This is a genomic window from Legionella qingyii, from assembly GCF_003184185.1.
Window position 1 is genome coordinate 1 of the sequence record NZ_QHJG01000038.1, and the last position, 45,159, is coordinate 45,159.

Sequence of the window (45,159 nt, forward strand, 5' to 3'; positions counted from 1 at the left end):
AGGACTTACGAAAAATCTCAAGGTCGAGGCAAAAAATGTTTTTAATGAGGGAGTTTAGATAGGCTAAATGACCGAATTAAAAACATTTTTTAACAAAGAGATTGGGGTTTTTCGTAAGTCCTGTTGGATATAAAAAAGAATAGGATGTCCATTCTTACTGCGCATATAACAAATTGATATCTACTTTAAAAGGAGCGCCTATGTTAATTAAATTGATGCTTGGGGTACGTCAGTTCCAAGATGGGTCATTTAAACAAATGGAAGACATATTCAAGCAATTGAGTGTAGGTCAAACCCCTGAAATTCTATTCATCACATGTTCTGATTCACGCTTATTGCCAAATCTTCTGACACAAACAAAACCAGGTGATTTATTTGTCATTCGTAATGTAGGAAATATCATTCCTCCTTCTCATATTCCATCAAGTGAAGCTGCGGGGCTTATGTTTGCTCTAAGTGAACTTCATAGCATCAAAGACATTATTATTTGTGGCCACTCACACTGTGGTGCCATGAAGGGTTTATTAACTCCCAACCTCAATGAACGCCTGCCCGAAGTCGCCTCATGGCTTACTCATTCACATTCGGTCTTAAAAAAAATGAATGATTCTAAAGAATCTAATCCTAATGATTTCAGTTTAAAAGTGCTTCAAGCCACCAAGCTAAACATTTTAACTCAGATGGAACATTTAAAATCATATCCATTGATTGCCGAAAAATTGAAACGTAAAGAACTCACTCTTCATGGATGGTTCTATGAGTTTGAAACAGGTGAAGTGTTTGTTTATGAGTCTAGCTTTGATGAATTTGTTCCACTTGAAAAAGCATTGGGTTTTGCTATTTCTACACGTAGGGATAAAATAATTGAACAGGTAGCAATGAAACATCTTGAACTTTTTACCAATCCTCAAACAGCCCATGAATATAAAGAGTTAATGCGGTTATTTTTGCTTCTTGAAAAGAATTTATCGCCCATCTGGCAAACAATAAAAAAAGAAGTTACTCAAAAAGTATGGGCAGAGTTAGGAGGATTATATTCCAGTATAGATGATGTTGAATTCATCGATATGCTAGAGCAAGGCTCTCAGTTAAAACTGATGAATTTAAAAAATTTTCAAAAAAACATATCGGAATCAATTGGTTATCAGAACTATCTCCATAAGACAATGTATCATTCTTTTTTTGCACCAATTCCTAAATCAACTCCAGATACCTTCTGTAATTTTTTAAATTTTAATCTTTAAATCATAAAGACCAGAACATTCTGGTCTTTTACTTTGAGTCCTTTAGAAGGCTTAAATTCCAACTCCAATTCTAAGCAAGAACGATATCTATTTAATTTACAAAATAAAACTTTTAGTCTAAATAATATTATTAAAGGGATTTTAATTTGGGTACTTATGAAAAAATGGTCTGGATTTATTATATTTTTGCTGGTACTTATACTCGTAGCTTACTATTTCATTGGTTTAACAATCAAAAGCACTCTAAATAAAAATATAGACTCAATACCTAAATCGTCTGCATTTAGTGTCCATCTTGCTCAATACCATCGTGGATGGTTTTCATCTCAAGCAACATTAACACTTAAGATGTATATTCCCGCTCAAAGTACAACAGATAAAGATGGAGTCACTAAAACAGAACCACCGGTTGATTTGAATATGGATATACCTATTCTCATCAAACACGGACCATTCATAACGACACCTAATGGAATACGTTTTGGATTAGGTCTCATTACAACGCAACCTGAAACACATTATGAAGCCTTTATAAATTATCTGAATAAAACTGTTTTCAGATACACGCTTCCTTCCTTTTCCCTAGAAGGCAAGATTGGACAAAATGAGGGAGACTTTCAACTCAATTGGCAAGGTTTAACTTCTTTGCTCAGCGTTTCCTCTAATCTGGATCATATCAATGGTAATTTAAGGCTTTGGGGGTTAAATGGCGAAGCTAGCAACCCAGTTAATGCTCAAAGTAATGTTAGCTTCAATATTGGCGAAGTCACCTATGATTATAAATTTAAACGGTATCAAGAATGGTTATGGCTTGGTCAAACTTATTTTGATATTCCTTCTATTGCATTCAATCTAGCTGGTGCAAAAAACTTCGAGCTTACTGGATTTGATTTCTCGGCTAGCTCTGATGTTCGTGATGATGTGCTGAACATCGACCTTAAACTGTCATTGCAAAAACTATTTACTAATAATCAAAATTTTGGACCAGGGATTTTACACTTGAATTTTAGAAATCTGGATCCAGCAATTGTAGCGAAAATCAATCAACAAGAATTCAATATGATTCAAAATAATAGCGACCCTAATCTTGCCACGCTTGCATTCGCAACAGAATTACCAAAACTCCTTGCCAAAGGTGCGGTATTAGAGCTTTCAGAATTGACCCTGAACTTACCAAGTGGGAAAATTATAGGAAATTTTAAATTATCAGTACCAAAAGGCGAAGAAAACGATCTATCACAGATAATGCAAAAGATGCAAGGTGAAGGTTACTTTAAGGCACCGATAGCCACAGTAAAAGAGCTGATGACCGCATCAATTAAAAGTGATCTCGCCAACAATACCCAAGCGAACGAAGAGACTCAAGCACCTTCACCTGGCTCAACAAGCCCAACACAAATCTTATCTATTACTGATAATGAAGCTGCAAACAAAGCAGAAAAAATATTACAAGATTTTGTCAGCAAAGGTTTTTTAAAGGTTGAGGGTAATGATTATGTCTTTACCTTCAAATTAGAAAACCAAAAAATTACTGTGAATGGCCGGCCATTTGCTCCCGCTATGCTAAAATAATTTCTGCTTCATTACGTTTAAAAAGCCCCTATCACAAACCGATATGGGGCTGATAATTTTTTACATTATAGACATTTTTTGGGAGTTATAATAGTTTGGATCGGGTCGCTTAGCATAGGCATCAACAAGTTCTGTCAAAAAACCAACTTTCTCTGCCATTGGCAGATCAGATGCTAAAACTCCTTGAGTTATACCGGCAAAGATTTGAGTTAACGAAGCTGAAGAAGGATTTGAGTTTGCTTGATTCCTACCGGAATGGATATCCTGCTGAGCCACCTGATTAATTCCACGAATTGTTGAGGAAGAATCAGCCTTATTTTGAGGTAAAAGAGCCAAAGCACTTGCATGCTCCTCTATTTCATTAGCTGAAAAAATGTTTTTTAGAACCCCTTGCTCACGATGAAGTGATTCTTTTGCTTTAGGTCCACTTCTAGAAGCGAAAAAAGAAATGTTACTACGAGTCATTGCTTCTTTTACAGGTAAGTTTTCATGGCTTCTTTTAAAATTAACTTCTAACCAATTGACCAATCGAGAAGGATTCTCCACATGAATACAAAATTTATTATGATTACATTCATTTTTAATATTCTCACCTTTTTCGATGCGAGCAACATGATTATCAACCACAAAGTATCCCTTTGTTGCTTCAAACGGAGGTAAGATACTCCCTGGATAAATGATAAAATTATAACCTAAGGCAGCTGCTAACAGCATAATAGAAGGACTTTCTTCGGTAAGGTAACCTTCAGAACGATGAAGCCATAACTCGCGATTATCTCCTTCCCCGGCATGACGACTTGCAAACTCGGAACTTACCTTGTCAATAGTTACCTTAAGACCTTCTACTGAACTATATAGAGGTATTATTTCTTTTAAAATTTCATTAAAATTATTTTGAGACACCCAATTATGCCAACGAACTATTTCAAAATTCTTTCCAGTATCCGCAGCTAATTTATTGATAATCTCAATTTTTTCATCCACGGTCTTATTTGGATACCTAGTATCGAAATCGTTCTCAGTAAGCCCCAAAGGAGCTAAGAACGCGCCAAGATTAGCTTTAAAATATAGATCCCCTAACTCTATGGCGTTCTTTTTAAGAGCATCTTCATTATCACCGGATGAGGAATCTTCCTTAAGATTATGCCAATAAATTTCATCGGCAATTAAAAATGTTGCTTTACCCTTCACACCAGTATAATCAGGACCGGTTTGATGCATATCAACAGCTTGTTTCACAATAGCTGCTAAAAATCCACCAGCACAGTACTCATTTCCTTTAATACTTAAAAGAACTAAATCATTTGTAGTCTTCAACGAAGGAAAACGACTTTTACTACTATCTTTTGAATCAAAACTTGCGGTAATAATTTTGCCGTCTTTCGGACCTTTGATTTTGGGCATCTAATATTTCCTTAGCGTTATGTTTATCACTTCTGCACACTATCAATTCACTCAACTACTTAAAAATTATTTAAGTCGGGATGATAGGTACTTAACTTAATATTTTGGGGTTTTAAAAATCGAATTATTTTCAATGTTCAGTCAAAAATATAGACATAGTATAATTCATTTTGAAAAAAAAATAACCAATTTTTTTAAAATAGTTTATAATATTCTCACTATTTATTTATAATAGACAGATATTTTGGATGATTTACTATATTCTTTTACGTGTCCGTCCATTAACATACTGTCGATCAACAATATTTTTACTCAATAACGCACGTACTTCGGTTATTAAGTCATTTTATATGGTGGAAAATGGATTCTGAAAAAATTAAAGAATTACACGAAATTATTAATCGAAAAAATGAAGAGATTCGTCAACTGACCCTATCTCTGGATGAAGAAAAACTTAATTATAAAAATGAATTGCACGCTGTTCGTGATTATTACGAAAATATAATTGCCTTAATGCCAGGACATGTATACTGGCTTGATAAGAATAATGTCTTTTTAGGTTGTAACGATCGACAAGCAAAAAGCGCCCGTTTGCAATCAAGAAAAGAAATTGTTGGAAAAACCAATTACGATATGCCATGGAAAGATCAAGCAGAAGAATTAAATAAAATCAATACATTAGTTATGGAAACGGGCATACCACATACTGTAGAAGAATATGCAGTCATGACAAATGGAATGGGTATTTACTATTCCCAAAAGGTTCCCTTACACAATCAAAACAATGAGATTATTGGTGTTTTGGGTATTTCTCTCGACATCACAGAACACAAAAAAATGGAAGTTGCTTTGCGTCGTGCCAAAGAAAATGCTGAAGTTGCAAACAAGGCAAAAACTGAATTTATTGAAAATATGAGCCATGATATTCATACCCCATTAAGTGGTATTGTTGGGATGTCACGACTTTTGGAAGAGAAAGCAGAAGATCCAGAAAGAAAACAATTTGCGCGTTGGATTCATGAAAGTGGTGAACAATTATTGGATCTATTAAATGGTGTAATGGAAATCGTTGCCGCAGATAATCTCAGAGACAGTGATGTCCATGAGGAGCTATTCGAATTACGCAAAAATGTTAAAGATATTGCACATCTTGTACAACCTACTCTGGAAATGAAAAAAATTCAGCTGAATATCGAAATTGATGATACAGCACCAAATACTTTTATCACTGATGGTACAAAATTACATCGAGTTTTATTAAATCTAGTAGGAAATGCAATTCGATTCACTGATAAAGGTATTGTTACAATTAAAGTGGAGACACTTTCACATGAAAATAGCTATGCACAACTTCGATTCAGTGTGATTGATACAGGAATTGGCATACCTCCGGAATTAAAGGATAAAATCTTTGATCGCTTCTTCCGCGCTACTCCTGCATACAAAAGCCAGCACGGTGGTTATGGCGTTGGCCTTCATGTCGCACAAAAATATTTAAGCCTTCTGGGTGGAGAAATAAATCTGGAAAGTGAAGTAGGAAAAGGCTCTACTTTTTATTTTACCCTCACAATGAAAATCGGGTATAACGAGGACAATACCCTCACTTATAATGAAACAAAAATACTGAACAAAGAAACAGTATCTCATACGCCGCTTATTCTTCTGGTAGAAGATAACATCATTTCCCTTCATATGATTGAAAATGTTGTAGAACAAGGAGGATATCAATATTATTCGGCAATCGATGGCGAACATGCTTTAGAGCTGTTAGAAACGAATGATTTTGACTTAATCATTACTGATATAGATATATCCGGTATTGCGGACAAAAACCTCATTCAGTGTATTCGCGATATGGAAAAACGTGCTGGGAAAACTCCTTTACCTATTATTGGCCTAACTACTAATACCTCAGGTGAAACAGAAAATAATCCCATGCGTTCAGAAATGAATAAAATATTAACTAAACCCATTCATTTAAAAAAGCTCCAGGAAGTAGTTAATGGACTCAATTTAGCGTCTTCAAAAAAAGAAAAATAGGGCGTCCCGCCTACGTGTCGCGACTTGTTCGCGGCATCCAGATGCTCGTAATCAACAGCAAATTTCTTCATATAGGTCACGCCACCCAGGGTGCGGTGGGGATGAATTGTAAACACACCCTAATTTTGGGCAAAAAATCTTATATCGCAGTCTGGGTGAAGCGTAGCGACGCCTAGACTACGATATTTTTATGGGGTTTCAAAATAATTAGTATCGAATGGATAACAAACCCAAGTTAAAGTTGAGCCGTTGTAATTCACTTCAAGCGTCGTAGTATTCAAAGCAGATAACTCAGGTTGCTTATCTATATAGCATACTTGCCGCGCCCCATTTAAACTCACATAGTAATAAGATGTAGTCGATTTATAATCATTAGGCACATAGTAAACATCCCCTTGTTTTTCCAAAATAATCGGAGTCCCGGTAATTACAATTTTGGTAGCATGGGAAACTGCATTAAGCATCGTAAGCGAAAAAAAAATTAATAATAATTTTTTCATAATAATTTCACTCCTTGAAATGATTTAAACGACCCTGATTAAGTATAGAACAATAATATTCACTTAATTGCATTGCGGTACGATTACTGAGCGAAATAGAGCATGTCAATTACACAACCAGATGGGCAACCTTTAATTGAGCGAGTACCTCCGATAAGCTGAGTTGACATGACTTCAAGTGGATCAAACTAAGCTCTACAATAAGATGTTTTACACATTGAGAAAGATTATAATTCTCTAACGTAGCTTGGATGGCTACCGCTTTAATTTAATTATAGGAAATATTATGAATACTCTGGAGTGGCTAACAAAACTTATCGCATTTGATACTACCTCACGCAATTCCAATTTATCACTAATAGAAACGCTCGCTAATGGATTAAATGATTATCATATTAATTCTATTTTAATCCATGATGATAAAGGCCTTAAAGCAAATTTACTTGCTTCGCTCCCTAATCGCCATGGTCAACGCAATGGCGGTCTTATTTTATCTGGCCATACGGATGTAGTACCTGTTGATGGACAGGCCTGGGACAGTAATCCATTTCAAGCAACGATTAAAGATGAGAAAATATATGGCAGAGGAGCTTGTGATATGAAAGGTTTCATTGCTGTAGTCATGAGCCTCATTCCACAACTGAAAGCACTTAATCTCGATTTCCCAATACATTTTGCTTTTTCTTATGATGAAGAAGTTGGCTGCCTTGGCGCACCACGCCTTATTGAGAAAATGATGAAGTTAAATTATAAACCCAAAGCGTGCATTGTAGGTGAACCAACCTCAATGCAGCCAGTCATTGGGCATAAAGGAATACAATGCTATCGCTGCCAAATTCATGGAGTAGCGGCTCACTCTTCATTAACGCCTCAAGGGTGTAATGCGATAGAACATGCTGCATCATTTATTACATTTCTTCGCAATATGGCGCATCAGTTTAAATCACAAGGGCATCATGATGCATCTTATGATGTACCCTACACTACAATTTCCACTAATCTCATTCAGGGTGGAAACGCTTATAATACAATTCCTAGTTTGTGTGAATTTGTTTTTGAAATTAGAAACTTAGTTTCAGATAACCAGGAACAGCTACATCAACAAATAGTGGATTACCTGGATGCCCAACTACTCCCTTCTCTGCGCAAAGAACAATTGAATACAAACGTTATTCTGGAAACGCTTGCTAAAGCACCTGGATTGGATACACCGTTATCAGAACCAATTGTGCGTGCTGCCCAATCAATTTGTCAGAATGAAAAACAATCAAAGGTCGCTTACGCCACCGAAGCAGGATTATTTCAACAAGCAGAAATACCCACTATTGTTTGTGGGCCGGGTAGTATTGAACAAGCTCATCGTGCTAATGAATTTGTTGGGCGAGAACAATTACATCGTTGTGAACAATTTATACTCAATATGGTACAATCACCATTTCTTAGAAATACTGAATAAAAAATAGTTACTGCTCATAATTCTGTTTCAACAAGGTGAGAAAATTACATGATAATCCTCTATATCCCATTCCATGAAAATAATGATCTCATTGCCCGGGCAATAGATTGGAAAAATACGCTTACAGATCAAAACATACTCATCTTACAACATGGTAATCCAATTGATTATAATTTACTGAATCAGGAACAACTCACCATCTATATCCTCGCTCATGGTGTTAATCAATTATTAGAACATTTTCATCTGAGCAGCCATTACCCTATTACCAGTCAAACAACCTATCTTAGTATTGATCAAATAGCAGATCGTTTTAACTCTGATTTTGTCTACCTGCATTTTAGAATTAAAAATATAAAGCTTTATTTTTGCAATAATCAAGGAAATCAGAAAGATATAGCAGAATTATTCTACAAAAATTTAGTCTTATTTGATGCGTCCATAAATTACTATGCCGGTACGGTTTTTAGTCCTTCAAAAAATCATAAAAAGTATTCATTTTTTCATGGTCAGTGGTATTGCTGTTCGAATGTTCGAAATTCCTTACGTATAAAAACTTGCCTCGATTCAGATGAAAAATTGAATATTAAGACATTAACTATCCTTAATTTTGTTTCAGATGCAAAACAAAAGCGCATTGATGAAGTCTTTCAAAGCCGAAAAAAAGCACGTCATGAACAATTGATGCGAATGAGAAAAAAAGAGACGAAGCATCAAGAACAAAATAGCGATGCGATAAAAAATATAGAAAATGACAACTTTCTGTCATTTGGTAGCCAGCAAAAATATTGATATCGAATTTCAAAATAGAACAATAATTTGCATAAATTTTTAAATAATTGATTGACAACAATCAGGATGATAATATTGTGACCACATTATATTACATTCTATTGACTCGATGAAAGATTGGTTAAAACTCTTTTTTGCAAAAAGTGACGCTATCCTCTTAACCCTAAATGGCAAAACTTTTAAAAAATCCGATTGTCAAAAGCTCGGTGGTGGAGCTGAAAAAAATGTGTATCAAATTAAAGAGACAAACCAATGCTTTTTTATTCCCAATAAAACGGATCGGGAGATATTTTGGGATGGAAAAATACAAACAAGTGAAGATCTTTGGAATCGTAAAATTGAAAGAGAAAAAGCTTTACTCGATCAAATCAGTACATTTGGCTTAAAAACACAACGTTTTGAAATCTTACCCCTAAAAATTGAAGATCCAGGAAAATCGTCCTATATCCTTAATGTTCTTGTTACAAAAGATTTTAAAAGCCTATGCGAAGAAGAATCTATTGTTATTTATAATAAAAAGGAGCAGGAGATTATTGGTACTCCTCCAAATTTTATTGCGATGCAAAAGCAATTCAAGGAGAAACATTTTGCTCAAAAGGTAGTCAAAAAAATTATAGCCGAATATGCAGTTGCATTCACATTTACATTACCATCAAGTATTCTATACGTTCTTGATGACAGTGAACATTTGTGTTTTGAATTACCAAAGGACGCTACAGAACCTCCCGTAGCACGATATATGTTTTGGGATGTTCTATCTGACTTTAGAGGCGTAAGTATTCCTATAGTCCCCACATTAAATGAGTTAAAGCTCGGTTCAAAGGAAGAACCTTCCACCACTTCTACTCGAGATCCTCTTCAAGGATTAATCAACCTTGCTTATCAGGTTGCGTCCCCCATACTTAAAATGAGTACCCCCGCAAAGGAAGACTTCAATGTGGATTCCTTAGCTGCAGATCTGCTCAACGCTTTAAACGACGATGATATTCTCAATGAGGCCCTGGCTCATGCAAGAAAATTAGCGTCCCAATTTATTGAAAACCTATTAAAAGAAAATGAACAGAATAAGCTAGATAATAATGAGGACTTTATTCTATTAATGGAATCTGTTATTTCAGTAGGCGAATTTGATTTATTCCTACGCGCTTTTCGATCATTTGAAAATCCGGCTGATATGCCTCAAGAAGACATCGATAAAATTACATTTTTTGCACAAAAATACAAGGTTCAACCCATCATTGATTATCTGAATATTCATCTTGTTCAAGAAAAAGCCAAGAGAGAGATGGAAAAAAATATTCGTCTTGCCCAAGAAAAAGCCAATCAAGAGGCAGAAAAAGTAAAAGCAGAAGAAAAGCGCCACAAAGATTCTGAACAATTAAAAAACGATTTTCTGCAACGCTACAATAAAAAATTGACCGATGACAAAAATGCATGGTGTGGTATGTATTCATTTTTTGTTAGAAGTTATACCAATGAAGATATGAGCTTAAAAGAATTGGTGGAACATGCTCAAGGACGTTCACAGCATGGTAGTGGCAAACGCAGTAAAGAAATTATGAAAACAATGGGTTGGTTAGATGAAAGTAATGAAGTAACGGATAAAATAAGTAGTTACATCATGTAAAAGACGTTTCGTTTTTACTATTGAATATTTTATGATTTATTTTTGCAAGCGAAACTCACATTAATAGGCATTGCAGTACAACCAGTCTTAAAACTGTCCTTAATATTTTTGAGACTATAAAAATGAGCTAGTAAAAAGAACTTGATAGGCCGTATAGGGATCGAACCTATGACCAAGAGATTAAGAGTCTCCTGCTCTACCAGCTGAGCTAACGGCCCATTTAAATGATAACAGTTAACTTTTGTAATCGATTGTTAACTTTTAAAATATTAGCTTATATCGATAGATTTTCCAACATCTAGACAGAACGATATGAAAAACAATATTTTCACCTCGATCTTTAACAGACAATTGCAACTTGAATAAATAAGTGTAGTAATCTGTCTTGAGATAAAATTCATGACAGTTACTCCACTTTTTATTTTGAAGATTGGATCACACCTTAACTTGGAGACTCTACAGGATAGAGTTTTGTGACTGTGTTTTTTTCTCGATATGCGAGAAGTAAAAAACCGATAACCCCCATTGCCAGGGTGGCAGGGATAACTCCTATTCCATAAACAAAAGCTCCCGCCTCACGAATGCCGCCATTTACATTGACAACATAACCTATAATTGTATGGAACGCATAGCCAAAAATCATAATTATCATATTGGCGATTGCCGTAGTGAGGCCAGCAAGATGCTCTGGAACATAAGTAGAAACTTTATAAATAGCTAGAATCTGATAAGCACAGCACATTCCGACCAATATAAAAGATATCGTGATACTGGATACGTTTAACATACCTCCAACAAGTGCAGTAAAAACAACACACATGGTTATTCCTGCTGCGATGATTGTTCCCAGGTAATATCCTGATTTTTCTGCAATCAAACTTAAAACTGGGGAGCCAAAACACATGCCAATAAAAATCATTGAAGGTAAGTAGTTTGCTGTTGATGTATTCAAACCATATACCTGTTTTAAAAAGCCAGAACCCCATACATCAGAAAATCCTTCCAAAGGACCTAGCATTAGCCCTGCAAAACAGCACATCAAAATGACTTTTTTGTTGGTAAAAACAGTTTTGATATTGGCAAGGATTGATGTGTGATAAGTAGGTTTCTCATCGGGGACTATAAAATAAGTTACGCAGGCAAGCACGAGGCCAATAGCGATAAATACTTCAATGACCATTTTATAACCCACTGCATGACACATATAGCTAACTGGACCACCACCATAAACAGCGCCTATAAGTCCTATCATCACTGAAAAACTTAGCATTCGAGAAAAATGCTGTTCTTTAAATGTCATACGTATTATTTTAAACGTACCCAAAATTGCAGCTGACGATCCAATGCCAATAAGCGCTCTTCCTATAAGAGGATACATCCAATGATCAGCAAAAATCAGCGGCAGCAAGCCAAGAACAGGAAGTAAAATGCATAAAGTCATTACTTTTCTTGGGCCAAAACGATCCAGCATAATCCCAATTGGCAAATGCATCAAAGAGTAGCCAAGATAATAAACACCAGAAAATTGTCCAAATACCGTCGCATCAATATGAAATTTCGACGTAATATCATCCATCATAATATTGGGCATCACTCTAAGAACATATTGGTATGCGTAAAATATTGACGCAATAAGCCACACAAACCAGGCAACAACACGTGATGTAGACATAAAAATCCTCGAAAATACAAGCAGCTAATATACGCACATTGGTTACAACCTATGCATTAGAGAATATTGTAATGCATTTGTTTTGAAATTTTATTGCAAATATAGGGTTTTATTTTAATTATTTAGATTCTAATTTTAATTTACTAACATTTTTTGGATTAAAATGCTAATATTTAAAATATTCATGTTATTTTTAAAAAATTATGGATCGTACAGACAAGAAAATATTAGATATCCTTCAGTCAAACTGTCAAATTAATAACCAAGAACTTGCTGATATGGTAGCGTTATCCCCCTCGCCTTGCCTTCGTCGCGTCAAATTGTTGGAAGATAATGGCTATATTAAGAAAAAAGTTGCTCTTCTTGAACCCGAAAAACTGGGTTTAAAGTTATCTGTGATTGTTTTAGTTGGATTAAATAGTCATCAGCCCGCTGTCATGAGCCAATTTGAGGAAGCTGTTCGCTTTCTTCCTGAAGTAGTTCAGTGTTATTTAATTACAGGTCAATCTGCAGATTACGTGTTAAAAGTAATCGTGCCCGATCTAAACGCATACCAATTGTTCTTATTAGACAAACTGACACGTATCAATGGGGTTACTAGCGTACAATCAAGCTTTATTTTAAGAACTATTTGTGAAACAACTACACTTCCATTGGATCATCTCGATTAATTAATTTGTTTTATCCCCATTAACTCTAATACAAGTGCGTATCCTATTGATTTTAATTAATTCCTATTGAGTTTATCGATAAAAAAAGCAAGGTATTGCGTCAATCATATAGGAGTAAATTAAGACATTGAAGTTTTTACCTTTAGTTTTAGCTGGATTTTGCGTTGTAAATACAGTTTCTTCCGCTTCCGCCCCTCTTCCGAAATACCTTGATAAAGATGGACCTGTTTGTACCACGCTTAGAGGATTTACTGGCCTCATAGTAGGTCCAACTGGTATAGATAATTTAGGCCCCAACGTATTGTTGGTAATGAGACAAATAACTTCTCATTCCAGGGATTGTTTTTAAGCCTTACGTTACACGCCTAACAAGCATCATAAGAACTGTCTTTAAAGTAATCGTGTCATTTACTCATAAAGACAGTACTTTGTTTCACTCACTTTTCTTTGATCGAATTTTCTATATTTACTTGGGCGTGTTTACAATTGAAAATAAAAATTCTCTTAGAACTCGCCTTCCTCATATTCCCAAGGTATATAATTTGAGGTAATACTTATTTCAGAACCTCATTGAGTATATTTATAAAAATTGCTGGTAGCAGGTGCTTTCGCTGTACTAAACCGCATACTTGTCATTGGCTAAAAGGATAAACAAAGATGACAAAAACAGTAGATTATTTACTTCTTGGCGGCGGCCTTGCTTCGGCACTTGCCGCCGATACTTTGAGAAAAGAAGGCGCTACTGGGAGCATTGCCATACTATCAGAAGAGCATTACCTTCCCTACCTTCGCCCTCAGCTCGCCAGAGGATTTCTGACTGGAAACCGCAAGAAAGAACAATTCATTATATTCAACGAAAGCTACTATAAAAAAAATGATATTGATGTATTGCTCAACACAAAAGTTTTGTCTGTTGATCCCAAAAATAAAATTGTGAGAACAGACCATACTGGAAATTTCTATTTTAAACAATTGCTTATTGCCACAGGCTGCAACCCTAAACGAGTTGAGCTGCCAGGAAGTAAACTCGACAAAATCTATTATCTTAAAACGCTCCCTGATGCACAGCCACTTATACATGAAATAGAACATGCAAAAAAGGCAGTAATCGTGGGAGGAAGTTATATTGGCATCGAGCTCGCTTCTTTATTGATTAAAAAAAATATAAAAGTAACCATTATCGCAGAAGAGTTCCATTTGTTTAATGTAAGTTCTTCAGCTGAGGTAGCTGCTTTTATAACCAACAATGGCGTTGAAGTACTTCTTCATGAAACGATAAAACAATTTAATGGTAAAAAGCATGTCCAATCAGTAGAAACAAATACAGGAAAAAATTTAGCGTGTGACTTTGTAGTCATAACCGATAAATACTTTCCGGTTACTGATTTTCTTCAAGGGAGTGGAATTCAGATCAATGATGGCATTGTTGTCGATCAATATCTGCAAACCAATAAAGAGGGAATTTATGCTGCCGGTGATGTTGCTAACTTTTTTGATCCAGTATTTAGAAGATATCATCGAAATGGAGGAGTAGATAACGCCATCAAACAAGGAAAAATTGCTGCATTAAATATGATGGGAATGAGAAAAAGCTACAGTACTGCCTCTTATTTCAATCTCCACGCATTTGATAATTACATTGTCATAATCGGTGATACCGTTGATGCTACGGAACGAATAGTAAGAGGTTCAATTAAAGAAAAAAACTGTGCCTTGTTTTATCTGAAAGATGGATTGTTGCAAGGTGCCTTTTTTTCTGGACGCCCTATAGAAGAAATTAAAGCGGCAGAATCACTGATTATCAACAGAGTTAATATAGAGCCTCATAAGAAAATGCTTTTTGATATTAACTTTTCTCTGGAAAAAATTGCAATTCAAACCATCCTTACCCTGCAAGGTGGTGGGGCTCTTGGTGCTTTTGAGTGCGGCGTGGTTAAAGCAATGGAAGAACATGGGATTTACCCGGATATTGTTTCTGGAATTTCTATAGGTGCATTTAATTCCGCAATTATTGCTGGAAATCCCAAACATGCGACTGAAGCGTTGGAGGGCTTTTGGAATGATCTCGCTCTAGATATGTTCAGTGTTGCTGATGAACAAGCAAGACGACTTCTCTCTTCCTGGCATGCTATGATTTGGGGGTCTCCCAACTTTTTCCTTCCAAGATGGCCTATGCCAGTTTTTAGTGCCGATCAATTACCAATTCACTGGACAAGTTTTTACGATACTTCATATGTTAAAGATCTTTTACGCAAATACATCGATTTTGATAAGTTAAAAGACAGCCCCGTCCGCCTGCTGGTGATGGCAGTTAACGTTGAAACATCTGAATTTGAAACCTTTGACAGTTATACAGATGACATTACCCCCGATCATATTCTTGCCAGTGGAAGCCTGCCTCCGGGGTTTCCATGGACAACAATTAATAATAAACATTATTGGGATGGTGGAATCATAACCAATACCCCTATTGATTCAACACTTGATGTCTGTGGTCGATCCAACAAAAAAATCTATATTGTTGAGCTTTATTCAAGAAATCGCCCCCTTCCTGAAAATATGATTGAGGTTCTTTCAAGAAAAGATGAGATTTTATTTTCAGAAAAAATAAGGAAAGACATACATACAACTGATCTTATCAATAACTACAAAAAACTAATTGAACAGATTTTGAATCATTGTGAGCCCAACATAGCTGAAGAGATAAGACAATTCCCTACTTATATTCAAACAATGGGTGATCCAGGCATTCAATCCATCACCAGAATTATACGTGAAGTAGGAAAAAATGAACCGTATGCATGGGATTCTGATTTTTCAAGAGAAACTATAGAACAACATAAGAAAAATGGTTATAAAACCATGAAGAACATATTAAAAAAAGAAGCCTTGGCAAAGCGTGCAAAATAAATAGGGCTTAATGAGCAAGTTTTTTGGCTTCGTGCTAACTCAAACCCAAGTTGAGTTTTTTCAAACGCAGGAAAAAATTCTTTGGCCGAATCATCGATAATACAAATCTTAATATATTGATCGTAAATCATTTTTATTAAGAGTTTGGCACAAGTGAGTTTAATTCGTACTTAATTTTAGTTGGAATTTAGGACGTTGGCTTTTTATTGACTCATTAGGAATTTTATGGAATATTGTGCCCCTTAAAAATCCATAATGGACAAGATAAGATATTTTTACAATGTGATCTTAATCCTATTCACAGCTCTCTCTTGGCAATAATACCTTTCCAAGATCCTTAATCGCTGGCAAATCCAGTATTGTTGAAGAAAATTTATCAGTCAAGGTTGTATGTCATTCTCGCTTAACAGGTATGGCCGCACGTTTGTTAACTTAGCGGCAGTGTCTTAAGAAAGTAGAATGGAAACATAAGTATTGCCAGAGGCAATTCTTAAGGATTTTATTAAAGGTTATACTTTTTTAAAAATAATTCGGTGATTCATATTATGTTTACAAAGAAAGAAACAAACTCTTCCAATCTGCGGCATCAAAAAATCGTTGAAGAGTTAACTAAGTTGGCTAAAAGCAATAATGAAGCGGGTCGAACATACAAAGAGGCTCTTTCATTGACAAAAAAGAGAAATTACCAAGCAGCTTTAAAGTTGCTGAAACCCATAGAAGAGTCTGAATTTTATTTTACAAGTAAATCCATAGTTCGGGCAGTTTCTAATTTACGAAAAGAGGTAAATTTTAAGTTATTTCAGAAAGCCTCATCTGTTATTCCACAACAAACACCTCTTAGCATAGAAGATAGACTGAACAATCCACAGGAAATTGAGTCCGCAAGGGATTTTTTGGAAATACATTTTACCTCATCCTACGATGATGACGACGTTGACTTACTTTTCTCTTGGAATGAAGCCTTGAAATTTGGACATAAAGTAAAAGGAACCCAAGATATTCCTCGCGATCTTAAACAATTAGAGCATGTTCTTTTAATCATTAATTTTCTTTTAAAATATCGCGGCAAAAAGGGTTTTGTGGCCCCTGTGGATATTGAATTGGATGAGTTTCATACAAAGGTTCTTGAAAACTGGGGAATTACTTCGGCTAGAGAGCTTCTTTTGCAGATGTGCCAAACATTATACCATTTGTCTGATGACACCCTGAATAAATACAACAAATTATTTATTCCTGCGCCTTTCACCTGGATAACATTTGAGCAATTTGGTGGCTTTATGGGGGAAGATAGCAGGGAAAAATTCTTGCTAATAAACACAGAATACCTATGCTCTATTAGTTCAAGTGACGAAGAAAAAAAGAAATCCTATTTTTCAGCGCTTAACCGATTGACTAATGAGTTGGCTCATAATGGTGATATTCTTGTTCACGCACTGCCTGATATCATCGAGAAAGACCTTCCGATTTTAAAGGAATGCATAGAAAAAATGAGGGCCGAATTAAATACAAAAAGGCCTGATAGTTTAATCCAACCTGTTTCTTTACTTAATATACAAGCTTTAACACAGCGTCTAATAGATACCAATACGTATACAAATGTTTTATCTTTGTTGACATTTCTTTATCAATCCATTGATAAAGCAAGAAATTCTAAACCAAGGATAGATGAATACAAAGATACGTTCCTTTACTTATCTTCAAAAGTAGGTCGGCATGCCGCTTTAAGGTATTTGCAAAAACTAGGAGAATATCTAACAGGAAAGAACTTTTATAGTTTCTATAACGAGACCGTCTCTTGGGAAGATCTTGTCAGTTTAAGGAATATTATTGTTCATCAGGATCAGGATAGTAATAAATATGTCGTGGATCTTTTGCTTCAAGACCCTAACCAGTTAAAGCAAATATTTAAGGCAGAATTAAAAGAACTCATTATCCTATTATTGGATAACTTGCTATTACGTGAACAAAAAACTTCTGTTTTAGAAGGAAACCCTCAAGAACATTGGTCAAATATTTATAACGCACAAGAAAAAAAAGCTCTGGAACAATTTGCATCATCCCAAGCCAAAAGAAATGTTACAACCCTCTTAACGTCCAAAGAAGATGAAGAATTTTTTATAGGTTTTCTGAAAAAGAAGAATGCTCCACAAGAAATAGAAGATTTGTGGTGCAAAATATTGCGGGGTGAAGAAAAATCACCTCTGACCACCAAAGAAGAAGGACAATTCAGACAAACATACTTCCCCACAAAGAAAGAAGATTTACAGAGTTTTACAAGGCTAAGTCAGATCATGAGGAATGCATTAAGTCCACCTAAGCTAAAAAAAAGCCAGCGTGAAGAAATGCTTAGGAAAATACAGGAAGAGGCTAAACAACGTGAAATAGAGAAAAAAAACAAAGTAAAGGGATTGGATACTATTCGAAGTATCGTTGAAAGTGCTATAAAAATCCAAGATGAAGGACATACTTTAAGTCCTTTAGATAGGATTAATGCGGCCATAGAGGCACTAGATAACATGAGAGAATTTCTAACCGAGGACTTATCTATTTTGCTAAATTATCCTTTACAAAAACATGGAGAAATCCTTGCTTTAAGGCTGCTGGCTAAACCCATATTGCGTGCTGCTCTTGAGTATAATTTTGGACAGCTTGTGCAACACTTGCAAAATATTCGTCAATTACATGCTTATCCAAAAACCAGTTTCTTAGAAAAGAATTACTCAAACTTAAAGCGATTAAGAAATTATGTTGAACATGATAATGCAATCATGATGAGTGCCGTTTCTTCTGAATCAGACAGTCCTATTATTAATCGTACTATTTTCGATAGTCAAACACTTTGTCCTATGTACATAAGCCTACTCAATGAGTTAGCTCCTGAATTACAACTGATCAAAAAGAGAATCGCCCCCCCGCCTAAAGAAAACAAAGCGGCAACATTTGGTTATATTTATCAACAACCTGTATCTAGACCTTGTACTACTACTCAAACATTGTTTTTTTTCAATCCAATTAACACTACTAATGTCAACAATACAAGAAAGCGTGAAGAAAAAGAGCAGGAAAAGGAAAAAGAGAAGAGTTATAATTTCTAACCATATTGGTCGGGCAAGTTTGCCCGACCTACTAAAAATTGAGAGTCAAAGTGGGCTGGTTTGAGCAGAGCTACCAGATAATATCGAGAAACAAAATGCTATTGATTATAATAAGAATTTTTAGCTAAAACGCCATAACGGTTATTTTTCAAAAGAATGCGCTCCTGTGGTAAAGCAATGGATGAACATTTAAGTGATTCAACTTGGAGTGAATAATAGCCTTAGGTCAGACCAAGATGTCCTTCCGCAAGTAATCGTGGCAAAATCTGTTGCCCTAAAATTGAAGCAAATTGGTATCCACTCGTCTTGAAATGAGCATCTAACCATACAAAATGATCAATTTCATTTCCTGGAACAGGAGTTCTTTCAATATCAACAAAATAGGGTGCGCATCACTAATAATGCATCTTCATAAATGGCCTTTGCTTGAAATTCATCATAAGGTGTAACCGATAAAACCCTGACGTTTAATTCTTCCAATAATTCCCTTCTTAATGCCTCCTCATCAGTTTCTCCAGGCTCAATCTTACCTCCTGGTACGATGTATTCATTTGCTGGTTTTCCGCGTTTATGTACTGCCAAAACTCGATGCTGTGCATCAAAAATTAATGCACCGGCTTTAAAGATCGTTTTTACACATTGATTCATTTTCTAATATCCTATCCGTGAAACACGTTAATTGATTTAAAATGGTTGTAGATGGATTACTAATAACACTCTTGGGAGTAGTAAAAACTGCATCACATTGTTCACATTGGTGTTGTTGGTGAGGCACTACTGCCAGATGCTCCTTATCAAAATGCGCATGGGAACAACCAGGGCAGTTGATGCTGGTTAAACAAAATCGAAGTTCCGGAATTGCTTTTTGTATTTGCAATATACGCACCATTTCAATATCCAGAAGCATCCCATTTACCCAAACTTCACTATACGTGTTATCAATGACTCGCTTTTTTTCACGATTATAAGCATGAACATGAATTGCACTTTCTTCCAAACGTTTTGCAGTCCAAATAATCGAGGGGTTCGATCCCCAAATCTGAAATCCACCTGGATATTGTGTGTGATCTAAGATTATTTTTCGTTGCGGCATTATTGATGGCCTTTTTACTAATTTATCATCAAGCATCTCTTTGAATCGAATCACCGGATTCACTACACAACGCTTACTGGTTAAAGTTGAACCACCACAGAAGGTACAGTAATGTTCAAACGAAGGGAGAACGGAGGCCAAATTCTGATCGAGAAGTTCCATCCCACAATGACAGCAATTCAAACTAACGATATCAAAATCAAAAATCGAACTCATGGTGTAGCTTAAAGCACACGCCTCAGTAAGTATCATACTTTTTTCTTGCCAGATTATTTCAACTTCGGGGTAGGATTGGTCAATTATTTTTTTACCCGAATCAGCCATTCTTGCATGAACATGAACACCACGATCAAATTTTTTATTATGGCAATCAAACACAGCCGGTAAAGCACCCCACGCCGCTACTCCTCCAGGAAAATTATCCAGATTAATTGAAATAGGTTGGTGTCTTAAAATTTGAGAGTGATTTAGCATAGAGATACCTTAACAAAAGTAATTAAAGTATCCCTCGCCCTACAAGTTGAATAAATCATTACAAATCGGGAGGGAATCGAGAATAGATGTAATCATCAACTTGCGTGGATTAAACAAAATATAGAGAAAACCCTTTTGCATGTCAATAAAGACTAAACTGCAAGGTTGACTAAACCTAATCATTTCAAGGAATATAAGGAAAATAGGTAACGACATAAAACCAATTTAATTACAATGATAGAAATATTTCTAATCCATACGATGATTTTTTCATGTTGAAGAAAATACTGTTCTTGATGTTAATAGTAACAGGTTTGTTAAGCTGCAATAAAAATATTGAACAGCAAATCTCTTCACCACCTAAAAAATTTCCTTCCAGTACAAAAGATTATAAACCTGTAGATGATTTGCCTTACATTGCTTGGTGGCAACAATTTCATGATGTAGAATTGAATCAATTGATCAAGACTGGCTTGAACAACAACATGGATATTCATATTGCCATAGGAAACTTACAACAAGCACAAGGCGAATTGCGGCAAATCAAGCTCAGTTGGATTCCTTTTGTACAAATATTTGCCGGCTACTCCACGAACCCCGCACTTGGAGCGCCCGGTGCATTTTATGGGGTGTGGCCCTACTATTTCCTGAACATGATGAAACTTTATACCCAACAGAAAGAGGCCACATATAATGTTCAATATCGTCTCGCGGCCATTGAAGGAATGCGTCTAACATTAATTGGCCAGGTCGCGTCGGCGTATTTCACCTTAATCGCTCAATTAGAACAATTAAGATTATTGCAGCAATTAGACAATGACTTAAAATCATTAATTGAATTGAGCAAGGGCGAAATCAAGATTGGTTTAGAGAATGAAATTAATTTGGCTCAATTGCAATCGGATGAACGGCTGATTGCAGCTCAGATTAAACCTGCTTTGCATAATATTGTGTACAGTGAAAATGCTCTTCGTTATTTGATCAATGAAAACCCTGGCCGGATAAAAAATAAAAATAATTTTGCCCAAATAGACTTTTCACATTTTAAGCCGGGCAGCTTACCCGCTACAGTATTAAATAATCGTCCAGATTTGAAAATGGCTCAATATGCATTGAATGCCTCACGTGCGGCAATTAATGTTGCCTATAGTGATTTTTTCCCGGCATTGCAGTTAGATGACTTTCTAGGCGAAGTAGATTTGCCAAGCAGTAATTTTGCTGAAACAACTGATGCATACGTCAATTGGACGCTTGCCCCCAGCTCCCTTGGAAAAATTGCAGCACGTAAAGGTGCCTATAATGCAAAAATTGCTGAATTTAATAAAACAGTCCGACGTATTTTAAAGGAAGTTGATACTGACTATTCTGCCAATAAACGTATGAATGAAAAATATATAGCTTATTTACATGCGGAAAAAGAGTATCGTCGTAAATACAAACTACAGCAAGGATTGCTAAAAACAGGATTAATTTCTTATAAAGAATTATTACAAAGCAAAATTTATTTGGATAACATGGCTCTGTCAACAAATCAAGCCAAGTTGGAACTCACGATGTCATTGATTATTTTGTATCAAGACTTAGCGGGTGGATATGCTTACAAAAAATAGTTCAGGACTTATGAAAAAAGTAGTTATTGGAACGAATTGTAGCCAGGGAACAGCAATGAACTACATATATAATTTTAATGTAATTTGGATTTTATGATAAATTTATTCAGATATCGTGAACGTGTTAAAAATGGATTTGTTCGGCTAAAACGTTGGATCACCATCACCAATGTCATCATTTTTATTGGCATTTCAACAACCATTATTTATATTTTTTCTTTTTTATTTCCTTTCACTGATAACGCATTTGTCGTCAATAATGTACGTCCAGTTGCAGCCCTTGCGAATGGCTATATTACAAATCTTTATGTGCAAAATGGTGATGTTGTCAAAAAAGGTCAAAAGCTTTTTACTGTCTTTCAAAAACCCTATATCTATGCGGTAGAACAACTTAGCGCCGATTTAGCGAGTGCTCAAGCAAAATTAGCTGCGTTAAAAACTACTTATGAACGCGATCTCAAACTCAGTGAAAACGAGCAAAAAAATTACATCAAACTCAAACAGGATGATCAAAAATATTATAGAGGTTATTTATTAAAATCGGTTTCTCTCATCACCTTACAAAATTCACAACAAGAAACAAAAGCCGCTAAAGACAAATGGGACGCGGCTTTAAAACAATTGGAAATTGATCAACATCAAATAAAAGCACAAGAAAATGAAATTAAATCCCTGCAATGCACGATTAAAAAATGCCAAAGTGAATTTGGAGCAAACAGAAGTTTATGCACAAACCAATGGAATTATCCAAAATTTATTTTTTAGCGTCGGAACACCCGTAAATATTAATCAACCACTATTTTCCTTAGTGGATACTGATGATATTTACATTCAAGCAAACTTTAATGAAACAGATTTGGGGCAAGTACATAAGGGTGCAGAAGTATTGGTATTTCCCAGAATGTATCTGGGGAGAAAAATGTTTCATGGCGTAATTGATTCAGATTATTGGGCGGCTAATCGACAATTGGTAGATAATCGAACTCAATTACAAAACGTAATCAATGAAAATCAATGGATCTTATTACCTCAAAGACTTCCCGTCATTATTCGCATCACAGATCCTGATTCTCATTATCCGCTCCGTCTTGGAACAAGTGCGTATGTCTATATCAAAGTTTAAGCAATGGCTTGATGAAGTGGATCCCTATGCCTTACAACGCATTACTCTTTATAAATGCCTCTTTGTTGCGACTATAGAAGTGTATGTCTATTGGTTGTTTCAACCTGTCAGTTTCCTTGCTTTTTTCTCCCCCTTTTTTTTGGTCGCCCTTTATGAAGCACCTGTACTTTCGACGTTTAAAGAAAAAGAACACTTACTGATTTTTATCACTGCTGCAGTCATTCTCATCAGCGTATCCTATTATCTTGTCTTTCCATTTCGCGGTGTTTTTTTCTTTTTCTCAATATTTGTCTTAACGGTAACCTATTTTTACGTTTTAAAATATTTCTATGCTTTGAAAAATCTAACCATGTTGCTTATATCGACTGGAGCTGTTGTTTTAAGCGCTGAACCACCAGCCAACCTTGAAGTCGCATACGGTTTTATTTCATCAACAACATTATCGATGACCTTTGCATTGATTAGTTTGAGAATTTTCCCCAATATGTATTTGATCGTATGGAATAAAGCCCTGCAAAAATTCATTCAGTACCTCGAGGAAGATATTGATTCCGCTATAAATCAAAATAATAAAAGCCCTATAGGAGAGGAAATTCTCCATTTAGGAATGGTCCGAAATTATCGTCGGCTACTTCCTAAAAAATATATAATGCAAACTTATCGTATGGGAGTAAACATACGAAATATTCAACACGCGTTAGACAATTTATATTACGAGACAAAAAATGAGGTATTTTGGTACGGTGTAAAAAACAATCTCTTTTGGCTTAGACACAATATGAAAACGTATATACCCTGTGGAGCACCCTCGCTTCCTATAGAGCCACAAACAAAATTACAACATCATATTGCTCGTTGTTTACAACAAGCGTTTATCCATTGGAATAAATTATGCTTTCTGCGGCAAAACTGAAGAAAAAACTTGATTATGCGCGGTTTACGCAATTAACAATCATGTTTATGGTTGCCATGTGGATTTACTTATTTACAACTATTCCTCATAAATGGTGGGTGTTACTCACAGTAATCGTCATCAGTGCAGGAATTGAGCCAGGTTTTATTATCAGAAGGGCAATTCATCGCATTGGAGGTACTTTTGCTGCCTTGCTGATTCTAATTCCTCTAATTTATCTCATGCAGTTGAATTATCGATTAATTCCCGTCTTATTTATAATCAGCATCATTGGACTCGCCGTTTCATCATTAAATACAAAACGCTACGACATCAGTGTTTTTTTTATTACTCTTATGGTTTTTTTACTATTAGCGCAGACCACTGAAGCAAACTCACCTGAGGGTCCATTTGAAATGGTGCTGAATCGCGGTACATGTACTTTAATTGGTATCTTTATTGTTTTAGTTGGCGATTATTTTTTATTTCAAGCTTATCGTTACTCCCAAAAACTTTATTTATTTCATCAAATGATGGTTTACAGTTTTTTTAACGATATGATGCAACAAATAGTCAAATGCCGAGAGCAAAAAATAAATACATTTCTTTTTGTTGAGAAATTACGTGGTGAGGTAATCAAACATTGTGCGCCCATTACAATTAGTTCTGAAAACTTAAAACTGGAAGTTAAAATCAGCCAAGAAACCAAAAAACGAGTCGACATCTTTCAAGAAACAATTTGGGATATACGCAGGCTTTTATTTGCATTATGTGTTTCTGAATTTGTTTTACACTCTTCAGCAACAACTGAGAAACATTTACAACAATTTAAAATCTTAATGAATAAGGCGAAGAACAATTTTATTTATACTGAGGATATTTAGAGTAGCGATTCGTCCTTATTTTTAAAATTCCAGAGGGAGAAGTTTGAGACAAAGTATTTGATTAACATACTTTGTCTCATTTTATAAACATCGATAAAGATGCGACTTACTGATTCAGCATGATGGTCCGGCCGTACATGTTTTTTCTACTTCTAAAGCTCGTTTTTTTTCTCCAATAACCTGATTTAAAATTCTTAGCTCACAAACAGCAGCTGTTTTCTTTTGCTTCAAATCTGCAATCCATTCATTCAGGCTACTAACTTGTTCAGAAGCATGTGAAATTTGAGTACATAAATACTGTGACTTAAGATCATAAGAGGTCATGGGAGAATAACCAGCCGCTTGTCTTCCAAGGTATCGATCCGTTTGATCCGTATCAGAAAGAACCCCACCAAGAGTTTGCTGAAATCCTGTCTCCTCATCTACGACGTGTTCATATGTTAGTTCATGGGCTCGTTTACTTTCCAAAAGCTGAGCTAAACGTGCCTCTGCAACCTTTAATGCATCATTATGTTGATCAAGTCTGTTGTCAATCCAAACAAAATGAGGTTCATATTCTCGGTTAATTCTGATTAATTGAGGCAAGTCTTGTTGCTTAAAATATTGACGAAGTTCAAAAGGAGTTTTATGTGGAAATTTTGCCATAATTTAATCCTGATATTAAAAAAAACAAATAATATCACTTTTTACCCATATAGGAACTATTTTATCATTATGGTGATTTGCGAGCCTAGCTCCATAGCATCGATTAAACGATCTGAGGTATTTTTTTTCAGGAAACTTAATATGACTAGTGCCTAATCATGAAGTTTCGACTAAAGAACCCAAGCTCTCTGTAGCCAGCGAATGAAGTAGATTAATTTTTATGAGTTCAGCTAGAGTCTTAGTTTCCATTTTCCGCATAACGTTCGCGCGATGAACTTCTACTGTAGATATAGATATATCAAGCATATGAGCTATTTGTTTATTTAATTTTCCTTCAATAACCAAATCCATAACCTGTCGCTCACGTTTGGTCAAACGCTCAAGGCGCTCATAAAAATCAGATTGAGGCTGCAGGAACGAATGAGATTGCATTTTTTTGAGGCATTTTTGAGTAATTTCTAGTAAATGCTGGTGATTTACCGGTTTAAGAATGAAATCTGTAGCTCCAGCTTTCATCGCTCGTACAGCCATTGGAATATCACCATAGCCTGTGATCATGATTATCGAAAGCTGATTTCTTGATGCATTAAGATGCTCCAGCAATTCCAAACCACTCATAAGCGGCATCCGCACATCGATAATCAAACACCCTTTTTGCATGTAATCATAACTATCAAGAAATGATTTGGCATTTTCATAAGTGTGCACTGGAATATTAACAGACTCAAATAACCAACGAAATGACTGGCAAATCTCTGGATCATCATCCACTACAAAAACAGCTGCATTAGCAAAATCCATATTCACTTCCTTGCTCAAATAATACTAAATTGAAAGATCAAAATAATTCAGGGAAGTTCCTTCATTACAAAATGATTCCTCAAAGTGATTTGAACTACTTCTCTACTTTTACTTTTCTAATTTAGGGTTTACCCCAGCTTCATCCAAGGTAAAGGCTAACTAGTCATCGTACAATAAAATTTTGAATAATATCGAACTCACTTAATCTAGCATTAAAAGGAAGTAATATCCAATTTCATCAGGAGAATCATGCATGGAGAGAAAGATAGCAGTTGTTACGGGGGGAACCGGAGGAATAGGTACTGCAATTTGCAGGCGTCTTGCAACGAATTATAAAGTAATTGCATGTTACTTTAAAAACGGTAAACATGATGAAGTATTGCAGTGGCAAACGCTACAAAAAAAATCAGGTTATGATATCGAAATTCTCTTTGCAAATCTGGTGAATTTTTCTGATTGTGAAGCGATCACTAATTCGATTATGGAGCGTTTTGGTCGTATTGATATCTTAATCAATAACGCTGGAGCTACATGCGATGTCAACCTAAAAAAAATGGAACCTCACCATTGGCAACAAGTCATTGATGCGAATTTAACAAGTACATTCAATATAACACGTAACGTTCTACCTTTTATGATTGAGAAAAATTATGGACGAATTGTTTGCATTTCATCAATTAATGGACGAAAAGGTCAATTTGGTCAATGCAATTATGCTGCGACAAAATCTGCTTTATTTGGGTTTGCAAAGAGCTTGGCCTTGGAAGTTGCAAATAAAGGGATCACCGTTAATACCATTTCCCCTGGTTATATTGAAACATCGATGATAACTACTTTAAAAAAGGAAGTCCTCGATAAGATCACGAACAGTATTCCTGTAGGGCGGCTTGGTAAACCAGAAGAAATTGCCAATGCAGTTTCCTTTTTAGTCGGCGAAGAAGCTGGATTCATCACCGGTTCTAACCTGGATATTAATGGTGGTCAATACATGGGGGCTTAGTCCTTCATAGTTCATGGTACAAATCGCATTCAAGTCAGAATGCGATTTACCGATCTTGGCTTTAAAAACAAAATGATGCCCTTTTCTAGCGTTGTATAATAAGATGGAAATTAGAAAAAATTTTTTACTTTAGTATGAACCTGAAAATTAATAACGACAAACTCATTGTATTTTTTTGGGGAGAACAATCATGCCAAAGCTTCCTCATAATATCGAGCTTAGGGAAGTAAAAAAAGAGGTGTTACCCGCTAAAATTGCATCATCTTTATCTAAAGGAATCACCGAAAAAAAAATATTAACTGACCAATATGGTGCATATTATCTGATAAAAAAACCTGATGCATTAACTGTGAACGATGTGTTCAAAGGCTATCTTTCTCAAGAAGAACTGAAGAATCCTTCTTTTAATACCATGGAACATATTTTCTCTATCAAACTCGAAAGTGCTTTCCTCGAGATATTGATTCCCCACATGGCAAAAAAAATGTTTGAGGGTATTTTAGTCGTCCCGGAAAACCATCTACATGTGGATAAGGACGGAGCAATTGGCGTCATCTCCAAATTCATCAATGGTTTTTCTGAATTTTTGTCACAAAAAGAAGCAGTCAAAACAGACCCATTATTTGAACGAGAATACTTGCCTAAGCGGGTCAATTTATCACTCTCTTTAGAAGAAGCAAAAATTCTTGGTCAATTGTATGCAGTGGCTTTAGTTTTTAATTTATGGGATTTATTAAATTCCAAATTACTCAACTCAGGCTATTGTGTGGAGAGTGATGGTACCAAACGAGCTGCAATTGTTGATTTTGGTTGCGCAGGTATTCTGAGTTATAAAGGTCGTCATGCAGATACGCTGGCGTTGGATGATCCCAGTTTTTCCCCGATTATGAAAATCAGCCACTCATTTTTTGGGCAGAACTATCGTGATCATTATCGCCATGGTTATGCCCTACCCTTTGATAAATTGGTGGGTCCTCTTTTACCCCATACAATTATTGCTGATTTATTCAATATGTCTGGGGAGGATATAATTAGCCGTTCCATGCTCGATGGCTTTTGTCAGGCAATTACTGCCGCAGAAAAAAATATGGCTCAAAATCCTCATTTATTGGAAGAGGCATTAATGCGAGCATATGACGCATTCACTTTAGACTCTTCCTTACAAGCCAATGAGTTAAAAACCCACTTGAATGCTGAGTTTTATGGCAAACCTGAAAAAAACTCGCATAATCTGGTGACTCTTCTTCAACAACGTCTTGCCAGTACCCAAATGCTCATTGTGCAATTTAAAGCAGGAATACCAGCAACTTTAATTCAAGAAGAAATCAGGGACTATTATTATTATTCTCAGTGTTAGGAAGATTTGCTATTTTATAATTTTGCGTATATTAATTTAGTATTGCGATGCACTATCCTGTTTGCATCGTCCTAAAACATGCGAGGCACGTAAATGTTTTTTAATCCTCTTGATAATCGTAATCTATACAATATCTATGATTTTAATATGCGTTTACTTCAACCGTACTCAGATTATTTTGACAATGTAGCAAAACGTCTGCGCAGAATTTCTGACAATATTAATTTACCCGTAAACATTCCTTATATCTCAGCGGATGAGCAAAATGCATTGAAAAAGATGCTGGAAGCATCTTCGGGTCATTTTCGCAGGCTATCTGGCTATTCCTATATTTTTCACATAATTACCAATGTGTACGACAAACCCAAATTTGATATTAATGAAGTCAAAATTAAAGATGAATATTACGATGTTCAAGAAGAACTTATAAATAAAAAAAGTTTTTGTAATCTAATTCGCTTTAAAAAAGTAAATGGTGAACATTTGAATTTGCCAAAATTACTCGTAGTTGCGCCCATGTCAGGTCACTATGCAACCTTGTTAAGGGACACGGTTAGAAATTTACTTCCTCTATACGATGTCTATATTACTGACTGGAAGAACGCTCGTGATGTACCCTTGATTGAAGGCTCATTTGATTTGGATGATTTCATTGATTACATCATCTCTTATTTAAATTTACTCGCACCTAACTTAAACGTTATGGCCGTTTGCCAGCCAACTGTTCCTGTTTTAGCAGCGGTTGCGCTCATGTCTACTAATAATTCACCCAATCTTCCTCGCACAGCGATATTGCTTGGAGGTCCAATTGATACGAATCAATCACCTACTTCGGTAAACGAATTAGCAGCCTCACGAGGAGATGACTGGTTTCAACAAAATGTGATCTCGATTGTCCCTTCTCGTTTTCCAGGTGCCATGCGGCTTGTATATCCTGGGTTCATGCAACTTGCAGGCTTTATGAGTATGAATTTTCAGCGTCATGTGGAATCATTGCAAAAAGCAATTGATCGCTACGCCGACAATCAAACAGAAGCCGCCTTCAAGATAATAAAATTTTACCTTGAATATTTTTCAACCATGGATCTGACTGCTGAATTTTACATGCAAACAATAAACACCGTATTTCAGGAAAAACTGTTAACAACGGGTCGTTACAAATCGCGCGGTCATAATGTACGCTTACAGGATATAAAAAACACATCTATTCTGGCAATAGAAGGTGAGCGAGATGATATTACTGGAGTAGGACAAACAAAGTCGGTTCTGAGTTTATGTAAAAATTTACCTGATTCTATGAAAAAATATTTTCTTGCCGAAGGCGTGGGACATTATGGATTGTTCAATGGCAAGAAATTCCGCAATATTATTATTCCAGAAATTCACTACTTTACTGAAATGCATACTGATTCTTAATAAACTGAATTTTGATTTATTGTATCCTGGGTTCAGCGTAGCGAAACCCAGGTTCGTAATTTTGAATAAAAGCACTCCTCCGCTTCGCTGTACCCTGGGTCCAATTTATAAAATTTATAAACTTTCAATAAACTCGCATACTATTTTAGTGAATTGCTCTGGATATTCCATTTGAGGTAGATGCCCGCACTCCATAAAACAATAATAACGTGCTTTAGGAATCTTTTCGGCAAGCGATTTCGTATCTTTTTCACTGAAAATTAAATCCTGATCCGAACCCAATACAAGCACTGGTACATTGATTTTGTCAATCCAATCCCTTGAATCAAACTGCTTAAGCGCCGCATATTGTCCTTCGTATCCTTTAACAGTAAATGGAAAAGGATATTCAAAGCCAAGCTGGATTATTTTCTCAAGTACACCAGGTTGCGTAAGAAACTGATATGAATAAACCCAACTGCATGAGGCTTTAAGCAATGATTTAAGAGGGGCATAAGCTTTGAGTAGCTCTAATTGTGCATCAAGGTAGATATGAAAAACGTTATGTAATCTTGCTGCTGAATGACTAATTACTGCAGATTTAACTAATTTTGGATAGCGATAAGCCAAGCATTGCAGGATAAATCCCCCCATTGAATTACCAACAAAATGAGCTTGAAGAACACCAAGTGCAGAACATAAAGCAGCCACATCATCCGTCATTTGTTCTATAGAATAAGGGCCATCAGGGACATCTGTCTGCCCAACACCTCGATTGTCGAATAAAATAACCTGGTATTTATCTTTAAGACGTTCAACAACCTCAAACCAAGCAACATGATCCACACTAAATCCAGCAATAAAAACAATAGGCTCTCCCTTGCCATGCATCTCATAATACATGGAAATATCATTCACTTTTATATGAGGCATATTACTCCCGACATTAATCAAAATGTTTTTAAATGATCATAAAAAATATATCACAGGACTTACGAAAAAAAACAAGGCCGAGGCAAAAAATTGCCTTGACCTTGAGGTTTTCGTAAGTCCTGTACCATTTAAAACGAATAGGCTAAAGTACATTTTAGAGAACTAATTGAGGTAAAGGACAACCAATGAATCATATTCTTATTGTGTATGCACAAGAAATTGAACCATACAAAAAGCATTTTATCAGTATGCTGGAAGATTTTTTAACACAAAGAAATTATGAGCTTACCGTATGCACTTCATTAAAGGATGCCTATGATGTGAGTAGCTTAAATCCCCGAATTGTTACTATTCTTTATGATTGGGATGATTTTGGATTTGATGATTTACATCATTTTTCGAGTCATAATAAATTATTGCCTGTTTTTGCCATGGCCAATAAGCATGCCTCGATTGACATCAATCTAAGTGACTTTGACCTTACTTTAGATTTTTTACAATATGATGCTAATTTGGCGCATGATGATTTTAAACGCATATTGCTTGCTATAGAAAAATACCAACACGCAATTTTACCCCCTTTTACCAAAGCACTCATGCATTATGTTCAGGAATTGAATTATGCATTTTGCACTCCGGGACATTTAGGTGGAACTGCATTTCAAAAAAATCCTACCAGTGCTGCATTTTATGACTTTTTTGGAAAAAATATTTTTCACGCCGATCTTTCAGTTTCAATAGAAGAGCTTGGAAGCTTATTGGACCACTCAGGTCCTCAACGCGACGCCGAGCAATTTATAGCGAATGTATTTAAAAGTGATCGTTCATTGATAGTGACCAACGGAACCTCTACATCCAATAAAATAGTGGGCATGTATTCAGCAACTTCCGGGGATACCGTAATTATTGATCGAAACTGCCATAAATCAATCGCCCAATTTTTAATGATGGTTGATGTCATTCCTATTTATTTGAAGCCTACACGCAATACTTATGGGATACTTGGGGGAATCCCCAAATCGGAATATACAGAAAAAGCAATCCACGACAAAATTTTGGAACATCCCGAAGCAGTTTCCTGGCCTACATATGCAGTCATTACGAACTCAACTTATGATGGCATACTTTACAAGGTTGAAAATCTTCAAAACGAGCTCAAAGTAAAACATTTACATTTTGATAGTGCCTGGGTTCCATATACTAATTTCCATCCTATTTACGCTGAAAAATTCGGGCTCAGTTTAACTCCCCAAAAAGATCAAGTGATTTTTGAAACACAATCAACCCATAAGTTATTAGCCGCTTTTAGTCAATCATCCATGATCCATGTGAAAGGCAATTTCAATGAACACATTCTTAATACCAATTACATGATGCATATGAGCACTTCTCCCTTCTATCCTCTTATTTCCAGTTGTGAAGTTTCGGCTGCAATAATGGCGGGAAATCAGGGGTATGATTTAATCAATGAAGCAATTGAATTAGCGTTAGATTTCCGAACAGAAATAAAGCGCTTGAAAAAACAAAGTTCCGATTGGTTTTTTGATATATGGCAACCTGTTTTAGAAAACAAATCATCCTGCTTTGCTTTAAAACCCAACGATAAATGGCATGGTTTTCATGAAGTAGACGAAGATCATTTATTCCTAGATCCAGTCAAGGTGACCGTTCTTTTGCCAGGAATCAAGAATGATGAATTAGATGAATGGGGTATTCCAGCTTCTATTGTGGAAAAATTTTTAGCATCTCATGGAATCATTGTTGAGAAAACAGGCCCATACTCGATGCTGTTTCTATTTAGTTTGGGAATTACCCGGGCCAAATCAATGGCCTTATTGGCAGCTTTAAATAAATTTAAGCAGCTTTATGATGAAAATGCTCCTGTTAAAATCGTAATCCCTCAACTGCATCAAGAACATCCTGAATTTTATGAAAAAATGTCCATCCAAACCTTAGCTAAAACCCTCCATAACTTGATGCAAAAACATAATTTGCCAAAAATGATGTACCATGCCTTTGACATGCTACCTAAAGTAGTCATGACGCCTCATCAGGCATATCAAAAACTTATTCGTCAAGAAACGCAGCTTATACCTTTAGCACAATTAAAAGATAAAATTTCTGCTGTAATGATCTTACCCTATCCTCCTGGTATTCCCTTAATTATGCCAGGAGAACAAATCACGGACGATTGTGAATTGATTCTCGATTTTTTGCTCATGTTAGATGATATAGGAGAAGAACTACCAGGTTTTGCAACTGAAATTCATGGTGTTGTTGTTGGCGAGGATGGAACAAGTTATGTACAAATAATTAACCATGAGTAACTTTATAAGTACCTTAAATTTTCATGGGGTGTCTTTGAATCGCTGCATGGCAGCACCTACTTTAAGGTAATACTCATCTCCATTAATTGAGCTTTTGGGAATAAGAAAAAAATGAGCACCACAAAATAAGCTTGGAAGAAAATCTAATTCCAATTGATTGGTTTGTATTGCACCTAATTTATTTAAAGTGGGTATCCCTCAGTAATCATAGCAATTCGTTGGCGTTTTAATGGTCATTACCACTCTAATTTGCGAAGAATTAACTAGTGCAAATCGCCAATACTGTGAATTATCACCACTAGGTGCCCATCGAGCAAGTGCTAAAATTTTTCCGACTGTTGTCGCATCCTCCGATAAAAAGTCGTCCTTGTCTTAACTTGAAGAACTTAAGCGTTTTTTCATTAGAAAAATTTTCATTCTCTGAATTGGATTTCGATTTCCCCAAGGCATCCATCCTATGCGATGTTTACACAAGTAGGGATCAAATACATGATATCTTGGCAGTGCATAAATAGTACCGCGATGAAGCAATATTTTTAAAGCTTCAGCGCCCATAACCCCCGCACATAATTGACAGGCAATTATTGTTGACGGCCCCTTTTCTAAATCAAAATTAACTCGACTTGGATCAACCAAATAATGCCTATTAAAAAGCTTAGGGTTTAGTCCAACCAAAAAACGAACAGGAAGCTCTTCAGTATTGTATCCATTAAATTGAAAGTACTCTTCAAACGTCATTTGACCTGGCATCACGACCAAATAACAAGCCCCCATCCCTATGGGGCCGGCAGTAATTGCCGGTATATTCATTTCATAAGCTCGTTTAAATACCTGGGCTCTTATATCTAAAACAAAAAAATCCAAGCCATCTACATATAGATCCACCCCAGATAGAAATTCGTTGATATTATGCTGATTAATTCCTTCTTTAAAACAGGAAATTTTGACATTTGGGTTGATATCTTGGGCCATTTGGACAAGTACATCAATTTTGGGTTGATGAAGAGAACTTAAGGTGGCGCCAACTTGTCTGTTAAAATTTTGGATTTCAAAATTATCCATCTCTGCAAGATGGAATTGTTCTACGCCTAAACGAACCAGGGTGAGTAAATGAATTCCGCCAACGCCACCAAGCCCTGCGATTGCAACTTTCTTTGTTCTAAGAAAAATCTGCTCTTCTTCAGTAAGCCAACCGATGTTACGATTGAACGCATTTAAATAATCAAACTGTTCGTGCCCCATAATTAATTCCTTATCATTTTAGAATTAAATCATTCTTTTAAATTATAATTCCCTTTTTATTTAATTAATTTGATTTTTATCATTGTTATCATTAGAAGCACAATTGTATAAACAGGTTTAGTCGTCTTACATCTCATGATTTTATGATAAAGTTTAGGTTGTTTTATCAAATGGTTATGGAATCCACGCACTGCAAGATTCAATGTATTTTTCATCGTAATTGGATTCAGGAAAAAAACTTGCTCTCCTTGCTCAGAATGACGATTAATTTTATTGAAATACTTGTCCATTTTTGTAGAAGAATGTCCTTTTTTATGAAATGTAGAATTTATTTTTTCAGATAAGTTATAGGTAATTACATTACCATTTTCAATTCGATATTTATCAATATTTAATTTTTTTAAAGTATCAAGCATTAATTGAACGATATGAGATGGTGTTTTTTCATTGGGGTTTGGCCAACAAGGAGTATATTTCAGCGAATATTCCAAGGTACCCGATGATGAAGCTAAACCGCAACAGTATTTATTTTTAAAAGGATATAATAAAAATAATTTTAAAACATGTTTTGTCATGGCATATGAAATAATACCCGAATGCTTATAAGATGCATCAACAACCACGTTTCCAAAATAAACTAATACATCCTTTTTAAGATGTATTATAGAAACACCTATGGTTGCAACAAGTTTTTTTGTTTTCTTATCGTAAAAGAGTAGTACGTAATCTCTTGGGGCCAAATATTCAAGCAAAGTCTCCTTGTCTAAAAATAAATACTCTTGATGAAGGGTTACATACTCGGATTTTTGCTTACTACTTAATAGGGCGGGCTTTACAACAACTAAATCTATTTTTTTCATAAAACACCTAAACAAAATTTTTCATTTAACTATTTCTCCTATCCTCGAGTGTGATAATTCACACTGCCCTTCCATAAATATGAGATGTATACTTAAAGCCAACAAAGCACTTTACAATCTTTAGACTAGTATAGTACAATATTTATACGTATTGTTTTATTTTTAATATTTATTTGTTATGCCAGTCTGTTAAAAAATAAATTCAATACTGATTCATGGGATTATGCGATATAAAGTTACCGAGCAATTTGCACGAGGCGAAGAAAAAATAATTGCAGAATTTAGTGACTTAAATGATACTCACCTCTTCATCGCAAAAAAATCAGCTTACACAGAACTGGAAAAACAAAACATTATTTTTAGACTCTATGACGATTCAGATTTATTACATGAATTTAATAGGGAACATATCTCTGTTGCCTATGCAAAATATGCAGAAGGAAATGGAGATCTTAATTTCGTTCAGTTTTCATTCCACGTAATGATTAAAACAGAGAATACTTTAGAAAAGACAGGGATTGCGAACTTTAATGATAAAAATGATGCGAATTTATTCATGGTTGGCAAATGCGAAACAGATAAAACCCTACTCGACAGCGATCTCTTATTTCTATTTAAAGAACAAAACCTGATAGATACCTTAAACAGAACGATCACTATTCATCGGAAAAAAGAAACAACTCGCGTTACACGAAATGAAAAAGGAGCAAAATTTCATCCCACCCCGATGCCAAGACGTCCAACACCGCCTGGTGGGCCTAGTGATTGTTGGATTGAAGAAGATGATGAAAATAATTAAAAAATAGAACAGAATCGATGCGAACTTATATAGCCGCTCGATCGCTGTCAAAATTGTGGCTCAGGCTTAGAAGAAATTGCTTCATCTGTAAGTTCATCGATAAAAGCCTCTAGAATTTCCCTAATTGCATCGTGAATATTTTTTTTGGTCTCATTATCTATATTTTTAATAAATTGTTCTGGTTGGTTCAGAAGAAGATCTAAAGTGATGACTTCTTTAGGTAAGGAATCATGCGATTTTCCATCGATAATAAGCTTAATTGCATTAACTATACTAGAATCCTTTTGGTTCCTTAGACGATTTAGTATCGTTTGAACATGGATCTTAAATGTATTGATTTCGATAAAAAATTTATAATTGTTCGATTTAAGCATCATAAATATTTAATTAATTAAAATTCTTGCCACAAATAACAAAAAGTAGCAATATTGTATAACAATATATAACTTCATTCCATTTTCATGCAAAGCAAATCTGCTTTTTTCGCTCCTTCGAACTATTATTCAATAGATAATTTTGACTCCACTTTTCGAAAACTTGTATTAGATGCCTATGCGAAACGATTTAATAGTACGTCAGATGCTAAACTCTATTTGGCTATTTGCGGTATTGACTTGGAATCCACCGTCAAAATTCTTTTAACAATGGAAGAAAATAATTTACTCAATATCTCCATAGAACAAGCTATTTTTTCACCAGTTGGGTGTGGTGATATTGCAAATGCATTTTGTACCTTGATGACCGGAGATGCAATGATTTCTCCCAGAACGGGAACATATTCTATAGCGAGCCTTGGCGAAGAACTCGAGAATGACTTGCCTAAAGTTGTTCGCATTGATATACCAGGACACTCCTATGTCATGGTAGCTTGTGAAAAAACATCTCAAGGAGTTTGGGGATATATTTATCAATCAAACGTAGCTTATGCGATGGAGGATAACGCTTTTTCTCTCGCGGCTTGGTTGATGGACGCCAAGTCCTCAAAAACAAATCTATCAGAACATTTGCAAAAATTAGCTCGACTGCTTAACCCCGTTGTTTCTCATTTAGAAAAAGAAATCATCTATCTTGAGTTATATTCCGCAAACCCCATAGTTGAGGTAAAAGTTCCTGCAAACATGCAAGAAATGATCTCATATATTAATGAAAATATTTTTTTCAAATACAAAATCAAGGCTGTTTGTCCTCAAGATATGCTATTTATTGCGGAACGAATCAGAAACATGATAACCCAAGACTCAGAAGAACAAGAACAATCTCTTGATGTCTATCTTTCTAAAATGAGAGAAGAACTGGAAGATTGTACTGAATTGGAATGCCAAACACTAATAGAGCCCTCATGACTACAGGAATTCAATTTTTTGCCTTTTGAAATACAGAAAATCTGTCAACAATACAGTAAGACCGCCCCTATTTTTTATTTTTGCACAATTATGTTACAATGTGATCAATGATCAATTTGGAATTAATACGTGTGTTCCTTAGTATCTCCAAAGAATTATCAATGGGTAGCCAGTCTCTATTTTTTTCAAAGCATGCCCTACGTGGTTGTCACCTTAATTGCGACAATCATGTATCAACAATATGGAATGACCAATACACAGGCTGCATTTTTAACCAGTTTATTCATGCTACCATGGACAATTAAGCCTCTTTTCGCTCCTTTTCTGGAACATCTTGCTACGAAAAAAAAATTAACACTCTATGCGCAAGTTAGTATAAGCCTGATTTTTATCATATTAGCATTTTGTGTCGACAACTCCTATTTTCTTATGATCAGCTCAATAGGTTTTGTGGGTCTTGCTTTGATTTCTTCGCTGCATGATATTGTTTCAGATGGCATTTATTTACTTAATTTAAGTCATGAAGAACAAAAAAAATATGTCGCTTTACGTAGCTTTTTTTATCAAATGGGTCGGTTAATTATTAAGGGTGGGTTATTGGCTCTAATTGGCAGTTTAGCCGTGTATTATGAACTTAATGTATGGCAAATATTCTTCCTGAGCTTATTTGTAATAGCCCTTTTACTCACTTTTTATCATCAAGCCAAAATCCCGGAAAACCAATCCAAAAAAGAATCGTTAAATCTGAATTATTACGAAATTTTTAAAACACTTCTTTTTGATACTCAAATCTTCCCAATATTGCTCTTTATCTTTTTATACAATTTTTCTGAAGCACAAATGCAAAAAATTATTCCTTTATTTTTGCTGGATAAACAAGGGTTAGGACTCAATGTATCTCAGGTTGGACAACTTTATGGAATAATTGGCGGTATTTTTCTGATGCTGGGTATTTTTGTTTCAGGCTGGCTCATTACTCGTTATGCCTTCGAAAAGTGCCTAAAAAATGTGACTTTATTCTTGCTTATGGGGCATTTTCTTTACCTTTTATTTCCATTTTTTCATGCACACGACGTACTACTTTATCTGGTCATTTTATTGAATCAATTTACGGTAGGATTAGCTAATGGCACTTATATGGGCTATCTCTTAATGATTGCCAATAGAAGTAATTATCCGATGTCCATGTATAGTGTCTGTACTTCGATCATGGCATCAAGTTACGTATTTTTTGGCGCATTTAGTGGCTGGATAGAGCAAAAAATGGGTTACTCCGGCTTTTTCTTTTATATTTTTGCAGCAAATGCAGCCCTCGTCATTATAACCCGTAGAGCGATGAATAAATATGATTGATTTGCTCGTAATATTAGAAAATGAATTGGTACAGGCCTCCTCACTCACTGATTGCGACCATGCGTTGCGTTCTTATTTGAATAAAAAAGGCATTACAACATTTTCATTCACGTATTATGCCTATCATCCAAATTCAGCGAATCGCTTAAAATATGATATGTGTTCTGCCAATTTCAAATCATGGCATCAACATTATCTTGCGGAACAATACCATAATATCGATAGCACACTGAATTTTGTTTATAACAACCATTTGCCGATCTATTGGAATTTAAAACAACAATTAGCTCAAGCAACATGTGAATCAGAGCGAAAAATGAGAGAAGACTCTATTGCTTTTGGTGCGGAATCGGGTCTATCAATTCCTATTCATGGTCCGCATAATAATTTTGCAATTCTGTTACTCGTGCAAATGCAAAATCAACAATGCCACTTGCAAGAAAACCGAGCCCAATATGAATTCTTTGTTGCAGCACATCACTATTATCACTACATCCAGCCCCATCTTTTAGATCAGGTAAGCGAAAAAGAGGCTTTTCATTTAACCCAACGTGAAATTCAATGCTTGTTATTGATTGCAGAACAATTTTCAGTCAAAGAGATGTCGCAACGACTTGAGCTCAGTGAGAGAACTATTAATTTCCATATTCAAAAAATCAATAAAAAATTAGGGACTAAAAATAAATATCAATCTTTGACCAAGGCATTGGAATTTCAATTATTAACATTATGATCCCCCTGTCATAATTGACAGTGGTTATTTATTAACCATGGGGAGTAAAATTTAACTCCCTGTCTATTGGAGGTTCATAATGACTTTTGTAAAGAAAATTATGCGAATAACCACGCTTACTGCTTTTCTAATTCCCGCAGTAGCAAATGCAGCATTAACCTTATACACCACCAATTGGTCTATGTATGGTCAAAACCCTTATGAATATGATGGCGCTTATAAAATTGGTCGATCTTATGGGCAATTAGCTTATGTTTCCAATCCAGAAATGGTTGCTCAATTTAACAAGGCGGATGTCATCGCCTGGAGTTTCTTACAAGTATGGAATAGTAACGATCCTAATCAAGCACAATACCAAATTCCCTCCAGCTGGGATGGTTTAATGCATTTTGCTGATCTTTGGGGTGAGTTACCCCTAGAAGGATCCTGGGTATCTCCCTTGCCTCCTGAAACCAAAAATTTCCTTAATTTTTGCGCGGCGAACCAAGGCGCTTGCGCTTCGGTGCAAACGAATGGCAATACAGGTCAAAAAGAATTATTCAATTACTCAGATCAAAAAGGTGTAGGACAACTCAATAGCTTTGGCGCCTTTATTAATTCCAACAAATATACCGCCAAGCGTATTATTGCTATTGGTGGGGCAAATACCGTAGAGAATCAAGGGATCAGCACTGCCACATTCGCAGCCATTTTTGCCAATCAAAATAAATTCCTGAATCAATTCAAATCATGGATGGATCATTTTAAAAATTTAAAAGGAATTGATTATGATTTCGAACCACCAATTGATCTACAAACGGGCGGTCAATTACCAGCTGATGCTAATACCCTGGATGACTACAAACACCTTTTTGATTTAGTTAAAGCCAGTCGTCAAACTTTAGGAAAAGATGCATATATCTCAGTAACAATCACAGTAAATAAAGATTATTTGGAAAAAATCAATCAATCAGTTGATGGCGGTTGGTTTAAACAAATCGCAATTTACGCTGATAGTGTTAATTTAATGACTTATGATTTACATGGACCATGGTCACAAAGCAGTGATCCCTATACCGCAGTTCATGCTTATTTAAAGCAACCGGACACCAGCCGTAAAGATGAGTTTGCGATTAACTATGCAACGGATTCCATTACAGAACAAGTTCTCGCATATGGAATGCCCAAGGGAAAATTACAAATTGGATTAGCGGCTTATGGACGAGGTTTTTCTGGGGTAGATACGGGTGAAAATCCTGCTCTTCCGGGTTTTGAACAACATTGGACTGGCGCCAGTCATTTTGCTTCTGAATATTCAATACAAGATGGTCTATTACCTTATAAGGCCGTTGATAAATTGGTGAAACAGCTGGGTTATAAGATTTTTCATATAAATGCCTTGGATGAGAACAATAATTCTTTTATCACGGGCTCTTATCTCTACAATTCATCAGCCAAACAATTTATCGGCTACCAATCTCCAGAGGTAGTAAAGGCTGTATGTCGATTTATTAAGAGCAAACAACTCAAAGGTGCCATTATGTGGAGTGCTGATACAGACTTACCAGTTTCTAACCCAAACAGTCTGGTTGCTTCTTACAAAAGCCTATGTAATTAATCCTTTATAGCCTGGGTGCAGCGCAATGGAACCCAGGCTACAAGACTATAAGACTTGAATCATTGCGTTCCATTAACTATGATTTGAAATATATAATTTCAAAATCAAGATCGATGGACCTCTCCAGTTCGACTATGGCCTCAAAATGGAAAATGATTTTGGTTTTCCTATCACTCATCGCAATTCTTCTATATGTCATGATGAAGATAATGGATTTGCCTCGAGCAGAAATCCCTTTATTGATTATTATGTTCCTAGGGGGAATCCCCTTATTTTTACAAATTGTATTCAAATTGATTCGAGGAAACTTAGGGGCAGACTCCTTGGCTGCTATTGCATTAATCACCGGCACTTTTCTGCATGAATACCTGACTGTTGTGCTGATTATCCTGATGTTGGCTGGCGGACAAACATTAGAGCAGTATGCGATGCGTAAAGCCTCCTCTGTTTTGATGGCTCTTGCTGAGCGTATGCCTACCAAAGCGCATCGAAAAATAAAAGACCAAATTCAAGACATCACATTAGCTGATATTCGTGTTGACGATAATATTGTGATTTATCCTTATGAAATTTGTCCTGTCGATGGCAATGTTATTGAAGGACATGGTGTTATGGATGAATCCTATCTCACTGGTGAACCGTATATGATATCAAAAGCGCCTGGGACTTCCGTACTTTCCGGTGCAATCAATGGGCAATCCCCTTTAACCATTCAAGCGACACGATTACCTTCCGACTCACGTTATGCAGCGATCGTCGAAGTGCTTAAGGAAGCAGAACAAAAGAGGCCTTCTTTGCGACGATTAGGAGATCAAATTGGAGCAATTTTTGCTCCTTTAGCCTTGATTTTTGCATGTGCTGCCTGGTACTTCACTGGAGAGGCAATGCGTTTTCTCGCTGTGGTGGTGATCGCAACGCCGTGTCCTTTACTGATTGCAATTCCTATTACATTGATCAGCGCCATTTCTATGGCAGCAAAACAAAGTATTATTATTCGCGATCCCACCGTTCTTGAACGATTGCCTACATGCCAAACTGCAATTTTTGATAAAACCGGCACTCTGACCTACGGTAAACCTACATTATCAGAAATTCATCTCGCCCCAAATACACACCTTACACCAGATATCATTTTACAATCCATAGCAAGTCTTGAACGTTATTCAAAACATCCGCTGGCTCCCGCAATTCTTAAAGCAGCTCAAGAGCACCATTTAGAATTGCTTGAAGCCTCCCATGTTTCCGAAAAACCAGGGCAAGGATTGACCGGAATCATCGCGAATCATAAAATCTATGTTACCAGTCGCAATAAATTTCTACTCAATCAGCCTCAATCTGCTAACCAACTTCCGGCCGAATCTCCAGGATTAGAGTGCCTTGTCCTCTTCGATGAACAATTTGTGGCCTCATTAATTTTTCATGATGCCCCCCGAAAAGAAGGAAAATCCTTTATCAGTCACTTAACCCCTTCACATCAATTTAAAAAAATAATGGTTGTCTCTGGTGATCGGGAATCGGAAGTACAATATTTAGCGTCACAGTTGGATTTAAAAGAAATTCGTGCCTCACAAAGTCCTGAACAAAAACTTGCCATTGTTCGAGAGGAAAGACAAAAGGCACCTACAGTATTTATGGGTGATGGCATTAATGACGCGCCCGCACTTACAGCAGCAACAGTAGGTATTGCCTTTGGACAATATAGCAATATAACTTCTGAAGCAGCAGGCGCCGTAATCATGGAAAATACGTTGGAAAAAGTTGATGAATTGATTCATCTAAGCTTGAATGTCCGTAAGATTGCCTTACAAAGTGCCATTGGCGGAATGCTACTCAGTATCATAGGGATGAGCTTTGCTGCTTTCGGCTTAATTACTCCAGTGGCCGGCGCAATTCTTCAAGAACTAATTGATGGGCTTGCCATTATTAATGCACTAAGGCTCGCATGGGGAGGAAAAATTAAAGTTGATTTACCCCCTATTACCGCTTCATTTATTGGCTAAACTGCCTTAATAGCAAAATCGATTTTAACTTCAATTTTGAAATCCTTTTATACCCATTTTAAAAAGAACATTACTTGCGAAAACCCAAGGTTGAGCCAAACAGTGTTTTTAATTAGGGAGTAAAATTGAATGACCGAATTAGAACACTTTTTTAACAAAGACAATGGGATTTTTCATAAGTCCTGAAAAAGTTTGCACTATAATGTATATAGTGGAGTATAAAATTGGAGGTATAGGATATGAACTCACCTAAAGAGAAGGATCCTTATGAAGCCAGAATGAAAATGGAGGGAAAAATTATTTCTTCAACAACTGGATCAAATATTGATTCATTAATGATACTTTTGACTGAACAATGTGATTCGGAACATTCAGGAACTGAAGGCGAAATTATTGAGGTTGCTACAGGTAAAGTCATATATAGATGTCATAAGCAAACTATCATAGATCAATAAATATTCCTGAAAACGCTATCAACCCCATCCTCATTTATCTCACAGTGGCAAACAACTGCAACAATCTGAGCATTCAGCCTTGTTTTATCTAATGCACAGGACTTATGAAAAACTCCAAGGTCGAGGCAAAAAATGTTTTTAATGAGGGAGTTTAGATATACTAAATGACCGAAGTAAAAACATTTTTTAACGAAGAGATTGGGGTTTTTCGTAAGTCCTGATGCAGAAAAAACGCTTAGTGCGAGGCTATACCACCTTATAACAAACTTTTTATCCAGGTTATTAGGCACAGTTACTAAAAAAAAACTCAATGAGAACCAAAGATATACGCCATGAATTATTGCAAGCAAGCAAAGCTAATGTATTATTTAATATATAATACTGGCAAGGAAGTCACATCTATGTACAAACAAATTATGGTAGCAGTTGATGATAGTAACGCGTCCACTCTAGCACTCAAAGAAGCCATTAAACTCGCGAAGAATCAAAACTCCAAGATATGGATGATTCATATCATTGATACCCTGTATGAAGGCGATGTCGATCGTAAATCATTTATTGAGCTAACAAGACAAAAAGGACAGGAAGTTCTAAACTCAATGAAGAAAATTCTCAGTAGGTCAAAAATAGAATTTGAAATGAAACTCACCGAATTAACCCCTTCAAAACCCAAAATTGCCGAAAAACTTGTTAATGAAGCAACAGCTTTATCAGCTGACTTAATTGTCATAGGAACTCATGGTCGTCGTGGAATTCATCATATACTTACCGGTAGTATTGCGGAGGAAATCATACGAATATCCAAAACTCCAGTATTGTTGGTTAGAGGTTAACAATTATAGAGGATCACTAGCTACTCCTCACTGCAAGACTTCCAAGTTACGTAGCTCTTGGTGCAAGAGATTGTATTAATCAACTCGAAAGATTAAACAACAAAGAGATGCAACATGTTATCCTTCTGGGTCATAAAATTTATTTTCTTTGATGCCATCTTGCGGTATAAATTATACAGAATTAGCATCAGCGCTTTGGAAGGATGGGCATGCCTTAGTCCTTTTATCTTATTATAACTTTCCCTGTTTTCAATTAATTGGTCATGGTTGCAGTAAAACATGGAGTTCGATAGTTGCTCAACCGTAAAGTCTGCAAGCACCATGACTTGCTCCCCCTGATTGTATTTTGGATTGATTTATGTGGATTAATATGCGGTTGTGATGGTTGGAAAGCGATGGCACTTTTTGCCAAAACTCGAAGACGCTG

The 45,159-nt window shown here is 35.9% G+C and carries 35 protein-coding genes, 1 tRNA gene and 2 pseudogenes; 25 read left to right on the forward strand and 13 right to left on the reverse strand.

Annotated features, from left to right (window positions below):
- The first annotated feature begins 200 nt into the window (after positions 1–200).
- Together DGG96_RS17665 and DGG96_RS17670 are read left to right on the forward strand one after the other, a co-directional pair.
- Positions 201–1,244, forward strand: coding sequence for a carbonic anhydrase (locus tag DGG96_RS17665; RefSeq protein WP_110143864.1), 1,044 nt, complete (start codon positions 201–203; stop codon positions 1,242–1,244).
- A gap of 156 nt (positions 1,245–1,400) precedes the next feature.
- Positions 1,401–2,816: a YdgA family protein gene (locus DGG96_RS17670; protein WP_110143898.1), complete on the forward strand. Its 1,416-nt coding sequence runs from the start codon at positions 1,401–1,403 to the stop codon at positions 2,814–2,816.
- Positions 2,817–2,876: 60 nt separating this feature from the next.
- Here the strand turns inward: DGG96_RS17670 and DGG96_RS17675 are convergent, their stop codons facing one another.
- Positions 2,877–4,220: a hypothetical protein gene (locus DGG96_RS17675; RefSeq protein WP_110143865.1), complete on the reverse strand. Its 1,344-nt coding sequence runs from the start codon at positions 4,218–4,220 to the stop codon at positions 2,877–2,879.
- A gap of 360 nt (positions 4,221–4,580) precedes the next feature.
- Here DGG96_RS17675 and DGG96_RS17680 point away from each other — a divergent pair, with 360 nt between their 5' ends.
- A complete protein-coding gene (locus DGG96_RS17680) occupies positions 4,581–6,260 on the forward strand; it encodes an ATP-binding protein (RefSeq protein WP_110143866.1) in 1,680 nt (559 codons plus the stop codon).
- A gap of 188 nt (positions 6,261–6,448) precedes the next feature.
- Here DGG96_RS17680 and DGG96_RS17685 read toward each other — a convergent pair whose 3' ends face one another.
- Positions 6,449–6,760: a hypothetical protein gene (locus DGG96_RS17685; RefSeq protein ID WP_165831643.1), complete on the reverse strand. Its 312-nt coding sequence runs from the start codon at positions 6,758–6,760 to the stop codon at positions 6,449–6,451.
- 286 nt (positions 6,761–7,046) lie between these two features.
- Between DGG96_RS17685 and argE the strand changes: the two genes are divergently transcribed.
- The 3 genes from argE (at position 7,047) to DGG96_RS17700 (ending at position 10,635) form a co-directional block, all read left to right on the forward strand.
- Positions 7,047–8,216, forward strand: coding sequence for an acetylornithine deacetylase (gene argE, locus DGG96_RS17690; RefSeq protein WP_110143868.1), 1,170 nt, complete (start codon positions 7,047–7,049; stop codon positions 8,214–8,216).
- Between the two features lie 48 nt (positions 8,217–8,264).
- Positions 8,265–9,008 carry a hypothetical protein gene (locus DGG96_RS17695; RefSeq protein ID WP_110143869.1) on the forward strand — a complete coding sequence of 248 codons (744 nt, stop codon included), beginning with the start codon at positions 8,265–8,267 and terminating at the stop codon, positions 9,006–9,008.
- A 109-nt stretch (positions 9,009–9,117) separates the two neighbouring features.
- Positions 9,118–10,635, forward strand: coding sequence for a hypothetical protein (locus DGG96_RS17700; RefSeq protein WP_110143870.1), 1,518 nt, complete (start codon positions 9,118–9,120; stop codon positions 10,633–10,635).
- A 145-nt stretch (positions 10,636–10,780) separates the two neighbouring features.
- Here the strand turns inward: DGG96_RS17700 and DGG96_RS17705 are convergent.
- Together DGG96_RS17705 and DGG96_RS17710 are read right to left on the reverse strand one after the other, a co-directional pair.
- A tRNA-Lys gene (locus DGG96_RS17705) sits at positions 10,781–10,853 on the reverse strand.
- A gap of 224 nt (positions 10,854–11,077) precedes the next feature.
- The gene (locus tag DGG96_RS17710) at positions 11,078–12,307 is read right to left on the reverse strand and encodes an MFS transporter (RefSeq protein WP_110143871.1); all 1,230 of its coding nucleotides are present in this window, start codon (positions 12,305–12,307) and stop codon (positions 11,078–11,080) included.
- Between the two features lie 203 nt (positions 12,308–12,510).
- On the opposite strand from DGG96_RS17710, the gene DGG96_RS17715 reads away from it, so the two are divergent.
- The 3 genes from DGG96_RS17715 (at position 12,511) to DGG96_RS17725 (ending at position 18,983) form a co-directional block, all read left to right on the forward strand.
- Complete coding sequence (locus tag DGG96_RS17715) at positions 12,511–12,978, forward strand: Lrp/AsnC family transcriptional regulator (RefSeq protein ID WP_058468676.1); 468 nt, start codon at positions 12,511–12,513, stop codon at positions 12,976–12,978.
- 657 nt (positions 12,979–13,635) lie between these two features.
- The gene (locus DGG96_RS17720) at positions 13,636–15,888 is read left to right on the forward strand and encodes an FAD-dependent oxidoreductase (RefSeq protein WP_110143872.1); all 2,253 of its coding nucleotides are present in this window, start codon (positions 13,636–13,638) and stop codon (positions 15,886–15,888) included.
- Between the two features lie 545 nt (positions 15,889–16,433).
- Entirely contained in the window at positions 16,434–18,983 is a 2,550-nt protein-coding gene (locus DGG96_RS17725) for a hypothetical protein (protein WP_110143873.1), read from the forward strand.
- Positions 18,984–19,355: 372 nt separating this feature from the next.
- Here the strand turns inward: DGG96_RS17725 and DGG96_RS21225 are convergent, their stop codons facing one another.
- Both DGG96_RS21225 and DGG96_RS17735 read right to left on the reverse strand, forming a co-directional pair.
- The gene (locus DGG96_RS21225; protein ID WP_110143874.1) at positions 19,356–19,631 is read right to left on the reverse strand and encodes an NUDIX domain-containing protein; all 276 of its coding nucleotides are present in this window, start codon (positions 19,629–19,631) and stop codon (positions 19,356–19,358) included.
- Complete coding sequence (locus DGG96_RS17735; protein ID WP_110143875.1) at positions 19,603–20,550, reverse strand: hypothetical protein; 948 nt, start codon at positions 20,548–20,550, stop codon at positions 19,603–19,605. Before DGG96_RS17735 ends, DGG96_RS21225 begins: the two co-directional genes overlap by 29 nt.
- Before the next feature lie 272 nt (positions 20,551–20,822).
- On the opposite strand from DGG96_RS17735, the gene DGG96_RS17740 reads away from it, so the two are divergent.
- The 4 genes and pseudogenes from DGG96_RS17740 (at position 20,823) to DGG96_RS17755 (ending at position 25,059) form a co-directional block, all read left to right on the forward strand.
- Positions 20,823–22,160: a TolC family protein gene (locus tag DGG96_RS17740; RefSeq protein ID WP_110143876.1), complete on the forward strand. Its 1,338-nt coding sequence runs from the start codon at positions 20,823–20,825 to the stop codon at positions 22,158–22,160.
- A 93-nt stretch (positions 22,161–22,253) separates the two neighbouring features.
- Positions 22,254–23,283: pseudogene (locus DGG96_RS17745) on the forward strand (HlyD family secretion protein).
- A complete protein-coding gene (locus tag DGG96_RS17750; RefSeq protein ID WP_110143877.1) occupies positions 23,264–24,196 on the forward strand; it encodes a hypothetical protein in 933 nt (310 codons plus the stop codon). The pseudogene DGG96_RS17745 and the gene DGG96_RS17750 overlap by 20 nt, the downstream one beginning before the upstream one ends.
- Positions 24,175–25,059 (forward strand): FUSC family protein, encoded by an 885-nt coding sequence (locus DGG96_RS17755; protein WP_110143878.1) that lies wholly within the window; start codon positions 24,175–24,177, stop codon positions 25,057–25,059. The genes DGG96_RS17750 and DGG96_RS17755 overlap by 22 nt, the downstream gene beginning before the upstream one ends.
- 114 nt (positions 25,060–25,173) lie before the next feature.
- Here the strand turns inward: DGG96_RS17755 and DGG96_RS17760 are convergent, their stop codons facing one another.
- Both DGG96_RS17760 and DGG96_RS17765 read right to left on the reverse strand, forming a co-directional pair.
- Positions 25,174–25,704, reverse strand: a complete 531-nt coding sequence (locus tag DGG96_RS17760) for a hypothetical protein (RefSeq protein ID WP_110143879.1) — start codon at positions 25,702–25,704, stop codon at positions 25,174–25,176.
- Positions 25,705–25,860: 156 nt separating this feature from the next.
- Complete coding sequence (locus DGG96_RS17765; RefSeq protein WP_110143880.1) at positions 25,861–26,505, reverse strand: response regulator transcription factor; 645 nt, start codon at positions 26,503–26,505, stop codon at positions 25,861–25,863.
- 253 nt (positions 26,506–26,758) lie between these two features.
- On the opposite strand from DGG96_RS17765, the gene phbB reads away from it, so the two are divergent.
- The 3 genes from phbB (at position 26,759) to phaZ (ending at position 30,278) form a co-directional block, all read left to right on the forward strand.
- The gene (gene phbB / locus DGG96_RS17770) at positions 26,759–27,505 is read left to right on the forward strand and encodes an acetoacetyl-CoA reductase (RefSeq protein ID WP_110143881.1); all 747 of its coding nucleotides are present in this window, start codon (positions 26,759–26,761) and stop codon (positions 27,503–27,505) included.
- A 190-nt stretch (positions 27,506–27,695) separates the two neighbouring features.
- Complete coding sequence (locus DGG96_RS17775; protein WP_110143882.1) at positions 27,696–28,862, forward strand: hypothetical protein; 1,167 nt, start codon at positions 27,696–27,698, stop codon at positions 28,860–28,862.
- 93 nt (positions 28,863–28,955) lie between these two features.
- Positions 28,956–30,278 carry a polyhydroxyalkanoate depolymerase gene (gene phaZ / locus DGG96_RS17780; protein WP_110143883.1) on the forward strand — a complete coding sequence of 441 codons (1,323 nt, stop codon included), beginning with the start codon at positions 28,956–28,958 and terminating at the stop codon, positions 30,276–30,278.
- A 114-nt stretch (positions 30,279–30,392) separates the two neighbouring features.
- On the opposite strand, the gene DGG96_RS17785 is transcribed toward phaZ, so the two are convergent.
- Positions 30,393–31,190 (reverse strand): alpha/beta fold hydrolase, encoded by a 798-nt coding sequence (locus tag DGG96_RS17785; protein WP_110143884.1) that lies wholly within the window; start codon positions 31,188–31,190, stop codon positions 30,393–30,395.
- 185 nt (positions 31,191–31,375) lie between these two features.
- On the opposite strand from DGG96_RS17785, the gene ldcC reads away from it, so the two are divergent.
- Entirely contained in the window at positions 31,376–33,517 is a 2,142-nt protein-coding gene (gene ldcC / locus DGG96_RS17790) for a lysine decarboxylase LdcC (RefSeq protein WP_110143885.1), read from the forward strand.
- 198 nt (positions 33,518–33,715) lie between these two features.
- Here the strand turns inward: ldcC and DGG96_RS21455 are convergent.
- From DGG96_RS21455 to DGG96_RS17805, 3 genes and pseudogenes are all read right to left on the reverse strand, one after another.
- Positions 33,716–33,847 (reverse strand): annotated as a pseudogene (locus tag DGG96_RS21455) (hypothetical protein); the annotation flags it as partial.
- A 42-nt stretch (positions 33,848–33,889) separates the two neighbouring features.
- Complete coding sequence (locus DGG96_RS17800; RefSeq protein ID WP_110143886.1) at positions 33,890–34,759, reverse strand: ThiF family adenylyltransferase; 870 nt, start codon at positions 34,757–34,759, stop codon at positions 33,890–33,892.
- Between the two features lie 56 nt (positions 34,760–34,815).
- Positions 34,816–35,619, reverse strand: a complete 804-nt coding sequence (locus DGG96_RS17805; protein ID WP_110143887.1) for a hypothetical protein — start codon at positions 35,617–35,619, stop codon at positions 34,816–34,818.
- 223 nt (positions 35,620–35,842) lie between these two features.
- On the opposite strand from DGG96_RS17805, the gene DGG96_RS17810 reads away from it, so the two are divergent.
- Positions 35,843–36,418, forward strand: a complete 576-nt coding sequence (locus DGG96_RS17810) for a hypothetical protein (protein WP_110143888.1) — start codon at positions 35,843–35,845, stop codon at positions 36,416–36,418.
- Positions 36,419–36,465: 47 nt separating this feature from the next.
- Here DGG96_RS17810 and DGG96_RS17815 read toward each other — a convergent pair whose 3' ends face one another.
- The gene (locus tag DGG96_RS17815) at positions 36,466–36,795 is read right to left on the reverse strand and encodes a hypothetical protein (RefSeq protein ID WP_110143889.1); all 330 of its coding nucleotides are present in this window, start codon (positions 36,793–36,795) and stop codon (positions 36,466–36,468) included.
- An 84-nt stretch (positions 36,796–36,879) separates the two neighbouring features.
- On the opposite strand from DGG96_RS17815, the gene DGG96_RS17820 reads away from it, so the two are divergent.
- The 7 genes from DGG96_RS17820 (at position 36,880) to DGG96_RS17855 (ending at position 44,732) form a co-directional block, all read left to right on the forward strand.
- Positions 36,880–37,761 (forward strand): hypothetical protein, encoded by an 882-nt coding sequence (locus DGG96_RS17820; protein ID WP_110143890.1) that lies wholly within the window; start codon positions 36,880–36,882, stop codon positions 37,759–37,761.
- A 129-nt stretch (positions 37,762–37,890) separates the two neighbouring features.
- A complete protein-coding gene (locus tag DGG96_RS17825) occupies positions 37,891–39,114 on the forward strand; it encodes an MFS transporter (protein WP_110143891.1) in 1,224 nt (407 codons plus the stop codon).
- Positions 39,107–39,847, forward strand: a complete 741-nt coding sequence (locus DGG96_RS17830) for a helix-turn-helix transcriptional regulator (protein WP_110143892.1) — start codon at positions 39,107–39,109, stop codon at positions 39,845–39,847. The genes DGG96_RS17825 and DGG96_RS17830 overlap by 8 nt, the downstream gene beginning before the upstream one ends.
- A 79-nt stretch (positions 39,848–39,926) precedes the next feature.
- Positions 39,927–41,444, forward strand: coding sequence for a glycosyl hydrolase family 18 protein (locus DGG96_RS17835; RefSeq protein WP_110143893.1), 1,518 nt, complete (start codon positions 39,927–39,929; stop codon positions 41,442–41,444).
- Positions 41,445–41,557: 113 nt separating this feature from the next.
- On the forward strand, positions 41,558–43,444 hold the full coding sequence (locus tag DGG96_RS17840; RefSeq protein WP_110143894.1) for a heavy metal translocating P-type ATPase: 1,887 nt from the start codon (positions 41,558–41,560) through the stop codon (positions 43,442–43,444).
- A 239-nt stretch (positions 43,445–43,683) separates the two neighbouring features.
- Positions 43,684–43,899, forward strand: coding sequence for a hypothetical protein (locus DGG96_RS17845; protein WP_110143895.1), 216 nt, complete (start codon positions 43,684–43,686; stop codon positions 43,897–43,899).
- Between the two features lie 332 nt (positions 43,900–44,231).
- Positions 44,232–44,732, forward strand: coding sequence for a universal stress protein (locus DGG96_RS17855; RefSeq protein WP_240610473.1), 501 nt, complete (start codon positions 44,232–44,234; stop codon positions 44,730–44,732).
- Positions 44,733–45,159 lie beyond the last annotated feature (427 nt).

Excerpts from the sequence above, each read along its gene's own strand:
- DGG96_RS17725 (WP_110143873.1), top strand. The coding sequence starts at position 16,434 with ATGTTTACAAAGAAAGAAACAAACTCTTCCAATCTGCGGCATCAAAAA.
- DGG96_RS17800 (WP_110143886.1), bottom strand. The coding sequence starts at position 34,759 with ATGGGGCACGAACAGTTTGATTATTTAAATGCGTTCAATCGTAACATC.
- DGG96_RS17685 (WP_165831643.1), bottom strand. The coding sequence starts at position 6,760 with ATGAAAAAATTATTATTAATTTTTTTTTCGCTTACGATGCTTAATGCA.
- DGG96_RS17840 (WP_110143894.1), top strand. The coding sequence starts at position 41,558 with ATGGACCTCTCCAGTTCGACTATGGCCTCAAAATGGAAAATGATTTTG.
- DGG96_RS17675 (WP_110143865.1), bottom strand. The coding sequence starts at position 4,220 with ATGCCCAAAATCAAAGGTCCGAAAGACGGCAAAATTATTACCGCAAGT.
- DGG96_RS17765 (WP_110143880.1), bottom strand. The coding sequence starts at position 26,505 with ATGGATTTTGCTAATGCAGCTGTTTTTGTAGTGGATGATGATCCAGAG.
- DGG96_RS17715 (WP_058468676.1), top strand. The coding sequence starts at position 12,511 with ATGGATCGTACAGACAAGAAAATATTAGATATCCTTCAGTCAAACTGT.
- DGG96_RS17670 (WP_110143898.1), top strand. The coding sequence starts at position 1,401 with ATGAAAAAATGGTCTGGATTTATTATATTTTTGCTGGTACTTATACTC.
- DGG96_RS17810 (WP_110143888.1), top strand. The coding sequence starts at position 35,843 with ATGCGATATAAAGTTACCGAGCAATTTGCACGAGGCGAAGAAAAAATA.
- DGG96_RS17740 (WP_110143876.1), top strand. The coding sequence starts at position 20,823 with ATGTTGAAGAAAATACTGTTCTTGATGTTAATAGTAACAGGTTTGTTA.
- DGG96_RS17735 (WP_110143875.1), bottom strand. The coding sequence starts at position 20,550 with ATGCTAAATCACTCTCAAATTTTAAGACACCAACCTATTTCAATTAAT.
- DGG96_RS21225 (WP_110143874.1), bottom strand. The coding sequence starts at position 19,631 with ATGAATCAATGTGTAAAAACGATCTTTAAAGCCGGTGCATTAATTTTT.
- ldcC (WP_110143885.1), top strand. The coding sequence starts at position 31,376 with ATGAATCATATTCTTATTGTGTATGCACAAGAAATTGAACCATACAAA.
- DGG96_RS17775 (WP_110143882.1), top strand. The coding sequence starts at position 27,696 with ATGCCAAAGCTTCCTCATAATATCGAGCTTAGGGAAGTAAAAAAAGAG.
- DGG96_RS17815 (WP_110143889.1), bottom strand. The coding sequence starts at position 36,795 with ATGATGCTTAAATCGAACAATTATAAATTTTTTATCGAAATCAATACA.
- DGG96_RS17665 (WP_110143864.1), top strand. The coding sequence starts at position 201 with ATGTTAATTAAATTGATGCTTGGGGTACGTCAGTTCCAAGATGGGTCA.
- DGG96_RS17720 (WP_110143872.1), top strand. The coding sequence starts at position 13,636 with ATGACAAAAACAGTAGATTATTTACTTCTTGGCGGCGGCCTTGCTTCG.
- DGG96_RS17755 (WP_110143878.1), top strand. The coding sequence starts at position 24,175 with ATGCTTTCTGCGGCAAAACTGAAGAAAAAACTTGATTATGCGCGGTTT.
- DGG96_RS17700 (WP_110143870.1), top strand. The coding sequence starts at position 9,118 with ATGAAAGATTGGTTAAAACTCTTTTTTGCAAAAAGTGACGCTATCCTC.
- DGG96_RS17785 (WP_110143884.1), bottom strand. The coding sequence starts at position 31,190 with ATGCCTCATATAAAAGTGAATGATATTTCCATGTATTATGAGATGCAT.
- DGG96_RS17805 (WP_110143887.1), bottom strand. The coding sequence starts at position 35,619 with ATGAAAAAAATAGATTTAGTTGTTGTAAAGCCCGCCCTATTAAGTAGT.
- phaZ (WP_110143883.1), top strand. The coding sequence starts at position 28,956 with ATGTTTTTTAATCCTCTTGATAATCGTAATCTATACAATATCTATGAT.
- DGG96_RS17750 (WP_110143877.1), top strand. The coding sequence starts at position 23,264 with ATGTCTATATCAAAGTTTAAGCAATGGCTTGATGAAGTGGATCCCTAT.
- DGG96_RS17695 (WP_110143869.1), top strand. The coding sequence starts at position 8,265 with ATGATAATCCTCTATATCCCATTCCATGAAAATAATGATCTCATTGCC.
- phbB (WP_110143881.1), top strand. The coding sequence starts at position 26,759 with ATGGAGAGAAAGATAGCAGTTGTTACGGGGGGAACCGGAGGAATAGGT.
- DGG96_RS17855 (WP_240610473.1), top strand. The coding sequence starts at position 44,232 with ATGAATTATTGCAAGCAAGCAAAGCTAATGTATTATTTAATATATAAT.
- argE (WP_110143868.1), top strand. The coding sequence starts at position 7,047 with ATGAATACTCTGGAGTGGCTAACAAAACTTATCGCATTTGATACTACC.
- DGG96_RS17710 (WP_110143871.1), bottom strand. The coding sequence starts at position 12,307 with ATGTCTACATCACGTGTTGTTGCCTGGTTTGTGTGGCTTATTGCGTCA.
- DGG96_RS17820 (WP_110143890.1), top strand. The coding sequence starts at position 36,880 with ATGCAAAGCAAATCTGCTTTTTTCGCTCCTTCGAACTATTATTCAATA.
- DGG96_RS17830 (WP_110143892.1), top strand. The coding sequence starts at position 39,107 with ATGATTGATTTGCTCGTAATATTAGAAAATGAATTGGTACAGGCCTCC.
- DGG96_RS17835 (WP_110143893.1), top strand. The coding sequence starts at position 39,927 with ATGACTTTTGTAAAGAAAATTATGCGAATAACCACGCTTACTGCTTTT.
- DGG96_RS17760 (WP_110143879.1), bottom strand. The coding sequence starts at position 25,704 with ATGGCAAAATTTCCACATAAAACTCCTTTTGAACTTCGTCAATATTTT.
- DGG96_RS17845 (WP_110143895.1), top strand. The coding sequence starts at position 43,684 with ATGAACTCACCTAAAGAGAAGGATCCTTATGAAGCCAGAATGAAAATG.
- DGG96_RS17680 (WP_110143866.1), top strand. The coding sequence starts at position 4,581 with ATGGATTCTGAAAAAATTAAAGAATTACACGAAATTATTAATCGAAAA.